Below are 55910 nucleotides of genomic sequence, written 5' to 3'. Positions count from 1 at the left end.
GGGTGCGGGCGGCGGGCGCGATCGCGTTGACGGCCACGCCGTAGCGGCCCATCTCGGCGGAGGCGACGAGGGTCAGCCCGACGATGCCGGCCTTGGCGGCGGAGTAGTTGCCCTGGCCGACGCTGCCGAGCAGCCCGGCGCCGGAGGAGGTGTTGATCACACGGGCGTCGACGTCGCGGCCCGCCTTGCTCTCGGCCCGCCAGTACCGGCCGGCGTGCTTGAGCGGCAGGAAGTGGCCCTTGAGGTGGACGCGCATGACGGCGTCCCACTCGTCCTCGCCCAGGTTGACGAGCATGCGGTCGCGCAGGAACCCGGCGTTGTTGACGAGGGTGTCCAGCCGCCCGAACGCGTCGACCGCGGTCGCGACCAGGGCGGCGGCGCCCGCGTCGGTGGCGATGTCGTCGGTGCTGGCGACGGCCTTGCCGCCGAGCGCCTCGATCTCCTGGACGACGTCGTGCGCGGGGCCCCCGGACGCGTCGCCGGTGCCGTCCCGCGCGACGCCGAGGTCGTTCACGACGACGAGGGCGCCCTGGCGGGCGAACTCCAGCGCGTGGGCGCGGCCGAGCCCGCGGCCGGCACCGGTGACGGCGACCACCCGGTCCTTGCAGATCATCGTGATTCCTCCTTGTTCACGGTGGCGGCGTCCAGGAAGGCGGGGCGCTCTCCCCCGCCGTGGACCTGCATCGACGCGCCGGTGACGTAGGACGCGAGGTCCGAGGCCAGGAACGCGCAGGCGGCGCCGATGTCGTAGGGGTCGGCGAGGCGGCCCATCGGGACGGTCCCGGCCACGGCCGCGACGCCGTCCTCGTCCCCGTAGTGCAGGTGGGAGAGTTCGGTGCGGACCATCCCGAGGATCAGCGTGTTGACCCGGATGTGCGGCGCCCACTCGACGGCGAGCGACGTGGTGAGGCTGTGCAGGCCGGCCTTGGCGGCGCCGTAGGCGGCGGTGCCGGGCGACGGCCGCACCCCGCTCACGCTGCCGATGTTGATGACCGAGCCGCCGCCCCGCTCCATGATCTTCGGCTGCAGCGCCCGCGCCATGATCAGCGCCGAGGTCAGGTTCAGCTCGATGATCTTGACGTGGGTGCGCAGGCTCCCGTCGGCGACCGGCAGGTAGGGCGCGCCGCCCGCGTTGTTGACCAGCACGTCGACGCCGTCGAGGCCGTCGGCGAACGCCTGCACGGCGTCGGGGTCGCGCACGTCCAGCGAGACGAACCGCGCCGTCCGGCCGCCCGCCGCGGGCAGCGCCTCGGGTTCGCGCCTGGCGACCGCGACGACGTCGGCGCCCGCCTCCAGCAGGGCGCGGCTGATCCCGGCGCCGACCCCGCGCACGCCCCCCGTGACCACGGCGGTCCGGCCGCCCAGGTCGAGCGTCAGTGACATTCCGCCTCCTCTGCTACCTTCTGTTCTAACAAATGTTTGGTGGAAAGGTAGCGCATGGGAGTCTCCACCACGACCCTGGACGGGGTCGCCGAGATCGTCGTGGACGCGCCGCCGGTCAACGCACTGACCGTCGCGGGCTGGTACGAGCTGGCCGACGCGGTGCTCGCCGCGGGCCGCGACCCCGAGGTCGGCGCGGTCGTGCTCCGGGCCGCGGGCCGGGGCTTCAACGCGGGCGTCGACATCAAGGAGATGCAGAGCACCGAGGGCCACGGCGCCCTCGTCGGCGCGAACCGCGGCTGCTACGCCGCCTTCGCCGCCGTGTACGACTGCGAGGTCCCGGTCGTCGCCGCGGTCCACGGCTTCTGCCTGGGCGGCGGGGTCGGCCTCGCGGGCAACGCCGACATCGTCGTCGCCTCGCAGGACGCCTACTTCGGGCTGCCGGAGGTGGACCGGGGCGCCCTCGGCGCCGCGACCCACCTGGCCCGGCTCGTCCCGCAGCACCTGATGCGCGCGATGGTCTACACGTGCCGCAACGTCACGGCGGCGGAGCTGCACCACCACGGCTCGGTGCTGGAGGTCGTCCCGGCGGACGAGCTGCGCGCCAAGGCCCTGGAGGTCGCCGCGAACATCGCCGCCAAGGACCGGTACGTCATCCGGCGCGCCAAGGAGTCGCTGAACGGCATCGACCCGGTCGACGTCAAGCGCAGCTACCGCTACGAGCAGGGCTTCACTTTCGAGTTGAACCTCGTCGGCGCGGGCGACGAGCACCGTGACGCCTTCGTCGCGAAGGGGGCCAAGTGAGTTCCAAGGTGATGTCGGCCGACGAGGTCGCCGCGTCGCTGGAGAGCGGCATGACCGTCGGGATCGGCGGCTGGGGGTCGCGGCGCAAGCCGATGGCGCTCGTCCGGGCGATCCTGCGCTCCCCCGTCACCGACCTGACGGTCGTGAGCTACGGCGGCCCGGACGTCGGCCTGCTGTGCGCGGCCGGGAAGGTCCGGCGGCTGGTCACGGCGTTCGTGACGATGGACTCGGTCCCGCTGGAGCCGCACTTCCGGCAGGCGCGCCAGACGGGCGCGATCGAGCTGACCGAGTACGACGAGGGCATGTTCCTGTTCGGGCTGTACGCGGCGGCGCACCGGCTGCCGTTCCTGCCGACCCCCGTCGGGCTCGGCTCGGACGTGATGAAGGTCAACCCGGAGCTGAAGACGGTCCGGTCGCCCTACGACGACGCGACCGAGCTGGTCGCCGTCCCGGCCCTGACGATGGACGTCGCGCTCGTCCACATGAACCGCGCCGACGCGCGCGGCAACGCCCAGTACCTCGGCCCCGACCCGTACATGGACGACCTGTTCGCCAAGGCGGCCGGCCGCACCTATGTGTCGTGCGAGCGCCTGGTCGACACGGCCGACTTCGCCAAGGAGGGGCCGGTCCAGTCGATGTTGATCAGCCGGTCGCACGTGGCGGGCGTGGTGGAGACCCCGAACGGGGCGCACTTCACCGACTGCGTGCCCGACTTCGGGCGGGACGAGAAGTTCCAGAAGCTCTACGCGCAGTCCGCGGCCGACCCGGAGAAGTGGGCCGAGTTCAGCGCGCGGTTCCTGTCCGGCGACGAGGCCGCCTACCAGGACGCCGTCCGGACCTGGCGGGAGGAGTCCCGATGAGTGATGTGACGCGCGCGGAGGTGTGCGCCGCGGCGTGCGCCGACCTGTTCCGCGGCGACGGGGAGATCGTCGCGGCGGCGGTGGCGGGATTCGTGCCGATGCTGGGGTCCCGGCTGGCGCGGGCCACCTTCGAGCCCGACCTGCTGACGACCGACGGCGGGCCGTCGCTCAGCGCCGAGCCCGTCCCGCTCGGCCGGTCGGCGGAGACCGTCGAGGGCTGGCTGCCGTTCCGCGACCACCTGTGGCTGGTCCTGAACGGCCGCCGGCACGTGGTGATGGGGCCGAGCCAGATCGACGCGCACGGCAACACCAACATCTCGTGCATCGGCGACTGGGAGCGGCCGTCCCGGCAGCTCCTCGGGGTGCGCGGCGGGCCCGGCAACACGCTGCTGAACACCACGAGCTACTGGGTGCCCAAGCACTCGACCCGCGTGTTCACCGAGAAGGTCGACATGGTGAGCGGCGTCGGCTGGGACCGGGGCGCGCACGAGATCCGCGCGGTCGTGACCAACCTCGCCGTCCTCGACTTCGACACCCCGGACCGGCGGATGCGGCTGCGCTCGGTCCACCCGGGCGTGAGCGTCGCCGACGTGACCGCCGCCACCGGCTTCGAGTTGGCCGTCCCCGGCGAGGTGCCCGAGACGCGGCTGCCGGACGAGGCCGAGCTGCGGATCATGCGTGAAGTGCTGGATCCGAAGGGGTTGCGCGAGCGAGAGGTTCCGGCATGAGCGAAGCGAACCGGGGGGTGCGGGGGGTCGCCCCCCGCAGGAGGTGGGCCTGATGGAGCAGGTGCTCGACACCCCGCTGACCCGGCTGGCCGGCGTGCGGCACCCGGTCGTCCAGACCGGCATGGGATGGGTGGCCGGGCCGCGACTCGTCACCGCCGTCGCGAACGCGGGCGGGCTCGGGATCCTGGCCTCGGCGACGATGACCCTCGACCAGCTCGCCGACGCGATCCACGAGGTCAAGGACCGCACGGACGCCCCGTTCGGGGTCAACCTGCGGGCCGACGCCGGCGACGCGGGCGACCGCATCGACCTGCTGATCAAGGAGGGTGTGAAGGTCGCCTCGTTCGCGCTCGCCCCCAAGCGGGAGCTGATCGCCAAGCTGAAGGACGCCGGGCTCGTGGTGATCCCGTCCGTCGGCGCGCGGCGGCACGCGGAGAAGGTCGCGGGCTGGGGCGCGGACGCCGTGCTCGTCCAGGGCGGCGAGGGCGGCGGCCACACCGGCGCCGTCGCCACCACGCTGCTGCTGCCGCAGGTCGTGGACGCGGTCGACATCCCGGTCATCGCGGCCGGCGGCTTCTTCGACGGGCGCGGCCTCGCCGCCGCGCTCGCCTACGGGGCGGCGGGCGTCGCGATGGGCACCCGGTTCCTGCTGACGTCCGACAGCTCGGTGCCCGACGAGGTCAAGCAGGTCTACCTGCGGACCGGCGAGACCGTCGTGACGCGGCAGGTGGACGGCATGCCGCACCGCGTGCTGCGCAGCGAGCTGGTCGACACGCTGGAGAGGTCCGGCCGGGTCGGCGGGCTCGTCCGGGCGGTGCGCAACGGCGCCCGGTTCAAGAAACTGTCCGGGATGTCGTGGCGGGAGATGCTCGCCGACGGCAAGGCGATGAAGCACGGCAAGGACCTGTCCTGGTCGCAGGTGCTGATGGCCGCGAACACGCCGATGCTGCTGAAGGCGGCCATGGTGGACGGCCGCCCCGACCTCGGCGTGATGGCCTCGGGCCAGGTCGTCGGCGTCATCGACGACCTGCCCACCTGCGGTCAGTTGATCGACGGCATCGTGCGGCAGGCCGCCGCGGCGATCACCGCCCAGCAGTCCCTTCTGGTGCGCTAGCCGCGCCAGGCCGCGCGGCACGGCCGCCGGTCCCCCGCGGAACTCGTCCTCGGGGCCGATCCGGCGGCCGTGCCCGGTGGGGTTCAACCGCGCACGGCGAGGACGAGCTTCCCGGTCGTGGCGCCCGACTCGATGCGCTCGTGCGCCTCGGCGGCCCGCTCCAGGGGCAGTTCCTCGACCTGGACGCGCAGGCCGCCGGAGGCCGCGGCGGCCACCGCGCGGCGCAGGGCGCGGCCCGCCTCGGCCGGGGCGATCCCCGCGAACGCGGCGAGGTTGAAGCCCGACACGGTCCTGTTGGTGAACCACAGCTCGTTCGCCGGGACGCCGACGTCGTCCGCGCCGGAGGCGTTGCCCATCACCACCATCCGGCCCATCGGGGCGAGTGCGTCGAGGCTCGCGCGGCGGGCCGGGCCGCCGACCATGTCCACCACGATGTCGAAGCCGCGGCCGCCGGTGAGGCCCTCGACCTCGCCCGCCAGGTCGGCGCGGAGCACGACGTCGTCGTAGCCGAACCCGCGCGCCGCCTCGATCTTGGCCGGGCCGCCGACGGTGCCGGCCACCCGGCCCGCGCCGAGCAGCCGGGCGGCCTGGCCGAGCTGGCTGCCGACGCCCCCGGCCGCCGCGTGCACCAGGACGCTCTCGCCCGGCTCGATGCGCGCGACGCGGTCCAGGACGAGGAACGCGGTGGTGCCGTTGGACGGGACGGCCGCCGCGACGTCCAGCCCGAGGTCCAGGCCGTCGAGCGGCGCGACGAGATCGGCCGAGGTCACCGCGACCTCGGCGTAGCCGCCGCCGTCCACGATCGTGAGGGCGGCGACGGGCTGGCCCCTGCGCAGTCCATCGACGTCCGGCCCGACCTCGCGGACGCGGCCGGACACCTCGATGCCGGGGACGAACGGCAGCGGCACGTCGACGACGCCCCGCCGGTACAGGACCTCGGCGAAGTTCACCCCGGCGTACGCGACGTCGATGGACACCTGGCCCGGCCCCGGCTCGGGGACCTTCACCTCGGCCGGGCGCAGGACGTCCGCGCCGCCGAACTCGGGGATCGTGACGGCGCGCATCAGTACCGCTCCCCCACGGCCGCGGGGATCCCGTCCAGCTCAGCCAGGTCGGTCCCGGTGAGGTCGAGACCGGCGGCGCCGGCGTTGTCGTGCAGGTACCGCTGCTTCTTGGTGCCGGGGATCGGGATGACGTGGTCGCCCTGCGCGAGCGTCCAGGCGATCGCCACCTGCGCCGGGGTGGCGCCGTGCCGGGCGGCGACGGCCTTGACCACGTCCACGATGCGCATGTTGGCCTGGAGTGCGTCCTCCTGGAAGCGCGGGTTGCCGGACCGGAAGTCGGTGCCCTCGAAGTCGGCCGAGGTGACCGTCCCGGTGAGGAACCCGCGGCCGAGCGGGGAGAACGGCACGAACGCGGCCCCGTTGGCGGCGCACCAGCCGACCACGTCGCCCGCTCCCCCGCCGGCGCCGGCCGTGTCGCCCGGCACGGTGGCCGCGCTGCCGCCGGGCACACCCAACGCGTCGCGCGTCCACAGCGACAGCTCCGACTGGACCGCCGCGACCGGGTGGATCGCGTGCGCCTCGGCGGCCTGCGCGACGCTGACCTCCGACAGCCCCAGCCTGCGGACCTTGCCCTCGGCGACCAGTTCGGCCATCGCCCCCCAGGTCTCGGCGAGCGGCACGTCCGGGTCGACCCGGTGCAGGTAGTACAGGTCGATCACGTCGGTGCCGAGGCGGCGCAGGCTGTCCTCGGCGGACCCCTTGACGAACGCGGGGCTGCCGTCCCGGACGATGCCGAGGGGGGCCGGCGGCGCCACGTCCAGGCCCGTCTTCGTGGCGACGACCGCCTCGTCCCGGCGGCCCTTCAGCGCGCGCCCGACGAGGGACTCGTTGTGGCCGGCGCCGTAGCGCTGCGCGGTGTCCAGGAACGTCACGCCGAGGTCGAGCGCCTCCCGGATCAGCGCGGCCGACGCCTCGTCGTCCCGCTCAGACGCGGTGTAGGCCCAGCTCATCCCCATGCACCCGAGCCCGACGGCGCCCACCGGCGTGCCCGCGAAATCACGCGTCCTCATGATTCGTCCTCCTTGGTTCTCGCTACGGGGACGATCCTGCTGGGCGCGGGCGGAGAGCGGCAGACTCCAATGAACCTGGGTGTGGCACCACCACCCTGGAGGGGTGGGTCAGCCGGCGGCGGGCAGCGCCCGGTGGGCCATCAGGCGTTCGAGGCGCTCCTGCGTGCCGGTGCCGGGCATCGGGTTGTGCAGCACCAGGTGGTGGCCCGGACGGTCGGCGAGCGGCAGCATCGTCCCCTCGAAGACCAGCTCGCCCGCGTCGGGATGGTCGATCCCCTTGACCGCCCGGGGCGGCGCGCTCACCTCGTGGCGGGGCCACAGCTCGGCGAACTCGGGGCTGGCGGCCAGCATGTCGGCGATGAGCCGGTCGAAGCCGGGATCGTCGGGGTAGCGGGCGGCGTCCGCGCGGAACCGGGCGACGACGTCGGGCGCGGCGGCGGTCCAGTGCGTGTACATCGACCGGTAGCGGGCGTTGGTGAAGAACGTCACCAGGCAGTTGCGGTCGGTGTCGCCGTAGCCGAACACCGCGCGGGCGGCGTCGTTGATGGCGAGGAAGTTCCAGTGCCGGTCGCGGATGTAGGCGGGGCGCGGCGACCAGGCGTCCAGCACCCGCTGCAGCTCCGGCGTGACCGGGACGGCCGGGCCGGCCTCCGCCCGCGGCGGGTTCAGGCCGGCGAGCAGGTACAGGTGCTCGCGCTCGGCCGCGTCCAGCCGCAGCGCGCGGCCGACCGCGTCGAGGACGTCGCCGGAGACCTTGATGTCGCGGCCCTGCTCGAGCCACGTGTACCAGGACACCCCGACCCCGGCGAGGACGGCGACCTCCTCGCGGCGCAGGCCCGGCGTGCGGCGCCGGCCGGCGTCGGGCATGCCGACGTCGGCGGGGGTGAGGCGGGCGCGGCGGGTCCGCAGGAAGTCGCGCAGCTCGTCGCGGCGGCGTCCGGGGGCGGCGGCGGGGGTCGGGCTGGCCATGCCGCCACGATATCCGCCGCCCCCGTCCGGCCGGGCGGTCAGCCCGCGCCGTCCAGCAGCCGGCGGCCGATGATCATCTTCTGGATGTCGGCGGTGCCCTCGCCGATCAGCAGCATCGGCGCCTCCCGGTAGAGCCGCTCGATCTCGAACTCCTTGGAGTAGGCGTAGCCGCCGTGGATGCGGAACGCGTCCTCGACGACCTCCTTGCAGTACTCGCTCGCCAGGTACTTCGCCATGCCCGCCTCCAGGTCGTTGCGCTCGCCGGAGTCCTTGCGCCGCGCCGCCATGACCATCATCTGGTGCGCGGCCTCGACCTTGGTGGCCATCTCGGCGAGGCGGAACAGCACGGCCTGGTGCTCGGCGATGGGCCGGCCGAACGTCTCGCGCCGCCGCGCGTAGTCCAGGGCCAGCTCGTAGGCCCGCTTGGCGACGCCGCAGCCGCGCGCCGCGACGTTGACGCGGCCGACCTCGACGCCGTCCATCATCTGGTAGAAGCCGCGGCCGGGCGCGCCGCCGAGGATCTGGGCGGCGGGGACGCGGTACCCGTCGAAGAGCAGCTCGGTGGTGTCGACGCCCTTGTAGCCCATCTTGTCGATCTTGCCCGGGACGGTCAGGCCGGGCGCGACCTCGCCGAAGCCGGGGGTCTTGTCGATGAGGAACGTCGTCATGCCGCGGTGGCCGGCGGAGGGGTCGGTCTTGACCAGCGTGGCGACGAGGTTGGCGGAGCCGCCGTTGGTCAGCCGCATCTTCTGGCCGTCGATCACGTAGTCGGCGCCGTCGGGGACGGCGCGGGTGGTGATGGCGGAGACGTCGGAGCCGCAGCCGGGCTCCGACATCGAGAACGCGCCCCGGACCTCGCCGGTCGCCATCCTCGGCAGGTAGTGCGCCCGCTGCTCGGCGGTGCCGTGGTGGGCGATCATCCAGGCGACGATGAAGTGGGTGTTGACGATGCCGGACACGCTCATCCAGCCGCGCGACAGCTCCTCCACGACCAGCGCGTACGTCAGCAGCGACGCGCCGAGCCCGCCGTGCTCCTCGCCGATCATCAGGCCGAACAGCCCGAGGTCCTTCATGCCGTCGACGATCGCCTGCGGGTACTCGTCGGCGTGCTCCAGGGCGGTGGCGACCGGGAGGATCTCCCGGTCGACGAACGCGCGGACGGTCGCGACGATCTCCCGCTGCTCGTCCGACAGCCCGTGCGTCTGCTGCAGCCTGCTCATCCGTGCTCCCTTTCTGGCGGCCCTCGAAGCGCTCTAGCGGCCCTCGAAGCGGGGCGGGCGGCGCGCGGCGAACGCGGCGCGGCCCTCGGCGAAGTCGGCGCTGCCGAACAGCGCGGTCTGCTCCGCCAGCTCGGCCTCCAGCAGCCCGTCCGGGCCGAGGTCGGTGCGGGCCAGCAGCCGCTTGGCGGCGGCGATGGAGAGCGGGGCGAGGGCGGCGGCCTCGGCGGCCAGGGCGAGCGCGGCGTCCAGGGCCCCGCCGGGCGGCGCGAGGGAGTCGGCGAGGCCGATCTCGTGGGCGCGCGGCGCGGGGACGGTCCGCCCGAAGACGAGCATCTCCTTGGCGCGGCCCACGCCGACCCGGCGCGGGAGCGTCCAGAGCAGGCCGCCGTCGGCGACGAGGCCGACCTTGCCGAACGCGGCGACGAACCGGGCGTCCTCGGCGGCGACCACGTGGTCGCAGACGGCGGCGAGGGACACCCCGAGCCCGGCGGCGGCGCCCTCGACGGCCGCGATCACCGGCGTGCCGCACGTCGCGATCAGCCGGACGGCCTCGTGCAGGGGGGCGAGCCGGGCCCGGACGTCCTGCGGCGCGGCGCCCTCCATCGACCGGACGTCGCCGCCCGCCGAGAACGTCCCGCCGGCGCCGGTCAGCACGATCGCCCGGACGGCCGGGTCGCCGGCGGCGCGCCGCAGCTCCGCCAGGAGCCGCTCGCGCGTCGGGAGGTCGACCGCGTTGCGCGCCTCCGGCCGGTTCAGCGTGAGCACGCGCGCCGCGTCGCGCTCGGTGACCGTGACCACCTGGTCGTCCATCCGCCCTCCCGGAAATTTTTTACACGATACGCGCCCTGGCGGGGCCGGATCCGGGCGCCCTCACTCCGGCTCGGCCGGCCAGAAGCCCCGCGCCTCCAGGTGCACGACCAGCAGCGTGCCCGCGTGCCGGATGTGGGCGCGCATCGCCTGCCGCGCCGCCTCGGCGTCCCCGGCGCGCAGCGCGGCCAGGACGAGCCGGTGGTCGTCGACCGACGCCCGCGTCCAGCCCTCGATGCCGGCGTAGAAGCGGCGCGGCGCGTACCGGACCACGGTCCGCAGCAGCCACGCCGTCTTCGGCGACTCCGCGCGCAGGTTGATCAGCCGGTGGAACTGGTGGTTGGCGCGCTCGACGCCCGCCGGGTCGCCGGCCGCGAACGCCTCCTCCAGCAGCGCCTGCGTCCGGTCGAGGGCGTCCAGGTCGGACGCGGCCGCCCGGCCGGCGGCGCGGGCGGCCAGCTCGCCGGCGAAGTACGCCTGCGCCTCGAACAGGTCCTGCACGTCCTGGCGGGTGAGCGGCGCCGGCATGAACCCGCGGCGCGGCTCCAGCGTGACGAAGCCCTCGCCGCGCAGCGACAGCAGGGCCTCCCGGACCGGGGTGACGCTGATCCCGAGGTCCTCGGCGATCCGCTCCAGCCGGAGGAACTCGCCGTGCCGGACCTGGCCCGACATGATCAGGTCGCGGACGTGCGCGGCCACCTCGTCGCTCAGCTGGCGGCGCCGGCCGAGGGCCGGGCCGCCGGATCCGGCAGCGGTCATCGTCCCCCCTGACGCCTACGGTATTTTCACATCAAATATATGAGAGATCGCCCCCGTGCGGGAGTCCGCGCGGGAGGAGGGTGGAGCCGCCGTGTTCACGCTCAGTGACGAGGAGCGCGCCATCGTCGAGGTCGTCGCGGACTTCGTCGACCGGGAGGTCCGCCCGGTCGCCCGGGACCTGGAGCACGCGGGCGCGTACCCCGAGCGCCTCATCGACCGGATGAAGGAGCTCGGCGTCTACGGCCTCGCCGTGCCCGCGCCCTACGGCGACGTCGCCGTCTCCAAGGCGTGCTACGCGCTCGTCACCGAGGAGCTGGCGCGCGGCTGGATGACCCTGGCCGGCGCGTTCGGCGGGCACACGGTCGTCTCGCACCTGCTCGCGGTGTTCGGCACCGAGGAGCAGAAGGCCCGCTACCTGCCGCGGATGGCGACGGGCGAGCTGCGCGCCACGATGGCGCTGACCGAGCCGTCCGGCGGCTCGGACCTGCAGGCGATGAGCACGGCCGCGCGGCGGGACGGCGACCGGTACGTCGTCGACGGCGCCAAGATGTGGATCACCAACGCCCGGATGTCGGGGCTCATCGCGCTGCTGTGCAAGACCGACCCGGACGCGTCCCCGCGCCACCGGGGCATCAGCATCCTGCTGGTGGAGAAGGGCCCCGGCCTGACCGTCTCCCGCGACCTGCCGAAGCTCGGCTACAAGGGCGTGGAGAGCTGCGAGCTGGCCTTCGACGGCTACGAGGCGCCCCTCGACGCGCTGCTCGGCGGCGAGGAGGGACGCGGTTTCGCCCAGATGATGCGGGGCCTCGAAGTGGGCCGCATCCAGGTCGCGGCGCGCGCGCTGGGCGTCGGCCGCGCCGCCCTGGAGGACTCCCTCCGCTACGCCCAGCAGCGCGAGGCGTTCGGCAAGCCGATCTGGCGGCACCAGTCGATCGGGAACTACCTCGCCGACATGGCCACCCAGCTGCGGGCCGCGCGGCTGCTCACCCTCGACGCCGCCCGGCGCCTGGACGCGGGCGAGCGCTGCGACATGGAGGCGGGCATGGCCAAGCTCTACGCGTCCGAGGCCGCGATGCAGATCGCGCTGAACGCCGTCCGCATCCACGGCGCGGCGGGCTACTCCACCGAGTTCGACGTCGAGCGCTACTTCCGCGACGCCCCGCTGATGATCGTCGGCGAGGGGACGAACGAGATCCAGCGCAACGTCATCGTCAAGCAGCTGATCGAGCGCAACCGGATCTGAGACGCGGGGCACCGGCGTCACGGCGCGGTCGCGGGGTCCTCGCCGGCGCGGATCCAGCCGAACGTGCGCTCCACGGCCCGCCTCCAGTTGTCGTACTCGGCGGCGCGCCGCGCCGGCTCCATCGCTGGGACCCAGCGGGCGGCCCGGTGCCAGTTGCGGCGCAGCCCTTCGAGGCCCGCCCAGTAGCCGACGGCGAGCCCGGCGGCGTAGGCGGCGCCGAGCGACACCGTCTCGACCACCATCGGCCGCTCCACGGGCACGTTCAGCACGTCCGCGACCATCTGCATGACGAGGTTGTCGGACGTCATGCCGCCGTCGGCCTTCAGCTCCTTCAGGCCGAGCCCCGAGTCGGCGTTCATCGCGTCCACGACCTCACGGGTCTGCCAGCCGGTCGCCTCCAGCACCGCCCGCGCCAGGTGCCCCTTGGTGATGTAGGACGTGAGGCCGACGATGATGCCGCGCGCCTCGCTGCGCCAGTGCGGCGCGAACAGCCCGGAGAAGGCGGGGACGATGTAGCAGCCGCCGTTGTCGTCGACCGTCCGGGCCAGGGTCTCGATCTCCGGCGCGGTGGTGATCAGCCCGAGGCCGTCCCGGAACCACTGGACGAGCGCGCCGGTGATCGCGATCGAGCCCTCCAGCGCGTACACGGCGGGCTCGTCGCCGATCTTGTAGCCGACGGTGGTGAGCAGCCCGTTCGCGGACTTCACCGGCGTGGTACCGGTGTTCATCAGCAGGAACGCGCCCGTCCCGTAGGTGCACTTGGTCTCGCCCGGGGAGAAGCACGTCTGCCCGAACAGCGCGGCCTGCTGGTCGCCGAGGGCGGCGCCGATCAGCACCCCGGGGAACACGCGGCGGGCCGTCCCGTAGGTCTCGGTGGAGGACCTGATCTCCGGCAGCATCGCGGCCGGCACGCCGAAGAAGTCGAGCAGGCCGGCGTCCCAGGTCAGGGTGCGCAGGTCCATCAGCAGGGTGCGGCCCGCGTTGGTCACGTCGGTGACGTGCACGCCGCCGTCGACGCCGCCGCTGAGGTTCCAGATCAGCCAGCTCTCCATCGTGCCGAACAGGACCTCACCGCGTTCGGCGCGCTCGCGCAGGCCGGGCGTGTGGTCGAGCAGCCAGCGGATGCGCGGCGCGGAGAAGTAGGCGGCCAGCGGCAGCCCGCTGCGCTCGGTGACCATCGCGGCGCCGGGGGCGCGGGCCAGTTCGTCCACCAGGGCGCCGGTGCGGGTGTCCTGCCAGACGATGGCGCGGCCGATCGGGACGCCGGTCAGCCGGTCCCACAGGACGGTCGTCTCGCGCTGGTTGGCGATCCCGACCGCCGCGACCTGGTTCGCGGTCACCCCCGCCTGGGCGAGCGCCTCGGGGGCGATCCGCTCCAGGTTGCGCCAGATCTCCATCGGGTCGTGCTCGACCCAGCCGGGCCTCGGGAAGTGCTGCCGGTGCTCGCGCTGCGCCACCGACACCAGCCGCCCGCCGTGGTCGAACAGGATGCACCGCGTCGAGGTGGTGCCCTGGTCGATCGACATCACGTAGCGCTCGGTCACGGCCTGCCCCCTCCCCCCGGGCGCGCCGCCGGGGCGTCACCAGCGCGAGCCGCCGAGATCGCGGGAGACGGCGCGGGCCGCGTCCCGCACGTACCCGACCAGCCGCGGCTCGGGGACGCGCCGGGCGTCGCAGATCCGCTCGACCGCGCCGGAGATGCCGATGGCCCCGACCACCAGCCCCCCGTACCCGCGGATCGGCGCGGCGATGCCCGCCTCGCCGATCGACAGCTCCTCGGTCTCGGCGGCCCAGCCGTTCTCCCGCACCCGGGTGGCGGCCCGTGCGAGTTCGCGCGGATCGGTGATGGTGCGCCGGCAGTAGGACTCCAGGACGGTGTCGCGGATGGACGCGGCCGCGTTGGCGTCGTGGGCGAGCAGCGCCTTGCCGAGGGCGGTGGCGTGCAGCGGCAGCAGCGAGCCGACGTCCATGGCCTGGAGGGTGTCGTCGGGGCGGAACACGTGGTGGACGACCAGGACCCTGCCCTCCAGCAGGGTCCCGATGCGGACGGCCTCGCCGCTGCGCGAGGCGAGCGCGTCGGCCCAGTTGATGGCGCGGGACCGCAGCTCGTTGACGTCCAGGTAGCTGGTGCCGAGATGCAGCAGGGCGGCGCCGAGCTGGTACTTGCCGCTGCCGCCGTCCTGCTCGACGAAGCCGACGCGCTCCAGGGTGCGCAGGATGCCGTGCGCGGTGCCGCGGGCGAGCCCGAGCGAGCTGGCGACCTCACCGACGCCGAGCCGTCCCGAACTGGCGGCGAGCAGCCGCAGGATCGCGGCGGCGCGCTCGATCGACTGCACGGGTCCGGGCACGAATCCCAGGATAGTTCTCTCGGCTTGGTGCCGACAATGTCGGCGCCTGTCGTGATTGTCGTCCCGTACGGTCCGAACTGCCCGGATTCTGTGATCTCGTGCACAGACTGGAGGGTAACCGGCGCCGGGCAGCGGGGAAAGTGTTCGACATTGTCGGCAGCCTCCCGTTGTCCGGGTCTCCTCCGCGACTTACCGTCTGGCCAGCCTCACGGGGCTCGCGTCCACCCCACTGCCGAGGAGTGCCCATGACGGAACGCACCGCGGAACGACCGAGAATCCCCTCGCTCGCCGGTGAGCTCGCGGCCGAGTTCGCCGGCACCATGATCCTCATCCTGTTCGGCGTCGGCGTCGTCGCGCAGGTCGCCGGCGCCGGCATCGGCGACCACGACAGCATCGCCTGGGCCTGGGGGCTCGGCGTCACGCTCGGCGTCTACGTCGCCGCGCGCATCAGCGGCGCCCACCTCAACCCCGCCGTCACCATCGGGCTCGCCGCGTTCAGGGAGTTCGCCTGGCGCAAGACGGCGCCCTACATCGCCGCGCAGACGGCGGGCGCGTTCATCGCGGCGCTGCTCGTCCGCTGGAACTACAGCGAGGTGCTCGCCAAGGTCGACCCCGGCCACACCATCAAGACGCAGGGCGTCTTCTCCACCCTGCCCGGCAACGGCACGCTCCCGGTCGGCACCTGGGGCGCGTTCCGCGACCAGGTCATCGGCACCGCGATCCTGCTGTTCGTGATCAAGGCGCTGACCGACATCCGGAACTCGCCGCCGCTGGCCAACCTGGCCCCGTTCCTGATCGGCCTGCTGGTGGTGGCGATCGGGATGGCGTTCGGCACCGACGCGGGCTACGCGATCAACCCGGCCCGCGACTTCGGCCCCCGGCTCGCCTCGTTCCTGACCGGCTACGGCGGCGCGTGGCGGGACCAGTACGGCGACCTGTACTTCTGGGTCCCGATCGTCGCCCCGCTGATCGGCGGCGTCCTCGGCGTCGGGCTCTACAAGGTGCTGATCGGGCGGTTCCTGCCCGCCGAGGAGCCCGCCCAGGACATCGCGAAGCCCGAACCGCAGTACGAGACGGCCTGACCGTCCCGCACCCTCATCCCAGGAGACCGCACGCATGGCCGACTTCGTCGGAGCCCTCGACCAGGGCACGACCAGCACCCGTTTCATGATCTTCGACCACGGCGGGAACGAGATCGCCCGCCACCAGCTGGAGCACGAGCAGATCCTGCCGCGGGCGGGCTGGGTGGAGCACAACCCGACCGAGATCTGGGAGCGGACCCGCGCCGTCGTCCAGACCACGCTGAACAAGGCGAACCTCGGCCACGCCGACCTGGCCGCGTTCGGCATCACCAACCAGCGCGAGACGACCGTGGTGTGGAACCGGCGGACCGGCCGCCCGTACTACAACGCGATCGTCTGGCAGGACACCCGGACCGACCGCATCGCCGCCGCCCTGGAGCGCGACGGCAAGGGCGACGTCATCCGGCGGAAGGCCGGGCTGCCGCCGGCCACGTACTTCTCCGGCGGGAAGATCCAGTGGATCCTGGAGAACGTCGACGGCGTCCGCGAGGCCGCCGAGGCGGGCGACGCGGTCTTCGGCACGACCGACACCTGGGTGCTGTGGAACCTGACCGGCGGGACGGACGGCGGCGTCCACGTCACCGACCCGACCAACGCCAGCCGCACCATGCTGATGGACCTGGAGACCCTCGACTGGGACGACGAGCTCCTGTCGTTCTTCGGCGTCCCCCGCTCGATGCTGCCGGAGATCAAACCGTCCTCGGCGCCCGCCGGCTACGGGGTCACCCGCCCGAACGGTCCTCTCGGCGGCGAGGTCCGGCTGACCGCCGCCCTGGGCGACCAGCAGGCCGCGACGGTCGGGCAGGTGTGCTTCGCGCCCGGCGAGGCCAAGAACACCTACGGCACCGGCAACTTCCTGCTGCTCAACACCGGTGAGGAACTCGTCCGCTCCAAGAGCGGCCTGCTGACGACCGTCTGCTACCAGTTCGGGGCCGAGAAGCCGGTCTACGCGCTGGAGGGGTCGATCGCGGTGACCGGGTCGGCCGTGCAGTGGCTGCGCGACCAGCTCGGCATCATCTCCGGCGCCGCGCAGAGCGAGTCCCTGGCCCGGCAGGTCGACGACAACGGCGGCGTCTACTTCGTCCCCGCCTTCTCCGGCCTGTTCGCCCCCTACTGGCGCTCGGACGCACGCGGCGCCATCGTCGGCCTGTCCCGCTTCAACACCAACGCCCACGTCGCCCGCGCCACGCTCGAAGCCATCTGCTACCAGTCCAGGGACGTGGTGGAGGCGATGCGGGAGGACTCCGGCGTCGCCCTGGACGTCCTGAAGGTGGACGGCGGCGTCACCGCCAACGAGCTGTGCATGCAACTGCAGGCCGACATCCTCGGCGTCCCGGTCTCCCGTCCCGTCGTCGCCGAGACCACCGCCCTCGGCGCCGCCTACGCCGCCGGCCTCGCCGTCGGCTTCTGGAACACCACCGACGAACTCCGCCAGAACTGGAACGAGGACAAGCGCTGGCACCCCACCTGGGACGACGACCAGCGCCAGACCGGCTACGCCGGCTGGAAGAAGGCCGTCACCCGCACCTTCGACTGGGTCGACATCGACTGACCCACCCCCGGGCCGCGGCCACCCGCCGCGGCCCGGGGCCCGCCCAACTGACGAGCTGGCGCTTACATCCGGGAGAGAGCAGTGACATCCGTAGCCCTCGGTCCGCGGTACCGCGAGGACGCGCTGCGCGCCCTCGCCGAGGCCGAGTTCGACGTGCTGGTGGTCGGCGGCGGCATCGTCGGCGCCGGCGCGGCCCTCGACGCGATCTCGCGGGGGCTGTCCGTCGCCCTGGTGGAGGCGCGGGACTGGGCGGCGGGGACGTCCAGCCGCTCCAGCAAGCTCATCCACGGCGGCCTGCGCTACCTCGAACAGCGCGACTTCGGGCTGGTGCGGGAGGCGCTGCGGGAACGCGGCCTGCTCCTGCACCGGCTCGCGCCGCACCTGGTGCGTCCCGTCCAGTTCCTGTACCCGCTGCGCAACCGGGTGTGGGAGCGCGCCTACGTCAGCGCGGGCGTCACCCTGTACGACACGATGGGCGGCAGCCGGGCGCTCCCCCGCCACCGGCAGCTGACCCGGCGCGGCGCCCTGCGCCAGGCGCCCGCGCTGCGCTCGGACGCGCTGATCGGCGCCGTCCAGTACTACGACGCGCAGGTGGACGACGCCCGCTACACGATGATGGTCGCGCGCACCGCCGCCCAGTACGGCGCCAAGGTCGTCACCCGCGCCGAGGCGACGGGCTTCCTGCGCGAGGGCGAGCGGGTCACCGGCGCCACGGTCGTCGACCTGGAGGGCGGCCGTGAGATCTCCGTACGGGCCCGGCGGGTGGTGTGCGCGACCGGCGTATGGACGGACGGCGCCCAGGCGATGACCGGCTCGCGGGCCGCGTTCGGGGTGCGCGCGTCCAAGGGCGTCCACCTGGTGGTGCCTCGCGACCGGATCCCGATGGAGACCGGCCTGATCACGCGGACGTCCAAGAGCGTGCTGTTCATCATCCCGTGGGGGCGGCACTGGCTCGTCGGCACCACCGACACCCCGCACGACGACGGGCCCGACGAGCCCGTCGCCGAGCACACCGACATCGGCTACCTCCTCGACCAGGCGAACGCCGTCCTGCGGACGCCGCTCACCCACGACGACATCGAGGGCGTCTACGCGGGGCTGCGGCCGCTGCTGTCCGGCGAGTTCGACGACACGACGCGGCTGTCGCGCGAGCACGCGGTCGCCGAACCGGTCCCGGGCCTCGTCGTCGTCACCGGCGGCAAGTTCACCACCTACCGGGTGATGGCGCAGGACGCGGTGGACGCGGTCGCCGACGGCCTGGACGAGTCCGTGCCCGCGTCCGTCACCGCCCGGCTGCCGGTCCTCGGCGCGACCGGCTTCGAGGTGCTGTGGAACGAGCGGCGCCGCCTCGCCGCCGAGTCGGGGCTGCACGTCGCGCGGATCGAGCACCTGCTGCGCCGCTACGGGGCGTGCGCCCTGGAGGTCCTGCGGCTGGTCGCCGACAGCTCGGCGCTCGGCGCGCCCGTCCCCGGCGCCGAGGACTACCTGTGCGCCGAGGCCGTCTACGCGGTGACGCACGAGGGCGCCCTGCACCTGGAGGACGTCCTGGCCCGCCGGCTGCGGGTCGCGATCGAGGAGTGGGACGGCGGCGTGGCCGCGGCGTCCCGCGTCGCCGAGCTGGTGGCGCCCGTCCTCGGCTGGGACGAGGAGGACGTCAGCGACGAGATCAAGCGGTTCGTCCGGCGGACGGCCGAGGAGCGCCGCGGCGGCGCCGCCCGCGCGGAGGCCGCCGCCTAGGCGAACGTCGCGGTCATCGCGGTGACCCCGCCGGGCGCCTCGATGGACAGCTCCCCGTCCGGGGACCCGGCCGCGACGAACGGCTGCCCCGCGTACACGGGCCGCCGGGCGCGGAACGACAGCTCCCGCACCGTCCGGCCCGCCCGGCGCGGCAGTTCGAGGCACAGGATCGCCAGCAGCGGCCCGTGCACGACCAGCCCTCCGTGCCCCTCCACCCCGGTCGCGTACGCCTCGTCGTAGTGGATTCGATGGGCGTTGTAAGTAAGCGCGCCAAACCGGAACAGCAGCACCGGATCAGCGGTCAACGCCAACGTCCAGGGCGCCTTCACATCAGGGCCGGAGAACGACACCTCCCCCGGCGAAGCAGCAGCGTCACCGCTCCGGTAGACGAGATCCTGCTCCTCAACCGCGATCTCAGCACCGTCCCGCAGAAAGCCATGCCGGACGGTGACGAACAGCATCTCCCCACTGCGCCCCTGCTTCACCACCGTCGAGGCAAGCTCGGTCCTACGGGTGACCGTGTCGCCGACCCGCAACGGCTCCCGCACGCGGAACCGCCCCCCGGCGAACATGCGGCGCCGCTCAGGGACGGGCGGCAGGAACCGCCCGTCGCGCGGATGCCCGTCCGGCCCCAGCTCCCGCTGCGCGGGCCGCTCCAGGAAGTGGACCCACTGCCACAGCGGCGGCAGCTCGTCCCCGGGCGGCTCGACGCCGAGCACCCCCGCGAGCGCCGCCGACGGCGCCGCGTCGATGACCTCGGTCGTCTCCTGCGGCTCCGGCGCCCATCCCGCGATGTCGATCACCGCCCCATCGTGTCAGGCCGGGATGAGGGGGCAGTGCGTGCCCTTGAAGATGGTGGGGACGCACCGGTCGCAGTGGATGCACAGCGACGGGGTCGACGGGTCGGGCGGCCGGAGGGCGCCCAACGCCCGGAGGCCGCCCGACCCGCCGGCAGAGAGGCCGTTGACGGGGGTTTCCAGGGGGTCGCTCCCCTTGGGAAACAGGGTTCCGGGGGGGCGCTCCCCTGGGAGTCACAGCTTCTCGAGGATGGTCACATTCGCCTGGCCGCCGCCTTCGCACATCGTCTGGAGGCCGTAGCGGCCGCCCGTGCGGTCCAGTTCGTGGAGGAGGGTCGTCATGAGGCGGGCACCGGTGGCGCCGAGGGGGTGGCCGAGGGCGATGGCGCCGCCGTTGGGGTTGACCTTGGCGGGGTCGGCGCCGGTCTCCTTCAGCCAGGCGAGGACGACGGACGCGAACGCCTCGTTGATCTCGACGGCGTCGATGTCGTCCATCGTCATGCCGGTCTTCTTGAACGCGTGCGCGGTGGCGGGGATCGGCGCGGACAGCATCCGGATCGGGTCCTCGCCGCGGGCGGAGATGTGGTGGATGCGGGCGCGTGGGGTGAGGCCGTGGTCCTTGACGGCCTGCTCGGAGGCGATGAGCAGGGCGGCGGAGCCGTCGGAGATCTGGGACGACACGGCGGCGGTGAGGCGCCCGCCGTCCACGAGGGTCTTCAGGCCGGCCATCTTCTCCAGGGTGGTGTCGCGGCGGGGGCCCTCGTCGGTGGCGACGCCCTCGTAGGGGGCGATCTCGCGTTCGAAGCGGCCCTCGTCGATGGCGCGGATGGCGCGCTGGTGCGACTCGTAGGCGAAGCGCTCCATCTCCTCGCGGGACAGGTCCCAGTCGCGGGCGATCATCTCGGCGCCGTGGAACTGGGAGACCTCCCGGTCGCCGTAGCGGCGGGTCCAGCCCTTGGAGCCGGCGAAGGGGCCCTCGGTGAAGCCGAGCGGCGCGGCGGCGGTCATCGCGGAGGCGATCGGGATCTGCGACATGTTCTGCACGCCGCCCGCCACGACGAGGTCGGACGTCCCGGACAGGACGGCCTGCGCGGCGAAGTGCACGGCCTGCTGGGACGAGCCGCACTGCCGGTCGACGGTGACGCCGGGGACCTCCTCGGGCAGCCCGGCGGCGAGCCAGCAGGTGCGGGCGATGTCGCCGGCCTGCGGGCCGATGGTGTCGACGCAGCCGAACACGACGTCCTCGACGGCGGCCGGGTCGATCTTCGTCCGGTCCATGAGCGCGGTGAGGACGTGCGCGCCGAGGTCGGCGGGGTGCGCGCCGGCGAGCCCGCCGTTGCGCCGCCCCACCGGGGCCCGGACTGCGTCGACGATGTACGCCTCGGCCATGGTCTTCTCCTTCGTACGGGGGGCCTAGCTCGCCTGGATGCCTTCGAGGACCATGGCGAGGTACTGCTTGGCGATGTCGTCGGCGGACAGCCGCCCGCCGTGCTGGTACCAGTTCGCCGCGACCCACACGGTGTCGCGGATGAACCGGTAGACGAGGGTGCGGTCGAGGTCGGCGCGGAACGCGCCCTCCTTGACGCCCCGGTCCAGCAGCGACAGCCACATCTCCTCGAACCGGCGCTGCGAGTCGAGCAGGTAGTGGAACCGCTCGCCGGTGGTGGCGAGGTGCTTGGACTCGTTCTGGTAGAGGACGACGGCGGGCCGGTGCCGGTCGATCGAGCGGAACGACTGCGCGACGACGGCCTCGAGGGTGTCGCGGGCGTTCAGGCCCGCCGCGAGGACCTGCTCGTACCCGGCCCACATCTCGTCCAGGAAGGTGCGGAGGATCTCGTCGGCCATCGACTCCTTGGAGTCGAAGTGGTAGTAGAGGCTGCCGCCGAGGATGCCGGCGGCGTCGGCGACCTTCCGGACGGTGGTGGCGGAGTAGCCCTGGGAGGCGAACACCTCGGCGGCCGTGGCGAGCAGTTCCGCCCGCCGTTCCGCGCGGGCGGCGGCGGTGCCCTCGGCGTCGCGCCGTCGTGGACTCATCGGTTTCCTATGCGTGCTGGGAGGAGACGGAGACGACCTCGCCCGTCATGTAGGACGAGTAGTCGCTGGCCAGGAAGACGATAACGTTGGCCACCTCCCACGGCTCCGCGTAGCGCCCGAAGGCCTCCCGCCGCGTCAGCTCGTCCAGCAGCTCCTCCGAGGTCACCTTCACCAGGTGCGGGTGCATGGCGAGGGACGGCGACACGGCGTTGATCCGGACGCCGTGGTCGGCGGCCTCCAGCGCGGCGCAGCGGGTGAGCGCCATGACGCCGGCCTTGGCGGCCGCGTAGTGGGACTGGCCCTTCTGCGCCCGCCAGCCGATCACGGAGGCGTTGTTGACGATGACGCCGGAGCCCTGGTCCCGCATGGCGCGCAGGGCGGCGCGGGTGCAGCGCATGGTGCCGTTGAGGGTGATGTCGATGACGCGGTCCCACTGCTCGTCGGCCATGTCGACGAGGTCGGCGGTCCCGCCGAGGCCGGCGTTGTTGACGGCGACGTCGACGCGGCCGTAGCGCTCGACGGCGAGCGCGTACAGCGCCTGGACCTGCTCCTCGGAGGTGACGTCGCAGGGCAGCGCGGCGACCCGGTCGGCGCCGAACCCCTTCTCCAGCTCCTGCGCGGACGCGGTGAGCCGCCGCTCGTGCGTGTCGGAGATCAGGACGCGGGCGCCCTCCTCCAGGCAGCGCCGGGCGGTGGCGCCGCCGATCCCGGCGCCGGCGGCGGCGGTGATCACGACGGCGCGGTCCTTCAGCAGGCCGTGGCCGGGGACGTAGGGCGGGGGCGTCATCCGCGTGCCTCTCTCGGGAGCCCGAGCACGCGCTCGGCGATGATGTTGCGCTGGATCTCGTTCGACCCGGCGTAGATCGTGTCGGAGCGGGAGAACAGGAACAGCCGCTGCCAGTCGTTGAGGTCGTAGGGTTCATCGTCGGCGACGAGCCCGGCGGCGCCGAGGACGTCCATGGCCAGCTCGCCCAGCTCGCGGTGCCAGGTGCCCCAGACGAGCTTGGAGATGGACGACTCGGGGCCGGGGGCGCCGGCGGCGACGCCCGCCATGGTCCGCACCGCGTTCAGCCGCATGATCTCCAGGCCCATGTAGGACCGGGTCAGCCGGTCGCGCAGCAGCGGGTCGTCGACGGCGCCGGTGCGGCGGGCGAGGTCGGCGACGCCCTCGAACTCGCGGGCGAACCCGACCTGCTGGCCGAGGGTCGCGACGCCGCGCTCGAACCCGAGCGTGGCCATCGCGATCTTCCAGCCCTCGCCGGGCGCGCCGACGATGTCGCCGGCGCCCGTGCGGGCGTCGTCGAAGAACACCTCGTTGAACTCGGAGGTGCCGGTGAGCTGGATGATCGGCCGGATGTCCACGCCGTCCTGCTTCATCGGGACGAGCAGGTACGACAGGCCCTTGTGGCGGGACGAGCCGGGCTCGGTGCGGCAGACGACGAAGCACCAGTCCGCTTCGAGGGCCAGCGACGTCCACACCTTCTGGCCGTTGACCGTCCAGTGGTCGCCGGACAGCTCGGCGCGGGTCTGCACGTTGGCCAGGTCGGAGCCGGCGTCGGGCTCGGAGTAGCCCTGGCACCACAGCTCCTCGACCGCCACGATCGGCGGGAGGAACCGGGCGCGCTGCTCGTCGGTGCCGAACGCGATGATCGTCGGGCCGAGCAGGTTCTCGCCGATGTGGTTGACCCGGGCGGGGCCGTCGGCGAGCGCGTACTCCTCGTGGAAGATCACCTGCTGCTCGACGGTGGCGCCGCGGCCGCCGTACTCGCGCGGCCAGCCGACGCACGTCCAGCCGGCCGCGGCCATGTGCCGTTCCCAGGCCAGCCGCTCCTCGAACGCCTCGTGCTCGCGGCCGGGCCCGCCGAGCCCGCGGGCGTGCGCGAAGTCACCCGAGAGGTTCGTCTGGAGCCAGTCGCGGACCTCGGCGCGGAACGCGCGGTCCGCCGGCGACTCGTTCTGCTTCACGCCAGGAACTCTACCAAACAGTTGTTAGAAAGAATCTCTCCCCAGGGCGGGTTCCACCGCCCGCTCCGCCGCCGGCGCCGGCGCCGGTTCGCGGACGGGCGCGGGCGGGCGCTCGGGCACGGCCGCCGGATGCTCGCGGTACAGCAGGTCGAACAGCCGGTCCCAGCGGGCGAGGACGGCGTCCGGGTGGAAGCGCAGCACCGACGCCCGCGCGGCGGCCCCGAGGGCGCGGCGCTCCTCCGGGTCCCCCATGAGGCGGTCCAGCGCGGCGGCGAACGCGGCCGTGTCGCCCGGCTCGACCAGGACGCCGCTCTCCTCGCCGTCGCCGAGCAGGGCCCGGACGCCCGGCGCGCAGTCGAACGCGACCGTCGGCAGCCCGTAGGCCATGGCCTCCAGCACCGACATCGGGAAGCCCTCGGCCCGCGACGGCAGCGCGAGCACCGACGCCTCGACCAGCGCCTGCTCGACGTCGGTGACCACCCCCCGGAACTCCACGGAGTCCGACAGCCCGGCGGCCTCCGCCCGCGCCCGCAGCTCCGCCTCCTTCGGGCCGCCGCCGTAGATGTGGAGCCGCCAGTCCGGATGGCCCGCGCGGACCGCCTCCCACGCCTCCAGCATCAGGTCGACGCCCTTCTCGTGGGACAGGCGCCCGACGCAGGCGACGACCGGGAGGTCCAGCGTGGGGTGGACGGCCGGCGTCACATGCAGCGGGTTCGGGATGTGGTCGGCGTTGGTCATGCCGTCCCGGGCCCAGGCGTCGGCGTCCTCGGCCGTCAGCACCAGCATCCGGTCGGCGCCGGTGTAGTGCTCCCTGACCCTGCGGTAGCGGGTCGACTTGCGGGTGGCCTCGTACGACTCGTGGCTCATCGCCACGACCCGCAGCCCGGACGTGTCGGCCAGCCGCACCCACTCCATCGCCCACACCTGCGCCACGATGACCACTGCCCCGGGCCCGGCGGCGGCGAACAGCTCCGTCAGCCGCGCGGCGCCGCGCCGCTGGGCCGCCGTCCGGCGCAGGTCCCGCGCGCGCGCCGCCGCGTTCAGCTTCTGCAGCGTCCCCTTCGGCCGCCACGCCAGCACGGGTGCCCGCCAGTCCCGGTGCAGCACCTCGACGGCGTAGGAGCCGTCGCGGTCGTGGTGGTACGGCTCCGCGCCGCGGGCGATCCCGACCAGGGTGACCCGGTCGCCGCGCCCGGCCAGCAGCCGTGCCATGTGGTGCGCCCAGCGCTGCAGCCCGCCCATGTCGTCGGCGTTGTTGCACACGATGAAGACGTCACGCGGTGCGGCCATGGCTGCTCCCCCTGCGGTTCGTGCGTTCACTCCTGCGGTCCGGCCGTGCGGCCGGGAAGTAGCGGTCCGCCACCGTCCGGGCGGCGGTGCCCCGGTCGTGCTCGCCGAAGCGCGCGGCGAACGCGCGGCGCCGGGGGCCCTGGACGGCCTCTGCGGCGTCCAGGCCGGCCAGCGCGGCGACGAGCTCCCGCTCGGTGCGGGTGATCGGCCCGGGACCGTCCCGGCCCAGGTCGAGGTATCCGGGGGCGCGGTCGAGGCCGTCCGGGAGGTGCAGGACGATCGGCCGGTCCAGCAGCGCGAAGTCGAACATGATCGAGGAGTGGTCGGTGACCAGCGCGTCCGCGAGGAGCAGCAGGAGGGTGGCGTCGGGCACCGCGCCGGCGTCCCGCATGACCGCGCGGGCGCCGGGCGGGACGTTGGCGCGGCACAGGTAGTGGGGCCGGACGAGCAGGACGTACTCCTCCCCCAGCTCCCGCGCGAATATCTCGGGGTCGATGGGGGGCTCCAGCAGCCCGCCCGGGCGCCCGTCCGGCCCGGTGGCGAAGGTCGGCGCGTACAGGACGGCGCGGCGGCCGTCGTCCAGGCCGAGGGATTCGCGGAGCGCGGCGACCTCGGCGGCCAGCTCCGGATCGCCGTCCACCCCGTTGACCAGGGGGTCGTTGCGGGGGTACCCGGCGGGGAGCAGCTCCGAGCGCACCCCGAGCCCGGCGCACAGGGTCTCGACGTCGTGCCCGGAGCGCACCAGGAAGCAGTCGTAGCGCTCCACCATGCGCCGCAGCCGGGCCCTCTCGGCGGCGGAGGCCCGCTTCAGGCGCGGCTGGTCGAGACCCATCGGCTTGACGGCCGAGCCGTGCCAGGTCTGGATATAGGTGGTCTCACGGCGTTTGCGCAGGCCCTCGGGGAAGCCCTGGTTGTCCACCCAGAACTGGGCGCGTGCCAGCGCCAGAAAGTACCTCCACGAGCCCCGGCGGACGAGCACGGCGTCCTTGGGGAACCCCTTCGGGGAGGACGCGTACGCCCACACCGCCGTGATCGGCCGCCCCGTCCTGCGCAGCTCCCGGTAGAGGTATTTGGGGTTGTCGGAGTAGTGGCGTCCTAGATGGCTCTCGAAGACCACCTGGCCGGTCCGGACGGGCAGCCGGCTGAGCACCCGGTTGAACACGGCGACCTTGGTCCGGCGCGCGGTGAGCCGCCGGGCCGCCGCCCGCCGCGCCGCCCGGACGCGGCGCCAGGCGAGCCGCCCCGCCGCCGAGCGGGCGCCGCGCAGCGCGGCGGCCCTCGCGAGCCGCGCCCACGGGTTCGCCGTCTCCAGCGTGAACGCCAGGTCCCCGCGGCCGGTGAGGCGCGACCGGAGGCTGTCTCCGGCAAGCCGCGTCAGCCGGGGCCGGACGGGCAGCGCGACGCCCTCCAGCGGCGGCGATCCGGGGCCCTCGCCGAGGCGGCAGACCATGTCCTCGCCGTCCGCCCGGACGCGGAGCCACGCGTCCCAGACGGGGTCGGCGAACCCGATCGGCCTGATCCCGGCGGCCGGGTCGAACTCCGCCCGCCAGGCCAGGCGGTCGCCCTCGTGCCGGACGGCGGCGCGGATCCGCGCCCGGCGGGACCCGCGGCGCCGGTCGCGCAACTCCAGCGTCCCGGCGAGCTCGGCGGCCGGCGGGATCCGGCGCAGCGGGTTCGGCACGTGCCCGGCGATCAGGGCGCGGCCGCCGCGCACCTCCAGCCGCGTCACGGTCCCGGCCGGGCACAGCTCCCGCAGCGGCCGGACGTGGAAGCCGAGGCCGGTGACGTCCAGGATCCGGCGGCCGAGCCGCCCGCGCGGCCCGCCCTCGCCCCAGAAGACCCGCCCGTCCCGCTCCACCAGCCGGGCGCGGAGCACGGGCCGCCGCGGTGGCCGGTACTCGGCGGCGGCCAGCGCCCCCGCGTGGTCGCCCTCGCGGACCAGGTACGCGGCGATCGCGGACAGCGGGTTGGCCAGCTCGAACACGCGCGGGTCGAGCTCGGCCAGGTAGCCGGCCGCCAGCTCCAGGAACCGGTCCCGGTGGGCGGGGTCGCGCCCGCGCAGTTCCCGCAGGTAGAGCAGCAGGTCGTGGTTGACGAACTTCACGTCCTTGGCGCGCCCGAGATCGTGCGCGCCGCGCAGCGCGAACAGCATGTCGATGCGCCGGTGGATCTCCAGCCGGTCGGCGAAGTTGGCCGGGTCCGCCCGCCGGTTGGAGATCGACGGCGCGCCCGTCCGCCGCCGGACGAGCCAGCGGTAGACGCGGTGCGGGATCACCGCGGTCCGCTCCGCCGCCAGGTAGGCCTCGGCGGTGAACAGCAGGTCCTCGTAGTGCAGCCGCTCGACGAACCGCAGGCCGTGCTCCTCCAGGAAGCCGCGCCGGTACGCCTTGTTGGTGGAGAGGGTGTCGTAGAGGAGGTCGGGGTTCTCGCGCAGCGAGCCGTACACGGCGCTGCGTTCGTACAGCCACGGGTACCAGGGGCGGACGCGCCCCTTCGCGCCTTCAGGCAGGTCCAGGAAGACCCGCTCGCACAGCCCGGAGACCAGGTCGGCGCCGGTGTCCTCGGCGATGGCGAGCAGGTTGAGGCAGGCGTGCCGGTCCAGCAGGTCGTCGCTGTCGAGGAACATCACGTACCGGCCGGACGAGGCGTCCACGCCGGCGTTGCGGGGCCGGCCGCAGCCGCCGGAGTTGACCGGCAGGTGCACCGCCCGGACCCGGCCCGGCCGCGCCGCGGCGAGCCGCTCGGCGACCTCCCCGGTGCCGTCGGTGCTGGCGTCGTCGACGATCACGGTCTCGACGCCGCCCAGGGACTGCTCCAGCGTCGAGGCGACCGCATGGGGGAGCCGCCGGGCGTCGTTGTAGGCGATCACCACCACGCTGACATCCGGGCGCACCCGCTCGGCCTCCCCTCACCGGTTCCCGCTCGCACCGGCCCGGCCGCCGGGAGCCGGAGGCCGGTCGGACGTTGCCAGGGATTCCTATCCAGGAACGCCCCAGTGAGGCCCAGGGGGCGTCAAAGGCTGTCATTGCTTCCCATTACCCGCCTACAACGGAGACTTAGGACACACCCTCAAGGAACGCCCGAAGGCGCCCGGCCGGAGCCGGGCGCCTTCGATCCGTACGCTCTGGGAGGCGCGTCAGGACGCGTAGTCGGGGTAGCCGTAGCCGACGACCTCGGACTTGTCGCGGACCTTCTTCTGCACCTCGTTGTCGCTGTTGCCCTCGACCGTGCTGATCTTGCCGTTGCCGTTGTCCTTCACGACGAGGCCGACATGGTCGATGTCGCCGATGCTGCCGTTCGAGCCGTCCTTCCAGTCGAAGAACACCACGGCGCCCGGCTTGGGCTTGTCGCCCCAGCGGTCGGTCTTCTTGAACCAGGTGGCGTGCTGGACGGTGTAGGCGTCCCAGCCCATGTTCTTCACGCCGGTGTGGGCCCCGACCCAGGACACGAACATGTCGCACCACTGGGCGCCGTTGTAGGCCTTGACCGAGAAGCCGCCGTCGCGCTGGGCGGTGGCCTTGGCGTGCGGGGTCGAGGTGTACCACTCGTGGAACTTGGTCTGGCCGCCCTTGCCCTCGCTGATGCCGACCTGCTTCTTGGCGAGGTCGATCACCTCGGAGGCCTTGACCGGGCGCGGCGCGACGCCCCAGCCGGCCTCGCGGGCCTCGGCCTGGGTCATGCCCGCGGACTGCTTCGACGCGGTGCCCTGCTCGGCCACCGCGGCCGCCTTCGCCTGGGCCGGGGTCTCGGCCGCGGCGCTGCCGCCGGCGAGGGGGTTGAGGACGGCGAGCCCGACGGCTCCGGTGAGCACGGCGCCCACGGCGACACCGACGGCCTTGTCCTCGGGGGAGAAGCGGTTGAGCGAAAGTCGATCGAAACGACCGGTCATGCAGGGAATCTCCTATCTTCCATGACGCCTACCGGGTTAGCTGACGGATTCGGGCATGGAAGCAGCCCTACGGCGCGGCTCTGGGTCGCGCCGATTCACCCCTGGAACATTGGGTCCCCGGCTCCGTCCGGTCGCTGTCGACCGGGACGGACTCGGCCTCGCACCGCACTCTGCGGCGCAGACTTATCGGATGTATCTCAGTGACTGATCTCTGAGGGGCGCGCATCGTCTGGCGCGCATCGCGTGCGGATTCCGCTCCGCGATCCTCGGCCGTCCAGAGAACGGACGACCGGCGGCAACGCATGGGGTGCGCTGCGGGATTCCGGATAGAAGGTACCAACCTTCTGCGGAAAAGCAAACCAGGCACAAAACTCTGTCTTGCCTGCTCAAAGCCCTTCCAAGGATCCTTCAACACCGTCAGGGCGCGGCATCTTCCCGATCTTTCCCGAACTGGCCCTCAGCCCTTTGCCCATGGGCCTTACCGGCGATGACCAAAAGGTAAAGAAACCCGGGGAGCCCCGGCGGCCGCCTGCCCCGGGGCCGCCCTTCACAGGGCCCCTGGGGCGTCCTCCTGCGGTCTAGCTCACAGGCCCCGCCCACCCCGGGATCCGGGTGCGCTTCGTCACTCGACCCGCAGCGCGAACAGCGTGGTGTCGTCCGCCGCCCGGTCGTGCTCCATCCGCGCCAGGACCTCGTCCAGCACCCGGTCGGGGCGGGTCGAGCCGTCCCGCAGGATGCCGGTGAGGCGCTCGATGCGCTCGTCCAGGTCGGCGTCCCTGCGCTCCACCAGGCCGTCGGTGTAGAGGAACAGCATGTCCCCGGGGTCGAGCTCGGTGGTGATCGTCGTGTACTGCCAGCCGGGCATCGCGCCGAGCATCGGGTCGCGGACGACCTCCAGCGGCGCCGCCCACCCGTCCCGGACCAGGATCGGCGGCGGATGGCCCGCGCACGTCCACTCCAGCACCCGGCGGGCCGGGTCGAAATGCCCGACGATCGCGGTGCCCGTCGCCGGCGGGTCCATGTTGCCGACCAGCTCGTTCAGCCAGCCCACCAGCCGCCCCGCCGGCTCGCCCGTGCACGCGAGGCCCAGCAGCCCGTTCCGCGTGCGCGCCATCGCGGCCGCCGCCGGCAGCCCGTGCCCGGCCGCGTCGCCGATCGCGAACACGGCCCGCCCGTCCGGCAGCACCCGCGTCGCGAACCAGTCCCCGCCGATGCGGGCGGTGCTCTCCGCCGCCAGGCTGCGCAGCGCCACCGACAGGCCCGGCAGCTCCTCGATCTCGTCCTCGTCCGGCAGGATCGCGCGGCGCAGCGTCACCGCGACCCGCCGCTCCTGCGCCGTCCGCGCCTGCTGCTTGAGCATCTGCCGCCGCGTCTCGGCCAGCGCCCGCTCCACCCCGCGCCGCCGGGTGATGTCCTGCGAGACGATGTTGATCGAGACCGGCAGCCCGGAGTCGCCCAGCACCGGCTCGGCGAACAGCCACAGGTGCCGCGGCGTCCCGTCCGGCGCGATCACCCGGTGCTCGGCCTCCACCGGCTCCTTGCGGGAGAACATCGTCTGGACGGCCTCCTCCATCAGCGGGAGGTCGTCGTCCGCCACGACCTTCGGCAGGTCGTGCGGCATCGGCGGCACCTCCTCGGGGTCGAGGCCGTAGTTGGCCAGCATCTGCGGCGTCCAGTCCGCCTCGCCGGTCGCGAGGTCCCACTCCCCGAAGCCGATCAGCGCCAGCCGCTCCACCCGCTCCATCCGCCGCGCGACGCGGTCCTCGGCGAAGTGGTACCGCCACGTGACGCACACCCCGGTCGACACCCGCACGCACCGCACGCTCATCCGGGACGAGCGGGACAGCCCCCGCTGCGCCGTGGTGTAGGAGAACGAGTCGCGCTCCAGCCGCGTCCCCGTCTCCCACACCTCCACGTACTCCTCGAACAGCCCGCTGAGGACCGCCCCCGGATCCGTGCGCAGCAGCCGGAGCCCGGTCAGCTCCTCCCTGCCGCGCCCGAACATGTCCTTGGCCACACCGTTGAGATCGGCGTACAGGAAGTCCGCCACAGCCCCATCGGGGCCCATGACCGGCACCAGGTGGGCGCAGGAGTCGAGCGTCCCGTCCAGCAGCGCCCGCGCCAGGGCGTCGTCCCCCACCTCGGCGAGGATCTCCGCATCGCCCGCCGTGTCCTCCGCCATCACCCGGCGCAGGACCTCCTCCGCCTCCGACAGCACCGCCTGGCGCTCCGCCGCGCCGCCCTCGTCCCGCGGCGCGCGGCGCCCCGCGAGCACGGCCCCGACCGGCCCGTCCCCGCTGTCCTTGACCAGCAGGGACGCCGCTTCGGCCAGGTCCATCTCCAGGTCGCGGGCAAGCCAGATCAGATGCTGCAGCGCCTCCCCCGGCGGGACGCCGAGCCGCCGGGCCAGCACGACCCGCGCCTCGGCCAGCACCGCGCGGTCGTGCGCGGCCCCCCGGAGGTCCTCCAGGTCCGCAACGTGCACCCCGGGCTGGGTGCCTTCCGCCTCCGCCAACCCTGTCCCCCGTTCGGCGTCACTGCCCCTGGGAGAAAAAAGCTACATACGCCAGCGAAGGACTATTCGCCCACAACCTGGTAAACAGCCCAGATCTTTGCCCGGGTTTTCCGTTCCCGCCCGAACCCCACCACTTCCGATGACCCGCTCCGCACGGAACGCTTCCCGACCGTGTGACGCCCGTCACGCCGCCCGCAGGACGTCCCTGGTCAAGGCCGTGATCCCGTTCGACGCCCGCCGGTACGACGTCCCCGCCGGCCACAGCGTCAGCACGACCACGATCTTGTCCCCCACCATCCCGGTCGTGTGCAGGACAGGCCTCCCGAGCCCGAGATCGGGCCGCACCGCCGACGGCCGCGACGGCGCCTCGAACCCCGACCACCCCTGCTTGACGGCCGCCCCGTCCGCCGCCCGCGGAATCCCGAACGTCTGGTCGAACCCATCGGAGCCCCGCGGCGTCGCCCGCCGCAACTGCTCCAGCACGAACCCGTCCACATGCCGCCACATCGTCACGACGTCCCGGGCACTCAGCGCCGTATACCCCCAGAACCCGGGCTTCTCCGCAGGCGGCGCCACCGTCTCCCGCAACCCCAGCCGCCGCACCATCCGTTCGACGATCTCGCCCTGCCCGCCCCGCCCCCAGAACTCCGTGGCCGCCCCGTCGTCACTGGACCGCAGCATCGCCTTCAGCAACGCCCGATCCGCCGCCGAGGCCCGATGCCGCTCCAGATAGTCCAGCGCGATCAGAATCTTCACCACGGAAGCCGACCGGAACACCTGCCCCGCCTGCCGCTCGACCAGCACCCGCCCCGCCCGAGCGTCGAAGACCACATAGGACGCCCGAACCCCCTCGGGCACCCGAGGCACGACCTTCCTCGGCACTCGCGTCGCCATCGTCACCTCAGGCTCAGGACTCCCGCTCACCGGCCGCGCCCCTCCCCCGCACCCGCACAGCACCCCCGCGCACAGGACCCCGCCGACCACGCCCCGCACAGACACCATCCGCCCCGCCCAACGACCGGCGGGACCCGCAATCCCGGTACGCACGACCCCGCGGACTGCGCTACAGTAATCAAGCCCGCTCAGAACGGGCACCGGGACGTAGCGCAGTTTGGCAGCGCACTTGACTGGGGGTCAAGGGGTCGTGGGTTCAAATCCCGCCGTCCCGACAGAGAAACACCAGCTCAGAGGGGCTTCGGAGATCACTCCGGAGCCCTTTTTCGATCTTGAAAGTCGATGGGGGAGCCACAAGGGGAGCCACCACCGGCCGACCCACGCCGACTCGCCCGTACCGAACACCGAGTCGGCGACCCGTGCGCCCCTGCTGATCACCGGCCGGAGCTGATGCCGGTACACCTGACCGGTGACCGCCGGGGAGGAGTGCCCGCACAGATCGGCGATCGCCTCGATGGGCACCCCGCCGTCACTCATGATCGAGACGAACGAGTGACGCAGCTCGCGCGGAGACCAGCGTCCGGCGCGACTTCTCGGTCTTGGTGTCGCCGTGAGCCCGCACCGACCGCCACACATAGATGGCGAAGGTGTCGCGGTCGAAGCCGGCCTTGGTCACCGGCCGCCATTCGGCCGCGTCGTCGATCCACGCCACGACGTGGGCCCACTGCAGCGCCCGGGCATCTGCCATGCGGCACCCGAGACGAGCGCCTCTCATCGATCGCCGACCGCGGTGGCGCGCCAAGATCGACAGAGGAGTGCCGGTTTGTCAGGCGTCGGCGCGCGGGCCTCTTGGCCGGTTGATCTGCAGGTCGATTAGGTCAGGGTTGTATCTGGCGAGAAGATGGTACGGCCGGGCGGCGGCGATCAGGACGTCTCGGGGGCCGATTCCCCGGTCGAGTGCGTGCAGGTCCAGGGTTTCAGGTGCGGCGCCCCATTGTTCGCCGATACGGGTCAGGATGCGGTCCGCTGACAACCTGTGGATATCGAAGGTGGATTGGGTCCGCCGCGCGTGCTCGTTCACCGATTTCGCGGCGTTGACGATCTTCGCCGCTGCCTGGACGACCGGCCGCCGGCGCAGCGCGTCCAGTGCCAGGCCGTCCGCGGGGGCTCCGGGCGTCAGCTGGAAGCTGCGGACCAGGAAGGTGCCGAGCTGGTCTTTCAGGGGACGCGAGTCCCGCTCGGCCGGGGACAGCCACAGGTCGAGAAAGCCCAGGTCTTCGGGCTTGCTCGACCTGTGGTCCGGGATGACGCGGCGGTGCCGCGCGTGCTCCAGCGCTCTGTCGAGCGTCGCCTTCGTGTGCCGGGTCCGGCATCTGGAGGTGCATTCTCGGCCGAGATGGTCGAATACCAGGTCCCGATAGAAGTCCGGATAGTCGCGGGCGAAGAGCTGGCATATCCGCAGGACGCTCATCTCGGCGGTCCTGCCGTCCTCGGTGTCGATGCCACGCGCCCCCAGTCGCCACCGGTGCAGGTAGACGGTGGGCGCAACGGTGACCTCGGGCACCACGGTGGGGGTGGGCGCGTGGCGGGTGCTGCTGTTGGCGCGGCCGTCCTCCAGGGTGCGCAGTTCGCCGACCAGTTCGAGTGCGTCCCGGCGTTTGAGATTGACCGGGCGGGTCGCGCACAGGTGCCGTAGCGCTTCAACGCTTGATGCCGGGATGTCTGTTTCGCGGGCGAGCCGGACGAGTTCCGGGTAGGAGCGCAGGCGGTACGGGCGCCGGGCCAGCGCGGCGATGAGGTCGCCTGCGGTGGCCCCGTCGAGGATCCCCTCATCTACGCACAGGCGCAGGGTCGCGCGGATGTTGACGAGGGCTTCGGATACCGGCTGGTACCCATCGTCCGCCGGACTGTGCAGGAGGGCCACCTCGTCGTCGGCCGTTAGCCGCCCTTGCTGGTAGTCACGGTAGATGCGGCCCACGCCGCGCATGCCGAAAATATCGAGTTCGGCTGCCCGCAGCGCGCCCATGCTGGCGGCGCCGAGGACCGTCACGCCGGCCTCGAGGAGGGCGAGGATCTCCTTGTGCCGGACGGCGCGGGTCTGGCGGAAGTAGCCGTCGATGATCCCGACGGCGTCTCCCTGCCGGGGTGCGAGTTCAAGCAGGTCACCTGCCGCAACGGGCGGGAGGACGGTGATGTCGTCCGCGGCGGGCAGGTCGGCGGCGTCCGGCAGGCTGGGGCCGACGAACAGGAACCGGGCCATCAGATCAACGCCGGTTCGCAGTCCAGGCCGGGGCAGACCACCCGTACGACGGGGATCCCCAGCCGGGAGTCGGTGTGGTCCGCGACCAGCGGAGACCGGCCGGTCAGGGACACGACGCGGGTGACGGTGGTGCGCAGGTCCTCCGCGAGGGTCTCGTGACGGACGGAAGCGATCTCGTCGTAAGAGAGCCGTCCGGCTTTCGCGGGCGGTGCGGGACGTGCGATCCGGCCCGAGACGGCACGCCGGTAGGCGCCCGTGGTGAGGTCGTCCCGAGCCCCGGCGATCTGGGCGGCGCGCGACTGCGCCGCTTCGGTCAGGGCACGGCAGAGAGCGACGTCGCGGTCGAGGTGAGCGCCGGCGCCGGCGAACAAGACCGGGAACTCCTCACTCCAGATGGTGGCCAGGAAGCAGGCGAGCCCGGTGGGCGACGGGAGCGCGTCGACGCGAACGTCGACAGCGGCCGCGTCCAGACGGTCCAGCGGGTCACGGGCCGGGCCCTCCACGGTGGTCAGGTCGAGGGGCAGCGGGGCTTCGGTCCTGGCACGGGTCAGGCAGTCGCGTTCGATGACCTCGTAGAGGCCGTGGAGTGCCGCTTCGGCGAAGGTGTTCCCGCTGGCGAGCCCGTTGCTGTTCTGGGCGAAGAGGGGCGGCATCCAGGTGTCGCGCACACGGCCGTCCAGGCGCAGCAGGTCGGTCGGCAGGAAGGTGTCCGTATCGTCGTCCAAGCGGGTTGCCCTGGTCCATTCGAGCTCTAGGCCGGGCCACAGGTGGTGACGAGGTTCCAAGGGCAGTTCGCGGACGCGGTACCCGCACGCGGGTTCCATGTCGGCGACGGCGGCGACCGTCTCGCCTGGGCCGATGCGCTCGGCGTGCCAGGACTCGATCGACTCCATGGCGGCGGAGATCTTGGCGAGGTCGCGGGTGAGGCCCTTGCCCTGGCTGACGGAGACCGTCCGGGAGTTCGGGCGGACGGCCTGGTAGACCGGTATGCCGATCTCGTCCAGCCAGGTGACGTCGGCGAGCCGGGTGATGCCGACAAGCGGGAAGAGCGGCCGGATCCGGCGCAGCGTCTCCGCGGGGCGCAGGACGCGGTGGGTACCGGACAGGCAGGCCTTGCGGGTGCTGTCGAGGGCGGAGACGGGGCGTGCGAACGCCCCGTCCCCGCCGGACGGGCCGTCCGCCGTCCCGCCGCCGGTTCGGTCAGCGATGGCGGGACGGCTCACTCGGGACCGTCACGCGCCGTGGACGTCGGCGGGCTCGAGGTCGGCGTCGTCCTTCAGCTTGACGCTCCAGCAGGTGTCCCTGGTCATCATCTGGATCTTGCTGGGCTCCGCGGGGTCCTGCTCGTCACGGAGTTCGGCTGCGGTCGGGAGGTGGAGAGCCATGTGCCAACCCTTCTGTCGTCGGCCGGTATCGCTGCAGCGATCCCGCGCTGAGCGTAACCACATCTGATCTTCTTGAAAAGATCTTGATCCGTCCGACCGCCCGGATCCCTGGTCAGCGGGCGGGCGTTGCGGCGACGAGGACCACTTGCTTGTCCTGGCCGTGTTCGAACAGGCGGACCCGCAGCCCGCAGCGGCCGAGCTGGTCGGCCACCGCCGCGGCGTCGTGGTAGAGGTAGCGCCAGACGAGCACGGTGTCGCCCGGCTCGAACGCGACCGCCCTCTGGTCGTCTCCGACCGCGAAGGTCACGGTGACCGGCTCGAGGAACCGCACCCGGACAAAGACATCGCTGCGGTCACGGTCGAACCCGGTTTCGGTGACGTACCAGGAGCGGTCGACGGCGAGCAGGTCCAGTCCCGCCAGTTGCTGGGGCTTGTACGGGCCGCCGACGCTGATCTGGTCCATGAAGGGAGGCCGGTCGACACCGGTGTCGATGCGCAGCGTCAACAGCAGCGCGTCGTCATCGCGCAAGGAATGGCATACGTGTCGCAGAACCCGGGCCGGGTCGGCAAAGTTGTAAAGCGTCCCACCGGCCAGGACGACGAAACGAACGGTATCGGCGCCGTCGCCTTCGGCGGCGAGAACGCGGGCGAGATCGGGACCGGTGAAATCGCCGCGGCACAGCTCGAAGCGTCCCGCGTGACCGGGGAAGTCATTTCCGAGGTTCTGCCTGGCCAGTTCGAGGATCTGCGCGCTGATGTCGATCGCGCGGTAGCCGGCCAGGCGGGACTCGTCCAGCAGGTGGCGGATCAGCCCGCGCACCGGACGCGTCGTCCCCGGTCCGAGGTCGACGATCCGGACCGGTGAAGCTGACGGCGCGACGGCGAGGAGCCGGGCGGCGTGGCTCGTCAGGAGCGTGTCGAAATCGCTCAGCATCGGCGAGTGCTCGGCATCGGACGGTGTTTCGGCCTCCCGCCACATCTCGCTGCCATCGCCGAGGTAGGTCAGTTCGTACGGGAACTCGCCACGCTGAACGAGCGAGTCGACGATGGCATCGACCTGTGCCGCCGAGTAGGTGCGATAGAAGTCGTCGCGCGGCGACACGGAATGCTGTTGTACATCCATCACGGCGGACAGTACATCGTCGGACAATACGTCTGTCCACCCCCGGATGTGCCGCTCGAATCGTGAGTTACATGGTCTGAGCTGGGCTTATGCGGCGCGGTGATACTCGCTGACCACGCCCGTGACAGCGTGTTCTCGGCGGCTGGATCGCAGGTCCGACACGTCGCGGACAGGCTGCGTTTCGATGTCCGGAGGTCGTTGGTGCCGGGCATCTGGTGCGGTCCATGGCCGTTGGAGTGAATCAGGTACTCGCGGAGGAGCATCGCACGACGCCGCAGGCTTCGCTTCATGCTGCGGACCGCACCGTCGCTCCCCCTAAGGGCCTTTGACGCTGGGCTTCGACCCGCCCGTTTCCAGACGAACCCGCCAGCCTGCTACCGAGCCTCCTGGCAGCTACCCGGACCGGACATCCTGCCCGCGGGCGCGGGCGGCGGCCAGGCAATCGTTGGTGCCCCGCACGGCGGATGAACTCGGCCAGGGCGGCGAAGACGTGGAAGACCAGGCGGCCGCCGGGGATGGTGGTGTCGATCGCCTCGTGCAGCGATCGGGTGTGCAGCTCTGCGCACTCGGCGTCCTTGCCGGACGCCTAGAAGAACCGGCTGCGCTACGACCGCAACTACCGCGAAGCCGCCAAAGCATGCGACAAGTGGTTCCCCGGCTGGAAGGAGCAGTGCGATGAGTTCCCGTTCCGCACCACCTACGAAGGCGTCGCCCGGTCGATGGCCGAATACAACGACGACCTCGGAGGACCCAAGTACCAGGACATGTACTCAGTGCTGCCACTATGCGGTCCGCAGAACGAAGCGGCGGGGCGTGTGCTGTGCTCGTTCTACAACAACGACCGGATCCTCAACATGGACCCCTACCACATCAAGGTCCGTACTCCCCAAGCGCCGGTTACCCAAGGAACGGCGTCAACGCCCCGAGCCGCGGCCGGCGACCCCGGCGATGAGCCTGACGTTCCCAACCAGGACGACGACGCCTGCGGAAATCCGTAACCGTACTGGATGATTGGCGGGGGCAGGGCCTAGGTCCTGCCCCCGCCAACCCGGGGAGGCCATGCCATGCCCGCAAACAACTCTGCCGAATACCGCGCCAGTGCCGACCCCGAGATCTTCGGCATCGGCGTCGACGCCGAGTACGACTACGGACCGGTCCCACAGCCGTCACCACACGGCTGGTTCGGCGCTTGCGAGCACGAAATCACCATCCGCGTCGCCGACCCCGACCAGGTCGCCTACCCTCTGCTCCTCGAAGCCTGGGACAGCGAACCCCCCACCCCCGAGCCGCTGCCCGACGTCGAAGGCACATTCCTGCTGAACGTCTCCAGCGGCTCGCTCGGCGTCAACGAAGGCGGCGGCGGGTTCGAACCCGAGGTGATCAGCGTCGAGCCGGGCAAGTACTACGTGCGGATCAGCGGATACGGCCGTGACAGCGGCACCAGCGCCGAGGACGGCGGAGAACGGTACCTCGCACAGATGTGGCCAACTGGGTGAGACTTACCGGCACGCCCGTGTTTCGAGTCGCGCGGATAAGAACTTTGATTACCTCTTGCACGACCCACACCGGGACGAGCCGCGCCGCCCGCCGCAACCCGCCCGGCTCTTCTGCGATTCCAACCCCGCGCCAGTCAGACGCACCTGCCGTACCCGGCGTTCACCGACGGCCCCGCCTTAACGCTGCCCGGATCCGGCCGGTAACAATCAGTGCTGGCCCGCTGGTGTGTTGGAAAAGGATCGTTTCTGAGCACAATCCGGTGGAGCAGTGCTCAGGAGCCGTTCGCGGGCGCAGGACTTCGACCGAAGCGACCCGCGCCCCCTTCGGGCGGCTTGATCCGCCGACCCGGCGGCGGCACATGCCCGCTGAAAGCATCCGCCACGGTGGCCGACGTCATCTCGACCCCAGCTTCGTCGCCCCGTCGAACAAAGCCTCTGGAGAAGGTCGCCCCGTTGAATCCGGCGTCCCCGGAGAAAGTCGTCGCGCGGAACCAGGCGTTCCCCGAGAAGGCCGTGTGGGAGAAGTCGGCGTGGTGGACGGTGCAGTTGGTCAGGGTGAAGTCGGTGAGGGTGGCGCCTGTCAGGTCCAGGGAGATGTCCGCCCAGTGGTGATGTTGGGCGGTGGGCTGGAGATGGATGGTGAGGAGGCGTTGGGCGGTGAGGCGGACCTGGTGTTCTTCGCGGGGATCCGGGGCAACAGCTGGTCACCCGGGCGGTCACCGAGGTGTTCGCGCGGCCCTTCGCCCTGGCCGCGCGCCTGCTCCACCGGCCCCTGCATCCCAAGGGCCTGCTGTTCGACGCCACGCGCACCCCTGCATGGGGCCTCCCGATAATGGGCGACGACCACCCGCGCCGGCGGCTCCGTCGGCGCGGGTGTGAGCGCAAGCCCGAGCACGTCCCCGGGTTCGTCGGCATGGCGCAGCCCTCGCTACCGGAGCATCTCGGGCCCAGGCCCTATGTCCGCGCTCGTCAAGGGGCGCTCGGCGCCGCGGCGGCCTTCCCCGACGTCCAGGTGGGTTCGAACCGGAAGATGTCGGCGGTGGCCGCGCCCTGGGTGATGAACGGGTCGGAGGCGACGGCCGCCTCGATCGCCGACGGTTCGCCCTCCGCGATGATCAGCCCGCCGGTGCGGGGCACCAGCGGGCCCGCGAAGCGCACCATTCCCTTGGCGAACACGCCGGCGGGGTTGGCATAGTGGGCATCCTTGAGCGCGTCGATGACATCAAGGGGGGCGAGGTACCTGAGCACGATCACATACATGCCCCAAGTTAACGGCAGGCTGCCCCGCCGAAACCAAGACCGGCATGCTCCCCCGGTATAGGCTGGCTCCTATGGGCGCTGGCCAGAGCGGGTGAGTTGGGCGTGGACCAGCTTTCCGGCGTGGAGTTGCGGCACCTGCGGTACTTCGCCGTTGTCGCCGAAGCCGGCACCGTCACCGAGGCGGCCCGGCGTCTGCGCATCGCTCAGCCCAGCCTCAGCCAGCAGATCCGGACGCTGGAGCGACGCGTCGGCACGCAACTCTTCCGGCGTCTGCCCCAGGGGATGGAGCTGACCGAGGCAGGACGGCTTCTGCTGGACGGCGTCAACCGGGCGCTGGGCGAGTTGAGCTCGTCCGTCTCGGCAGCACGCGCCGAGGCCCCGGCGGTGACCGTCGGCGTATGCCGGGGCGTGCCGCAGTCCGTGCTGGCCGCGGCGGAGCACGCCATCACGCCCGACCGGCGGCGTCGACCCGCCTACCAGCGGGTCGACTCCTGCCTGCAACGCGATCTACTCCTCGGGGCTTCCCTGGCCTTCGGAATCCTGCGCATGCCGGCGGACACCTCGGGCCTCCGGCTGCGAACGGTCGGCAACGAGCCGCTGGGCATCGTCCTGCACGGCCGCCACCCCCTCGCCGACCGGTCGAGACTGACCTGGTCCGACCTGTGCGGTCAGCGACTGCTGTGGTTCCCGTCGGAACGCGCCCCCGGGTACGCGGCCGCCGTTCTCAAGCGTCTGCGCGAACACGGCTGGACCCCTGACACGGTCCCCGACGATCACGGCAGCCATACGCTGTTCCGCCACAGGCTCATCGGCGATGATGCTCTGGTCGCTCTCCGGACCTGGAGCAGCTCGGCCGATGATCCAGACCTCGTCTGGCGCCCAGTCGGACCGGAACCGCCCCATGAACGGCTGGTGCTGGCCGCGGCCGCCGGTACCCCCTGGGCCCGGCACCTGACGGCAGGGCCCGGCCGCACCGCAACCTGATCGTTCTGCGCTACCGGCCGCTCCCGCAGCACCGATATCTCGGCCCCCTTCATCTGATTCGCTCCTCGGAAGCCAACGAAGGGACACGAACACGGTCGTCACCCTCCCGGTCCAGTGCGACCGAGCCGGTACCCCAATACACCGCCCCCTGCCTGGCTCGCATCGGCAGCAACTGGACTCCGCGGCGCCGCCACATCGGAAGGCGGTCGGCCCTTCTCGTCCGCCCCTTCCACGGCCCAAAGCCCGACGACGGGGCGGAGATCGTTGATTCCCAGCCGGTCCGGGACGCTGTGCCGCGTGACCGGTAGAACGCCTCTTCGTACTCGCGCGGGGTAATGTTCCCGCAGTGAGAATGCGGCGTTTCGGTTCTTATAAGGGCTGTTCAGCGGATCTGCGGCGGCGCTGCCTTCCAGGCATTAAGGCCTCCCCCACCCCGGGGTGCTCCATCACGAAACCACACCGACCGAGATCAACTTCTCAAGCACGCGCTGAGAGCGAGTCTCACGTGGTGCCGGGTGAGTTGTGGGCGATCGTCGAGCCGGTGGTGCCGGAGTTCACGCCGCGTCGGCAGGGTGGCGGGACGGCGTCGGTGGACGATCGGGCGGTGTTCACCGCGATCGTGTACGTGCTGGCGAGCGGGTGCGCGTGGCGGCACCTGTCGGGTGAGTCCGGGGTGGAGGTGCCGACGGCGCATGGGCGGTTCACCGCTTGGACGGCCGCGAGGTTGTGGCCGCGGCCGCGACCAAAGTCCACGACAGCCAGGCGCGCTCAAACCCTTGCTGATGGCGTTACCGCCGATCCGGTCGCGGCGCGGACCGCGCCGTCGGCGGCCGGTGAAAGTCCGCGCCGACAAGGCGTACAACTCCGCCGAGCATCTGACCTGGCCGTTCGGCTATCGGCGCCTGACCGTCCCTACGAACGCCGCGGCCACCTGTTCAACGCCTTCCTCGTCCTCGCAGCCACCATCACCTGCTACGAGAAGCTCGCCAAACTCCCCACGTGAGACACGCTCTTGGCCTGGAACGAACTCAGAGCCGACCCGTAGCTCCCTTCTAAGCGCGGGGGTTGAACGGATCCTTGATCTGGTTGCCCATGTCGATCCAGGCGGTCTTCACCTCGGTGTAGTCGTTGATCGCCTCGAGACCGTTCTCGCGTCCGAGGCCGCTGTCCTTGAATCCGCCGAAGGGCGCGATGTAGTTGGTCTTTCGGTAGTTGTTCACCCAGACCGTGCCGGCGCGGAGCCGGCGGATCATGCGGTGGGCACGGGCGACATCGATGGTCCAGACGCCCGCGGCGAGGCCGAAGGGCGTGTCGTTGGCGATCGTGACGGCATGGTCTTCGTCCCGGAACGGTATGAGGACCACGATTGGACCGAAAACCTCCTCCCGGGCGATGCGCATGTCGTTCGTGACGCCGGAGAAGACAGTCGGTTCGACGAACAGGCCCTCCGACAGGGCGGGATCCGCGGGACGCCCGCCGCCGGTCAGGAGAGTGGCGCCCTCCTTCTTGGCGATCTCGATGTAGTCGAGGACCTTGCGGTGCTGGGAGAGGCAGGCGACGGTGCCCATCTCGGTCTCGGGGTCGAGCGGGTCACCGATCTTGATGTTCTTGGCGCGTTCCACGAGGGCGGTGGCGAACTCATCATGGATGTCCTGATGCACCAGGACACGAGATCCGGCCATACACGTCTGCCCAGTGGCGGCGAAGACTCCGGCAAGGACGCCGTTGACGGCATTGGGCAGGTCGGCGTCGGGGAAGATGATGTTGGGCGACTTGCCGCCGAGTTCGAGCGAGACGCGGGCGAGGCGTTCGGCGGCGGTGGCGGCGATGGTCCTGCCCACTGCGGTGGAACCGGTGAAAGCGATCTTGTCGACGTCGGGGTGCCGGGTCAGGGCGGCGCCGGTGGCGCCTTCGCCTGTGACGATGTTGACCACCCCCGCCGGGAAGCCCGCCTCCTCGATGAGGCGGCCGAGGAGGAGGGTGGAGACGGGGGTGACCTCGGATGGCTTGATGACCACCGTGTTGCCGGCGGCGAGCGCCGGGCACAGCTTCCACAGCAACAGTGCCAGGGGGCTGTTCCACGGGGTGATGGCGGCCACGACGCCGAGCGGCTCACGGACAGTGAAGACGTGCATGTTCGGGACGCTGCTGGCGAGAGTGTGGCCGTGCGTGGTCTCGGCGATGCCGGCGAAGAAGTAGCAGTGCCCGGCCAGTGCCCGCGTCTGCCCGGCGACCTCACGGATGAGCTTGCCGTTCTCCAGCACCTGGACACGAGCCAGATCGTCGGCGCGCTCAGTGATCAGGTCGCCGAGGCGGCGTAGCAGCGCGGCGCGCTGGGACGGGGACGCCGCCGCCCAGGGGCCTTCCTCGAACGCGGCGCGGGCGGCGTGGACCGCGGCGTCCACGTCCTCGTCCCCGGCCAGCGGGACGTCGGCCCAGTGGTGTCCGTCGAAGGGGTTGATCGAGTCGAAGCGGCGGCCGTCGGCGGCATCGCTCCAGACTCCGCCGATCAGCATCTGGTAGTGCTCGCGCTTCGCGTTGCCGGTCGTCATGATCTCTGTGCCTTTCGCGTTGAGGTGTGACGCCATCCGTGCCCTGCCGATGGTGAGGCATCGTTCGCGGTGTCGGCGGCCCACGGGTCACTGCCCGCGTCGGCCGGCCGCGGCCGGCTCCGGAGGCCGAGCAGGGACAGCAGCGATATCAAGGTGGCGACCCCTGTCATCAGGACCAGCGGCCACCAGCGGGTGCCGTCCTCGCCGACGACGGCTTCGGCGATCAGCGGAGTGGGAGCGCTGAAGACCAGGCCGCCGAGCGCGTTGCTCAGCGCGGTACCGCTGTAGCGGACCTGCGTGTCGAACAGTCCGGCGATCATGCTGGAGATCACCGCATAGGTGGTGGCGTGCGCACCGATCATCATGACGGTGATCGTCGCCGTGACCACCACCAGGTTGCCGGTGTCGAGCAGTTGGAAGAACGGGTAGCCGGCGACCAGTGTGAACGCCGCCCCCGAGAAGAAGATGCGGTGGGCGCCGATGCGATCGGACAGATGGGCGAACAGCGGCAAGGCGAACAGGTCGACCGCGGCCGCGAAGCTGACGATGAGCAACGCGGTGTCGCGGTGATAGCCCAGGGCGTTCGTCGCGTACGAGAGGAAGAAGACCGCGATGAGGTAGAAGACGACGTTCACGGAAGCCTGCAGGCCGATACCGGTGAGCAGGCCTTTCCATGCGCGGGCAAAGACCTCCAGCAGCGGCGTTCGTGCGGTCTCCCCCGCGTCCTTGGCCTTGCTGAACTCCACCGACTCTTCGACGCCGAGCCGGATCAGCAGCCCGATGAGCAGCAGGAGGAACCCCGTGAGGAACGGGATCCGCCATCCCCACGACATCAGACTGGACTCATCGAGTGTGGCGACCGCGGACATCGCGCCGGTGGACAGGAGCAGGCCGATGGGGCTGCCCACCTGCGGCGCCGAGCCGTACAGGCTTCTGCGTCCCGCGGGCGCGTTCTCGACCGACATGAGGACCGCGCCGCCCCATTCACCGCCTACGGCGATGCCTTGGAGGAGCCGCAGGATGACGAGCAGGACCGGTGCCCACATGCCGATGCTGTCGTAGGTTGGCAGGCATCCGATCAGGCCGGTCGCCCCGCCCATGATGCCCAGGGTGGTGATGAGTGTCGCGCGGCGGCCCAGGCGGTCGCCCAGGTGCCCGAATATGGCGGCGCCGATCGGACGCGCCGCGAACGCCACCGCGAGGGTCGCGAAGGAGGCGAGCCTGCCGACATGCGGGTTCGCGTGGGGGAAGAACAGATGGCCGAACACCAACGCGGACGCGGTGCTGTAGATGAAGAAGTCGAACCATTCGATGGTCGTGCCGACCAGGCTTGCCAGCGCCGCTCGGCGGGCGGTCGCCACGGGCCGGGACGGGTGGGTTTCGGCGATCACTGGACGTCCAGCTCCCCTGTTCGGGCCGCGGCGTGTTCTCCGGCGATACGGCCGAAGGCCAGGGCCCGCAGGACGGAAGTGGCGCCGGGATAGTTGTGGTGATAGATCCCCGCGACCTCGCCCACGGCGTACAGCCCCGGAATGGGCAGACCGCCGGCGGTCAGGACGCGAGCTTCGGCGTCGGTCCGCAGCCCGCCGAAAGTGAAGGTGATGGCGCAGGTCACCGGCCAGGCGACGTACGGCGGCTCGTCGATGGGCCGGGCCCAGTTGGACTTGGGCGGTTCCAGTCCCGACGTGGCGGCTCCGTCGAGCCGTGTGACGTCGAGCTCGCCCGGGACGGCGGCGGAGTTGTAGGCGGCCACGGTCTTGTGCAGCGTCGAGGGATCGATGTCGAGGCGGGCCGCGAGCACGTCGAGTGTGGGCGCGGTCACCGGCTCGACGTCGGTCAGGACGGCCCTGCCGATGTCCTGCCGCATGAGTTTCTGGTCGGCGATGAGGAAGGCGAACTGGTCGGCGTCGCGCCAGATCCGGTACGCCACGTCCTCGAAAGTGTTGTCCGGAGTGTCGGCACCCTCGTCGAGGAAGCGGGTCCCACGGTGGTCGACGAGGATCCCGTACGGGTAGACCATCAGGAGCGCCTCCGCCTTGCGCGAGCGGGGATCGACCGGCTCACCGTGGAAGCGGTCGAACTGGCCGTCGGTCGCCGCGCCGGCCCGGACGCCCATCGTGATGCCGTCGCCCCGGTTGGCGCGGCCACCGGGAGTGATGGTGGGAAGGTCGGGTCCGGTTTCGCCGAGGTGCTCGCGTAGCAGCGTCTCGCTGCCTTCGAAGCCACCGCAGGCCAGCACGACGGTTGCCGCCCGCCAGGTGCGTTCACCGGCCGCCGGACCCGTTCCGGAGGTCCCGGTCACGCCGGTGACGGTGCCGTCGGAGTCCTGGACGAGGTCCGTGGCGGTCGCGCCGTACTCGATGACGCCTCCGAGTTCGGTGACGCGGGCGCAGAGCCGATCGACGATGGCGCCGCCGCCTCCGGCGGGCATGAGACGCGGCCCCTTGGACGTCAGGAAGTACGTCGGCCCGGCGATGGTGGGCACGCCTTGGGCTCTCAGCCATTCGACGGTGGGCCTGGCATGCTCGGCGAGCGTTCGGATGATCTGCTTGTCGGTCCGTCCGCCGCTCAGCTCATGCATGCGCTGCTCGAAGTCCGGTGCGGGCTCCCCGTCCGGCCGCAGCCGGAAGAAGGAACCCGTCCACGCGGTGTTCCCGCCGCGGCGTTCGCGGTCGGCGCGTTCCAGCACCACGACCTTGGCGCCGGATGTGGTTTCCAGAAACCGGACAGCGGCCGCCAAGCCTCCCGCCCCGCATCCGACGACGACCAGGTCAGCCTGTTCTTCGTTCACTGTCTTCCCGCCTTGAGACGAAGTTGCACCCTGCCCTGATCAGGATTGGATCGAGCGGTCCAACTTGCGGACTGTGATGCCGTTCACGCATGAAAGCACAGACTATTTGGCGATGCAACCCACTCTGTAGTACGTTCGAACCACTACACGGACTGGATGGAGCGATGGGCGACAACGACAAGGGGCCGAACACGGCCAGAGGCGAAGGTGTACGCAGCGTCGCGCGCGCCGTGGAGCTGCTGCAGCTCTTCGATGTCCACCACCGGACAAGGACCCTGCGCGACCTGGTCGAGTTGACCGGTCTGCCCAAGACCACCGTCATCCGGTTGCTGGCGACACTCGAATCGCTGGGTCTGGTCAGCGTCACCGGCGAGATGACCTACGGGCTCGGCGCCGGGTTCCTGCGCTGGGTGAGGCTGTCCCAGCTCATCTGGGAAGTGAGCACCGAGACTCGCGCCATCATGCGTGAGCTGGTGGACCGCTGCGGCGAGACCGTCAACATCTACGCGCGGCAGGACGCCGGCCGCGTCTGCATCGCGCAGGAAGAGGGCACCGCCACCGTGCGGAGCGTCGTCGAGGTCGGCGTTCCGATGACCTTGGCCGCGGGGGCGTCGGCCACGATCCTGCTCGCCGACGCCCCCGCGCACCTCTTCGACGAGCTCGAGGCGAGGGGCGAACTGCTCGACCCGGTGGCCCTCAAACGACAGGTGGCCGCCGTTCGCGAGACGGGTTACGCCGTGACGCACGGCGAACGCGAGCTCGGAGCCTCCTCCGTCGCCGCTCCGATCCGAGCCAAGGACGGCCGGATCGTGGCGGCCCTGGCGGCGAGCGGCCCGACCTCCCGCTTCACCGCCGAGCAGATCAGCGAATACGTACCCGCGGTCACGCGCGCCGCAGCGCGCATCACCGAAGTGGGACTGGGCAATGTGGAGGCATTCCTGTGAGTGAGGCAACCGGCACCAAGGCTTCCGGGCACGACGGGTTGCTGGAGGGCGTGCGCGTTCTCGACATGACCAACGTGCTGTCCGGTCCGTATGCGTCATACCAGCTGGTGCTCATGGGCGCCGACGTCATCAAGCTGGAGGTGCCGGGCTCGGGTGACCTCGCCCGCCAACTCGGGGCCGACTCCGCGCTCAACGGCGAGAACCTCGGTGTGTCGTTCCTCGCGCAGAACGCCGGCAAGCGGTCAGTGACCGTCAACCTCAAGCGAGAGCGCGGCCGCGAGGTGTTCGCGCGCCTGGTCGCTCAGGCCGACGTGCTGCTGGAGAACTTCCGTCCGGGTGTCCTGGAACGGCTGGGGTTCGGATGGGATCGGCTGCGCGAGATCAACCCGCAGTTGGTGTACTGCGCGTTGTCGGGCTTCGGGGCGAGTGGACCGATGCGCCGGCGGCCGGCCTACGACCAGGTGATCCAGGGCCTGTCGGGGATCATGAGCGTGACCGGCACCCCTGAGACGGCTCCGCTGCGTGTCGGCTACCCCGTCTGCGACAGCATCGGCGGCATCGCGGCGGCCTTCTCGGTCGCGGCGGCCCTGGTCCGCCGGCACCGCACGAACCGGGGAGCGTTTCTGGACGTCTCCATGCTGGACGCCTCCCTCACGGCGATGGGCTGGGTCGTCTCGGACTACCTGGTCACCGGCCGCGAGCCCGTGCCCATGGCGAACGAGAACAGGACCTCGGCCCCGTCCGGCGCCTTCGACACCGCCGACGGCAAGCTCAACATCGCCGCCAACCAGCAGCAGCAGTTCGAGACGCTCTGCGCGGTCCTCGACCGGCGGGACCTGCTGACCGATCCGCGGTTCGTGACCCGCGACGACCGCAAGTCCAACCGGGACACGCTGCGCAAGGAACTGGAGAAGACGCTGCGCACGCGGACCGCGCAGGAGTGGGACGAGATCCTGATGTCGACCGGAGTGCCGGCGGCCCCGGTGCTGACCGTTCCCCAGGCGTTGGCGTCGCCGCAGGTCGAGCACCGGCGCCTCGCCCATCGCCTCCCGGTCTCCGCACAGGACGGCAGGGAACTGACCCTGCTCGGCAGCCCTACGCACGTGGACGGCGAGGCACTCGCCCCGCCGGGTCCCCCGCCGCGGCTCGGTGAGCACACGGACGAGGTGCTGGACGCCATCGGCTTCTCCTCCGCCGAGATCGCCGCGCTGCGCGACGAGGGAGCGATATGACCCCGCAGCCTCCGGACGTCCCCACGGAAGCGGTCACCGGCTGGTGGGAGACCGATGTCTGCGACATCGCCCCCGACGTCATCAGGCTCCGCGGGTACCCGATCGAACAGCTCATAGGGCGGATTTCCGTTCCCGGCATGATCTGGTTGTTGCTGCGCGGTGACCTGCCTGCGCGGGGCCAGGCTGCTTTGCTGGAGAGGGCGATGGTCGCCGCTGTCGACCACGGCGCCCAGGCTCCCTCGATCGCGGCGGCGCGCATGGCGGTGACCTGCGGCGTCGGCCTCAACAGCGCGATCGCGACAGGGGTCGGCCTGCTCGGCGACGTCCATGGTGGAGCGGGCCAGCAGTGCATGGAGGTCCTCGCGGCGATTCGCGAGCGCGTCGACAGGGAGGCGATCTCCGTCGAGGAGGCGGTCGAGGAGACGCTCGCCGATCAACGTGCCGCCGGGCGGTACATGCCGGGCTTCGGTCACCGCTTCCATCGGCGCGATCCGCGCCGAGACCCGCTCATGGCGGCCGTCGAGGAGAGTACGCGGCACGGTGTCGTCGACGGGGCGTTCCTCGCCATCGGCTTGGAGATCGAGCGCCGGCTGTCCTCCGGACGCTCCCGGCCGGTTCCGATGAACATCGATGGCGCCACGGCGATCATCTACAGCGAGTTGGGCTTCCCACCGGAACTGGGCCGGGGCCTGTTCGTCCTCTCGCGGAGCATCGGCATCCTGGCGCACGCGTGGGAGGAGAAGAAGCAGGGACGGCGGATCAAAGGTCCCATTCCGCCGCCGCTCCTGCCCGCATACCGCGGGGTCCCGGCGCGCGATGTCCCTGCCGGTCAATGAGTTCTCTCGGTTCGTCCGGAGGTGGTCCGCCCATGCAGGAAGTCCCGTTCACCGGTCTGACCCCGCTCGCGGGGCAGGACGGCGTCCACCATTTCAGCCTCCCCGCCGCCGAGGCCGCCGGCGCCGGGCCCATCTCGCGGCTCCCCTATTCGCTGCGGGTTCTGGTCGAGCACCTGCTGAGGCAGGGCTTCGACGATGTCGGCACCGCAGCACACGTCCAGGCCGTGACGCGCCGGACCTCCGCAGCGGACACCGTGCCGTTCCTTCCCCGGCGCATCATGATGCAGGACGCGTCCGGGCTTCCGGTACTGGCCGACCTTGCGGCACTGGCGGACGCCGTGCGGGAGAGGGGCGGGGACCCCGACCGCGCCCTGCCCCGGCTCCCGATGGACCTGGTCGTCGACCACGCCATCGAGGTCGACTACTGGGGACGCCCCGACGCGGCCGAACGCAACCTGGCACGGGAGATGGAACGCCACCGCGACCGCTACCGGTTCCTGCGCTGGGCGCAGACACGGCTGCCGACGCTGCGTGTCGCGCCACCGGGCTCGGGCATCTGCCATCAACTCAACCTCGAGGTGCTGGCGGACGTCGTCACCGTGACCGAAGCCGCCGACGGCCGGCGGATCGCCGGCTTCGACTCGGTGCTGGGCACCGACAGTCACACCACCATGATCAACGCCTTGGCCGTGTTCGGGTGGGGCGTCGGCGGGATCGAGGCGACCGCCGCCGCCCTTGGCCGGCCGATCGTCATGAAGGTACCGGAGGTCGTGGCCGTCCGGCTGACCGGGACGAAGAGTCCAGGGGTCCTGGCCACCGACGTGGCGCTCACCCTGACGTCGATACTGCGCGCCCACGGGGTCGTACACAAGATCGTAGAGTTCACCGGTCCGGCCCTGGCCCACCTGACCGTCCCCGACCGTGCCACTGTCGCGAACATGGCGCCCGAGTACGGCGCGACGATGGCGTTCTTCCCACCGGACGCGCAGACGCTGGCCTACTTGCGTGCCACCGGCCGCCCGAACGACCACGTGGACGTGGTCGAGGCCTTCCTCCGCGCACAGCAGATGCTGTGGAGTACGAACGCACCCGAACCGGAGTTCTCTTCGGTCATCGAGGTCGATCTCGGCGAGGTACGGCCGACCATCGCGGGGCCCAAGCGACCGGACCAAAGGCGCACACTACCCGAACTGCCTCTCTCAGCGGAGCTGCCGGCTGCACCGGCATCCCGCCACGGCCGTACCGAGCCAACGCACGGCGACGTCGTGGTCGCCGCGATCACCAGTTGCACGAACACCTCGAATCCGCGAGCGCTGGTCGCCGCGGGGCTGCTGGCGCGCAACGCGCTCTCCCTCGGCCTGTCCGTACCGCCCTGGACGAAGACATCGTTCGCCCCCGGATCGCCGGCCGCCTCCCGGCTGCTGGAGTCCGCCGGCCTGCAGGACGCCCTGGACCAGTTGGGCTTTCACCTGGTCGGACACGGCTGCACCACCTGCATGGGCAACTCCGGCCCCCTTCCTCCCACCGTCGAGGAAGCGATCCGCGCCGAGAACCTCCAGGTCGCCGCCGTCCTGTCCGGCAACCGCAATTTCGAAGGGCGGATCCACCCGCACGTTCCACTCGCCTATCTCGCCTCGCCACCGCTGGTCGTCGCGCTCGCCCTGAGCGGAACCGTCGCGATAGATCTGGTGACCGAGCCGATCGGCGAGGACCGCCACGGACGGCCGGTAAGTCTTGGGGACATCTGGCCGACGGAGGCCGACATCGACCATGCCCTCGACGCCGCGACCGGCACGGCGCAGAAACTGGCAAGGTCATCGTTCCCCGCGTCCTCCGACCAGTGGGATCGGCTTGAGCACCCGAAGACCCGAGACTACGACTGGGACCCCGAACCCGGCTTCATCCGCAGGCCGCCCTTCCTCGGAGCGGAACTCGCGCGCCCCGGCCTCGACGGCGACATCCGCGAGGCCAGACCGCTGATGATCCTCGGCGACATGGTCACGACGGACCACATCTCGCCCGTCTCACGTATAGGCCCGGCCGGCGAGGCAGGACGCTGGCTGCTGGAACGCGGGGTCCCGCGCGAGTCGCTCGCCGGTTTCAGCGCCTGGCGGCTCAACCACGATGTGATGATCCGCGGCGGATTCGCCAATCCGCGGCTCAGGAACCTGATGGTGCCCGGAGTCGAGGGCGGCGTCACCCGCCTCATGCCCGACGACGTCATCATGCCCGTGCACGAAGCCGCCACCCACTACCTGGCCCGCGGAGTTCCCCTTGTCATCGTCGCGGGTGACGGTTACGGAGCGGGGTCCGCCCGGGACTGGGCCGCCAAGGTGACCCGGCTGCTCGGCGCACGGGCGGTCATCGCCCGCGGCTTCGAGCGAATCCATCGCACCAACCTGGTGGCCATGGGAGTCCTCCCGCTCCGGGTCGCCGACGACCTCGCCCTCAAAGGTGACGAGACCCTCGATATCCTCGGGGTCGAGGACGCGCTGGTCCCCGGCGGGACAGTGACCATCCGGGTGTTCCGCGACGGCCGGTTCGTCCGCGAGGCCGTGGCCGACGGCCAGATCGAGACCGCCACCGAAACGCGCTGGCTGCGTCACGGCGGCCTGCTGCCCGAGATCATGGCCGAGGCCTCTCCTCCCCGACTGGGAGCGGCGACGAGCACGGCAAGGCTCACCCCTCCCGCAACGTGAACGGGCGGTCGGACCATGCCGTCGCCTCCAGCGGGCTGTCGCGGCGGGGGCGCGCGCTGACTGAGGGCGGCGATGCGGCCGGGCTCGGTGTGTCCGCCGGTCGCGAAGACGATCGCCGGCGCCTCACCGCCGGTGCAGGGTCGTCCCGGAGAACACCGGATTCGGTTCGCCAAATCGCCCGGCACCAGCCCGGCCGCCTCGACCGCCTGGGACCTGCCCGTCCCGGACGGCGCCGCGCAGCAGCCGCCGGGGTTCCCGCGGATCGGTGCTCGGCTCGGCCACACCGACGGCCGGCTCCCGCGCACGCGCTTCCGGTGAGCGCTGGAGGCGGGAGAAGTCCTCCGCCGCTCAGGCAGCGTTCCGAGCTGGACGGTGCGCGGTCTCCCGCTTCTCCGTCCCCTTCCATGGGCTTCTCCCGCCCATCTCCATTCCACCCGGCAGGCACCGTTGCCGCCAGGGACCAAGGTCCTCGCCGCCGGAGCACGCGGCTCGTCGGGCTGTGGCCGGGAGCGTGACGCGGAAGATCGTGTGCGCGCGGGCGATGAGTTCGGCGCGTCCGCCGTGCGCGGCTGCCACCGCCCGGACGGTCGCCAGACCGATCAGGACCGGGGCGCCGACGCGGCACGGGAACGGTTGGCGCGGATCTCGTCGTGGTGGTCGGCCGCCCAGCCGATCAACTGCTTGACGACCTCGTTCAGGCCGCCGCCGAGCGGGGCGAGCGCGTACTCGACGCGCGGTGGCACCTCGGCATAGGCGGTCCGGCTGATCAACCCGTCCTGGACGAGTCGGCGGAGGGTGTGGGTCAGCATGCGCTGGGAGATGCCCGGGATCTGGCGCTGCACGTCGGTGTAGCGCATCGGGCCGCTCTCCAGGACGGCGATGATCAACATGCTCCACTTGTCGCCCACCCGGTCGAGCACCTGGCGGACGAAGTCCATCTGATCGGCGGGGATGCTCGCGCACGGCCCGACCGAGGCCGCCATCCCGGTACCCGCACTGTCCTGCATAGCGCCCGTTCTCCTCCGTCACGCACACCGCTGTGCCTTTTGTATCGCCCTCCATACTGGCCGATACTGGCGTTACGCACCAACAGTAAGAATTGGAGGTCGGGCCATGAACGTGGAGATCCGGTTTGAAGTCGGCTGCGCGGTTCCGGCCGACCGCACCTGATCCACGCGCCTGCCGGGCATCCGATCTCCGCGTGTCCCGGCGGTCCCAACACGGAGGAGATCCGACTATGCCCACTCTCGCCATCGTCGGCGCCGGCCCCGGCCTGGGCCTGGCCATCGCCCGCACCTTCGGCAGCCGCGGTTTCGACGTCGCCCTGGTCGCCCGTACCAAGGAGAAGCTGGAAACGCTCGCCGACCAGCTCGGCCGGGAAGGCGTCACGGCCGCCGGGTTCCCCGCCGACATCCTCGATCGCGCCTCACTGATAGATGCCCTGGACGCGGCGAGGGCCCGCTTCGGCGGCATCGACGTACTGGAGTATTCGCCGGCCCCGCACTCCCCCGTGCCCGGCCTCACCGTGGCCGCTCCCTCGCAGGTCACGGTGGACAATCTGCAGCCGATGATCGAGTACGGCTTCTACGGCGCCGTGACGGCGGCCCAGACGGTGCTGCCCGCGATGCGCGAGGCGGGCTCCGGGACCTTGCTGTTCACCACCGGCGGCGGTTCCGTGGACCCGGTGCCGATGTTCGGCAACGCCAACGCGGCCCAGGCGGCTCTGCGCAACTGGGTGATCAACCTGAGCAAGGAGCTGGCGGGCAGCGGCGTGCACGCCGCCCACGTAGCGGTCAACGTCTGGATCGGCGGGGGCGGCCCGGAAGGCGGCCCGACGGCCACGCCCGAGCAGATCGCGCCCCTGTACTGGGACCTGTACGAGAACCGCGACCGCTCCGAGGCCGTCTTCAACGCCTGACCTGCCGGCTCACCCGTCCTCCGCTCCCCGGTCCGGTCGGCCCCGCTGCCGAGGAACACTGAGATGGCAGCGGAACGCCCGGCCCGGTCACGGGAGTGCACTCGCCGGGTGTTTCCGCAGGCAGCGCAGGCTTACAGACCGGTCCAGAGACGTCACCGCGGCTCGATCGCCCCTTGCGGGCACAGCGTTGAGGACGGCGCGGGACGCGTCCCGGTTCACTGGCCGGGACGGTGTTCGCCGGTGCCCGATGCTCGCAGGTCCAGGCTTGCGGGGATGGCGCCGAAGGCGCCATGGAGACGCTGGGCGAGGTGGTCGCGGCCGCCGTGGGCGTTGTTGCGGACCCAGTCGCGGGCGGCGACGCTCCAGGCCGTGGTGGTGAGCTCGGCGAGGACCTGGAGGCGCATGTCGTCGCCGTCGAGGCCGAGCTTGCCGGCCAGGCAGGCGACGACCCGGCGTTCGACGCCGGTGCGGTAGTAGTCCACGTAGGCCAGCAGGGCCGGTGAGGCGAGGATCAGTTTGCGGGTGGCCACGTAGCGCCGGTCCCAGCCGGGGTCCAGGGCGACGGCGACTTCGGTGAGGGCGTCGCGGAGCTCGTCGAGGATCACTCCGTCCAGCCGGCGCTCCTCGAGCGTGGCGGTGTAGGCCGTCCAAACCTCGGCCTCGGCTTCGACGGCGACGGCCTCCTTGGCGGGGAAGGCGCGGAAGAAGGTGCTCTTGGACACCTCCGCCTCCTCCACCAGCTGCTCCAGCGTCGTGGCCTCGAAGCCGTGGGCGGTGAACAGGCGCAGCGCGGTCTCGGCCAGGGTGCGGCGCGTGCGCAGCCGCTTGCGCTCGCGCAGCGGCAGAGAACGTTCGTCTTTCGCGGTCGTGGCCGTGCCGTCGTGGGCGGGGGCCTTCCCGGTGTTCTCCATGGAGGGAGCCTATCTCGGGACGAGTCCGAGGACCCAAAGAGGATGAGGCTCTTTCGATACTTGTCTTCAAACGAGACTGAGTGTCATAATTTCCTCGTCGGCGGATCGCCGCACCCACCGAGCGCAAGGAGCCGTCTCATGTCCCCCACCGCGTCCCTGAACCCCAAGATCGTCGGCCAGGCCGAGAACGCGCACGAGGCCGTCCTGGCCCGGGCCCTGGCAACGACCGACCTCACCAAGCAGCACTGGATCGCGCTCACCCTGGCCGCCACCGCCGGGGAGCCGCTGGGCGCCGGCGCGCTGGCCGGGCGCCTCACCAGCGCCCTGCGCAGCGCCGAGCCCGCGGCCGCGCACCGGATCCTGGGCGACCTGGCCGCCGGCGGGATGCTCACCGCCGAGCACTCCGTCACCCCGGCCGGGCAGGAGCTGTTCGCGCGGGTCCGTGCCGAGACCGGGCAGGTCATCGCCCGCGCCTACGCCGGCATCCCCGCCGGCGACCTCCAGACGGCCGCCCGCGTCCTCGAACTGGTCACGGACCGCCTCGACCGAGAGGCCGCCCGCACCGGGGCCTGATCCCGCTCCGCCGATTCCCCCGCCCACCAGAGACAAGGACTGATCATGCCTGCGATCGATGTGCTCGACTCGACGATGTACTACGAGGAGACCGGCGGCGGCGCCCCCTGGGTCTTCCTGCACGGCAACCCCGGCTCGTCCCGGCTGTGGCGCAACGTGCTGCCCGCGATCGGCGCGGACGCCCGGTTGCTGGCCCCCGACCTCATCGGCATGGGGCGCTCGGGCAAGCCCGGCGTGCCGTACCGCTTCGGCGACCACAGCCGCTATCTGGACGCCTGGTTCGACCGGATGGGCCTTGAAGACGTGGTGCTGGTCGGCCACGACTGGGGCGGGTCGCTGGCCTTCGACTGGGCGGCCCGGCACCCCGGGCGCGTCCGCGGCGTGGCCTTCTTCGAGACGATCGTCCGTCCGATGTCCTGGAGCGAACTGGGCGAGGGCCCGCGTTCGCGAGCCGAGGCCATGCGGGGCGCGCAGGGCGAGGCACTCGTGCTCGACCAGGACTTCTTCGTGCGGACGGCCTTCACCGGCGGGGTGCTCGACCCGCTGGGCGAGGAGGAACTGCGGGCCTACCTGGAGCCCTACCCGACCCGCGAGAGCCGCCGCCCCATCCTGGAGTGGGCCCGCTCCCTCCCCCTCGACGGCGAACCCGCCGACGTGGCCGAACGCGTCGAGGAGTACGACCGGTGGCTCGCCGCCAGCACCGACGTGCCGAAGCTCCTGCTCACCTTCGACTCCTCCCCCACCCTCCTCATCAACGACCAGATGATCGAGTGGTGCGCCGCGAACATCGCCGCCCTGGAGACCGAGCCCTGCGGCCCGTCCGGACACCATGCCCCCGAGGACCGGCCCGGGGCCATCGCCAAGGCGATCACCGCCTGGGCCGCC

At 71.8% G+C, this 55910-nt stretch carries 53 protein-coding genes, 1 tRNA gene, 1 pseudogene and 1 riboswitch (2 of these 56 cut by a window edge); of the genes and pseudogenes, 22 read left to right on the top strand and 33 right to left on the bottom strand.

The window, feature by feature from the left end; genetic code table 11:
* Together HUT06_RS17930 and HUT06_RS17925 are read right to left on the bottom strand one after the other, a co-directional pair.
* Window positions 1-613, bottom strand: the 5' portion of a protein-coding gene (locus tag HUT06_RS17930; protein ID WP_176196791.1) for an SDR family oxidoreductase. The gene continues 296 nt to the left of window position 1, outside the view; the window shows 613 of its 909 coding nt (coding positions 1-613); the start codon lies at window positions 611-613; its stop codon lies beyond the left edge, outside the window.
* Window positions 610-1383: an SDR family oxidoreductase gene (locus tag HUT06_RS17925; RefSeq protein ID WP_176196790.1), complete on the bottom strand. Its 774-nt coding sequence runs from the start codon at window positions 1381-1383 to the stop codon at window positions 610-612. The genes HUT06_RS17930 and HUT06_RS17925 overlap by 4 nt, the downstream gene beginning before the upstream one ends.
* A 54-nt stretch (window positions 1384-1437) precedes the next feature.
* On the opposite strand from HUT06_RS17925, the gene HUT06_RS17920 reads away from it, so the two are divergent.
* Genes HUT06_RS17920 through HUT06_RS17905 form a run of 4 tightly spaced genes read left to right on the top strand, consistent with a single transcriptional unit; the run spans window position 1438 to window position 4886 of the window.
* Entirely contained in the window at window positions 1438-2184 is a 747-nt protein-coding gene (locus HUT06_RS17920) for an enoyl-CoA hydratase family protein (protein WP_176196789.1), read from the top strand.
* Between the two features lie 11 nt (window positions 2185-2195).
* Window positions 2196-3044, top strand: a complete 849-nt coding sequence (locus HUT06_RS17915; protein ID WP_138638550.1) for a CoA transferase subunit A — start codon at window positions 2196-2198, stop codon at window positions 3042-3044.
* Window positions 3041-3772, top strand: a complete 732-nt coding sequence (locus HUT06_RS17910; RefSeq protein ID WP_176196788.1) for a CoA-transferase subunit beta — start codon at window positions 3041-3043, stop codon at window positions 3770-3772. The genes HUT06_RS17915 and HUT06_RS17910 overlap by 4 nt, the downstream gene beginning before the upstream one ends.
* A gap of 52 nt (window positions 3773-3824) precedes the next feature.
* Window positions 3825-4886 (top strand): nitronate monooxygenase family protein, encoded by a 1062-nt coding sequence (locus tag HUT06_RS17905; RefSeq protein ID WP_176196787.1) that lies wholly within the window; start codon window positions 3825-3827, stop codon window positions 4884-4886.
* Between the two features lie 83 nt (window positions 4887-4969).
* Here HUT06_RS17905 and HUT06_RS17900 read toward each other — a convergent pair whose 3' ends face one another.
* The 6 genes from HUT06_RS17900 to HUT06_RS17875 form a co-directional block, all read right to left on the bottom strand.
* The gene (locus HUT06_RS17900) at window positions 4970-5950 is read right to left on the bottom strand and encodes a zinc-binding dehydrogenase (RefSeq protein WP_176196786.1); all 981 of its coding nucleotides are present in this window, start codon (window positions 5948-5950) and stop codon (window positions 4970-4972) included.
* Complete coding sequence (locus HUT06_RS17895) at window positions 5950-6960, bottom strand: aldo/keto reductase (protein ID WP_176196785.1); 1011 nt, start codon at window positions 6958-6960, stop codon at window positions 5950-5952. The genes HUT06_RS17900 and HUT06_RS17895 overlap by 1 nt, the downstream gene beginning before the upstream one ends.
* 108 nt (window positions 6961-7068) lie before the next feature.
* Window positions 7069-7929: a helix-turn-helix transcriptional regulator gene (locus HUT06_RS17890; RefSeq protein WP_176196784.1), complete on the bottom strand. Its 861-nt coding sequence runs from the start codon at window positions 7927-7929 to the stop codon at window positions 7069-7071.
* A 38-nt stretch (window positions 7930-7967) separates the two neighbouring features.
* Window positions 7968-9149, bottom strand: coding sequence for an acyl-CoA dehydrogenase family protein (locus tag HUT06_RS17885; protein ID WP_176196783.1), 1182 nt, complete (start codon window positions 9147-9149; stop codon window positions 7968-7970).
* Window positions 9150-9182: 33 nt separating this feature from the next.
* Window positions 9183-9959, bottom strand: a complete 777-nt coding sequence (locus tag HUT06_RS17880; RefSeq protein WP_176196782.1) for an enoyl-CoA hydratase/isomerase family protein — start codon at window positions 9957-9959, stop codon at window positions 9183-9185.
* Between the two features lie 60 nt (window positions 9960-10019).
* Window positions 10020-10715 carry a GntR family transcriptional regulator gene (locus HUT06_RS17875; protein WP_176196781.1) on the bottom strand — a complete coding sequence of 232 codons (696 nt, stop codon included), beginning with the start codon at window positions 10713-10715 and terminating at the stop codon, window positions 10020-10022.
* Between the two features lie 91 nt (window positions 10716-10806).
* Between HUT06_RS17875 and HUT06_RS17870 the strand changes: the two genes are divergently transcribed.
* Window positions 10807-11958 (top strand): acyl-CoA dehydrogenase family protein, encoded by a 1152-nt coding sequence (locus HUT06_RS17870; protein WP_176196780.1) that lies wholly within the window; start codon window positions 10807-10809, stop codon window positions 11956-11958.
* Window positions 11959-11975: 17 nt separating this feature from the next.
* On the opposite strand, the gene glpK (HUT06_RS17865) is transcribed toward HUT06_RS17870, so the two are convergent.
* On the bottom strand, window positions 11976-13502 hold the full coding sequence (glpK, locus tag HUT06_RS17865) for a glycerol kinase GlpK (protein WP_176196779.1): 1527 nt from the start codon (window positions 13500-13502) through the stop codon (window positions 11976-11978).
* A 36-nt stretch (window positions 13503-13538) separates the two neighbouring features.
* Window positions 13539-14306, bottom strand: a complete 768-nt coding sequence (locus HUT06_RS17860; RefSeq protein WP_176196778.1) for an IclR family transcriptional regulator — start codon at window positions 14304-14306, stop codon at window positions 13539-13541.
* Window positions 14307-14551: 245 nt separating this feature from the next.
* Here HUT06_RS17860 and HUT06_RS17855 point away from each other — a divergent pair, with 245 nt between their 5' ends.
* From HUT06_RS17855 to HUT06_RS17845, 3 genes are all read left to right on the top strand, one after another.
* Window positions 14552-15388: an MIP/aquaporin family protein gene (locus tag HUT06_RS17855; protein ID WP_176196777.1), complete on the top strand. Its 837-nt coding sequence runs from the start codon at window positions 14552-14554 to the stop codon at window positions 15386-15388.
* A 34-nt stretch (window positions 15389-15422) separates the two neighbouring features.
* A complete protein-coding gene (glpK, locus tag HUT06_RS17850) occupies window positions 15423-16940 on the top strand; it encodes a glycerol kinase GlpK (protein ID WP_176196776.1) in 1518 nt (505 codons plus the stop codon).
* Window positions 16941-17021: 81 nt separating this feature from the next.
* The gene (locus HUT06_RS17845; protein ID WP_176196775.1) at window positions 17022-18677 is read left to right on the top strand and encodes a glycerol-3-phosphate dehydrogenase/oxidase; all 1656 of its coding nucleotides are present in this window, start codon (window positions 17022-17024) and stop codon (window positions 18675-18677) included.
* Here the strand turns inward: HUT06_RS17845 and HUT06_RS17840 are convergent.
* The 10 genes from HUT06_RS17840 to HUT06_RS17795 all read right to left on the bottom strand — a co-directional run bounded on the left by HUT06_RS17840 (window position 18674) and on the right by HUT06_RS17795 (window position 32025).
* Window positions 18674-19480, bottom strand: a complete 807-nt coding sequence (locus HUT06_RS17840; protein ID WP_176196774.1) for a MaoC family dehydratase N-terminal domain-containing protein — start codon at window positions 19478-19480, stop codon at window positions 18674-18676. The genes HUT06_RS17845 and HUT06_RS17840 overlap by 4 nt on opposite strands.
* 228 nt (window positions 19481-19708) lie before the next feature.
* Window positions 19709-20863, bottom strand: a complete 1155-nt coding sequence (locus tag HUT06_RS17835) for an acetyl-CoA C-acetyltransferase (RefSeq protein WP_176196773.1) — start codon at window positions 20861-20863, stop codon at window positions 19709-19711.
* A 24-nt stretch (window positions 20864-20887) separates the two neighbouring features.
* Complete coding sequence (locus HUT06_RS17830; RefSeq protein WP_176196772.1) at window positions 20888-21508, bottom strand: TetR/AcrR family transcriptional regulator; 621 nt, start codon at window positions 21506-21508, stop codon at window positions 20888-20890.
* A 7-nt stretch (window positions 21509-21515) separates the two neighbouring features.
* A complete protein-coding gene (locus tag HUT06_RS17825; RefSeq protein ID WP_176196771.1) occupies window positions 21516-22295 on the bottom strand; it encodes an SDR family oxidoreductase in 780 nt (259 codons plus the stop codon).
* Window positions 22292-23473 carry an acyl-CoA dehydrogenase family protein gene (locus tag HUT06_RS17820; RefSeq protein WP_176196770.1) on the bottom strand — a complete coding sequence of 394 codons (1182 nt, stop codon included), beginning with the start codon at window positions 23471-23473 and terminating at the stop codon, window positions 22292-22294. Before HUT06_RS17820 ends, HUT06_RS17825 begins: the two co-directional genes overlap by 4 nt.
* 24 nt (window positions 23474-23497) lie before the next feature.
* Window positions 23498-24763 (bottom strand): glycosyltransferase, encoded by a 1266-nt coding sequence (locus tag HUT06_RS17815; protein ID WP_176196769.1) that lies wholly within the window; start codon window positions 24761-24763, stop codon window positions 23498-23500.
* The gene (locus HUT06_RS17810; RefSeq protein WP_176196768.1) at window positions 24747-27656 is read right to left on the bottom strand and encodes a CDP-glycerol glycerophosphotransferase family protein; all 2910 of its coding nucleotides are present in this window, start codon (window positions 27654-27656) and stop codon (window positions 24747-24749) included. Before HUT06_RS17810 ends, HUT06_RS17815 begins: the two co-directional genes overlap by 17 nt.
* A 243-nt stretch (window positions 27657-27899) precedes the next feature.
* Complete coding sequence (locus HUT06_RS17805) at window positions 27900-28652, bottom strand: CHAP domain-containing protein (RefSeq protein WP_176196767.1); 753 nt, start codon at window positions 28650-28652, stop codon at window positions 27900-27902.
* A gap of 10 nt (window positions 28653-28662) precedes the next feature.
* A riboswitch (cyclic di-AMP (ydaO/yuaA leader) is annotated at window positions 28663-28820 on the bottom strand.
* Between the two features lie 454 nt (window positions 28821-29274).
* Complete coding sequence (locus tag HUT06_RS17800) at window positions 29275-31137, bottom strand: PP2C family protein-serine/threonine phosphatase (RefSeq protein WP_254715239.1); 1863 nt, start codon at window positions 31135-31137, stop codon at window positions 29275-29277.
* A 213-nt stretch (window positions 31138-31350) separates the two neighbouring features.
* Entirely contained in the window at window positions 31351-32025 is a 675-nt protein-coding gene (locus HUT06_RS17795; RefSeq protein ID WP_217711334.1) for a hypothetical protein, read from the bottom strand.
* 237 nt (window positions 32026-32262) lie between these two features.
* Between HUT06_RS17795 and HUT06_RS17790 the strand changes: the two genes are divergently transcribed.
* A tRNA-Pro gene (locus HUT06_RS17790) sits at window positions 32263-32336 on the top strand.
* Here the strand turns inward: HUT06_RS17790 and HUT06_RS17785 are convergent.
* From HUT06_RS17785 to HUT06_RS45600, 7 genes and pseudogenes are all read right to left on the bottom strand, one after another.
* Window positions 32302-32598 carry a hypothetical protein gene (locus HUT06_RS17785; RefSeq protein ID WP_254715238.1) on the bottom strand — a complete coding sequence of 99 codons (297 nt, stop codon included), beginning with the start codon at window positions 32596-32598 and terminating at the stop codon, window positions 32302-32304. The genes HUT06_RS17790 and HUT06_RS17785 overlap by 35 nt on opposite strands.
* Window positions 32591-32809, bottom strand: coding sequence for a hypothetical protein (locus HUT06_RS17780; protein WP_176193782.1), 219 nt, complete (start codon window positions 32807-32809; stop codon window positions 32591-32593). Before HUT06_RS17780 ends, HUT06_RS17785 begins: the two co-directional genes overlap by 8 nt.
* Window positions 32810-32887: 78 nt before the next feature.
* Complete coding sequence (locus HUT06_RS17775; protein ID WP_176196763.1) at window positions 32888-34321, bottom strand: TfuA-like protein; 1434 nt, start codon at window positions 34319-34321, stop codon at window positions 32888-32890.
* Window positions 34321-35544: a YcaO-like family protein gene (locus tag HUT06_RS17770; protein ID WP_176196762.1), complete on the bottom strand. Its 1224-nt coding sequence runs from the start codon at window positions 35542-35544 to the stop codon at window positions 34321-34323. The genes HUT06_RS17775 and HUT06_RS17770 overlap by 1 nt, the downstream gene beginning before the upstream one ends.
* Window positions 35545-35553: 9 nt before the next feature.
* Complete coding sequence (locus tag HUT06_RS17765) at window positions 35554-35706, bottom strand: hypothetical protein (RefSeq protein ID WP_176196761.1); 153 nt, start codon at window positions 35704-35706, stop codon at window positions 35554-35556.
* Window positions 35707-35818: 112 nt separating this feature from the next.
* On the bottom strand, window positions 35819-36829 hold the full coding sequence (locus HUT06_RS17760; RefSeq protein ID WP_176196760.1) for an L-histidine N(alpha)-methyltransferase: 1011 nt from the start codon (window positions 36827-36829) through the stop codon (window positions 35819-35821).
* A gap of 460 nt (window positions 36830-37289) precedes the next feature.
* Window positions 37290-37376 (bottom strand): annotated as a pseudogene (locus tag HUT06_RS45600) (recombinase family protein); the annotation flags it as partial.
* Window positions 37377-37548: 172 nt separating this feature from the next.
* On the opposite strand from HUT06_RS45600, the gene HUT06_RS17750 reads away from it, so the two are divergent.
* The 3 genes from HUT06_RS17750 (at window position 37549) to HUT06_RS17740 (ending at window position 38937) form a co-directional block, all read left to right on the top strand.
* Entirely contained in the window at window positions 37549-37827 is a 279-nt protein-coding gene (locus tag HUT06_RS17750; protein WP_176196759.1) for a hypothetical protein, read from the top strand.
* Between the two features lie 66 nt (window positions 37828-37893).
* Window positions 37894-38325 carry a hypothetical protein gene (locus tag HUT06_RS17745; RefSeq protein WP_176196758.1) on the top strand — a complete coding sequence of 144 codons (432 nt, stop codon included), beginning with the start codon at window positions 37894-37896 and terminating at the stop codon, window positions 38323-38325.
* Window positions 38326-38709: 384 nt separating this feature from the next.
* Window positions 38710-38937 (top strand): hypothetical protein, encoded by a 228-nt coding sequence (locus HUT06_RS17740; protein WP_176196757.1) that lies wholly within the window; start codon window positions 38710-38712, stop codon window positions 38935-38937.
* 357 nt (window positions 38938-39294) lie between these two features.
* Here HUT06_RS17740 and HUT06_RS17735 read toward each other — a convergent pair whose 3' ends face one another.
* Window positions 39295-39585, bottom strand: a complete 291-nt coding sequence (locus HUT06_RS17735; RefSeq protein ID WP_176196756.1) for a YciI family protein — start codon at window positions 39583-39585, stop codon at window positions 39295-39297.
* A 102-nt stretch (window positions 39586-39687) separates the two neighbouring features.
* Here HUT06_RS17735 and HUT06_RS45240 point away from each other — a divergent pair, with 102 nt between their 5' ends.
* Entirely contained in the window at window positions 39688-40569 is an 882-nt protein-coding gene (locus HUT06_RS45240) for a LysR family transcriptional regulator (RefSeq protein ID WP_217711333.1), read from the top strand.
* 508 nt (window positions 40570-41077) lie between these two features.
* Window positions 41078-41572 carry a transposase gene (locus HUT06_RS17725; protein WP_217711332.1) on the top strand — a complete coding sequence of 165 codons (495 nt, stop codon included), beginning with the start codon at window positions 41078-41080 and terminating at the stop codon, window positions 41570-41572.
* A 49-nt stretch (window positions 41573-41621) separates the two neighbouring features.
* On the opposite strand, the gene HUT06_RS17720 is transcribed toward HUT06_RS17725, so the two are convergent.
* The 3 genes from HUT06_RS17720 to HUT06_RS17710 are packed head-to-tail and all read right to left on the bottom strand — an operon-like array spanning window position 41622 to window position 45912.
* A complete protein-coding gene (locus HUT06_RS17720) occupies window positions 41622-43121 on the bottom strand; it encodes an aldehyde dehydrogenase (protein ID WP_176196754.1) in 1500 nt (499 codons plus the stop codon).
* Complete coding sequence (locus tag HUT06_RS17715) at window positions 43118-44512, bottom strand: MFS transporter (RefSeq protein ID WP_217711331.1); 1395 nt, start codon at window positions 44510-44512, stop codon at window positions 43118-43120. Before HUT06_RS17715 ends, HUT06_RS17720 begins: the two co-directional genes overlap by 4 nt.
* Window positions 44509-45912: an FAD-binding protein gene (locus HUT06_RS17710; RefSeq protein ID WP_302931809.1), complete on the bottom strand. Its 1404-nt coding sequence runs from the start codon at window positions 45910-45912 to the stop codon at window positions 44509-44511. The genes HUT06_RS17715 and HUT06_RS17710 overlap by 4 nt, the downstream gene beginning before the upstream one ends.
* A gap of 164 nt (window positions 45913-46076) precedes the next feature.
* Here HUT06_RS17710 and HUT06_RS17705 point away from each other — a divergent pair, with 164 nt between their 5' ends.
* From HUT06_RS17705 to HUT06_RS17685, 5 genes are all read left to right on the top strand, one after another.
* Window positions 46077-46856: an IclR family transcriptional regulator gene (locus tag HUT06_RS17705; RefSeq protein ID WP_176196752.1), complete on the top strand. Its 780-nt coding sequence runs from the start codon at window positions 46077-46079 to the stop codon at window positions 46854-46856.
* Complete coding sequence (locus HUT06_RS17700; protein ID WP_254715237.1) at window positions 46853-48088, top strand: CaiB/BaiF CoA-transferase family protein; 1236 nt, start codon at window positions 46853-46855, stop codon at window positions 48086-48088. The genes HUT06_RS17705 and HUT06_RS17700 overlap by 4 nt, the downstream gene beginning before the upstream one ends.
* On the top strand, window positions 48085-48924 hold the full coding sequence (locus tag HUT06_RS17695) for a citryl-CoA lyase (protein WP_176196751.1): 840 nt from the start codon (window positions 48085-48087) through the stop codon (window positions 48922-48924). Before HUT06_RS17700 ends, HUT06_RS17695 begins: the two co-directional genes overlap by 4 nt.
* Window positions 48921-51623, top strand: coding sequence for an aconitate hydratase AcnA (gene acnA, locus HUT06_RS17690; protein WP_368406974.1), 2703 nt, complete (start codon window positions 48921-48923; stop codon window positions 51621-51623). Before HUT06_RS17695 ends, acnA begins: the two co-directional genes overlap by 4 nt.
* Window positions 51624-51695: 72 nt before the next feature.
* Window positions 51696-51941 carry a hypothetical protein gene (locus tag HUT06_RS17685; RefSeq protein ID WP_176196749.1) on the top strand — a complete coding sequence of 82 codons (246 nt, stop codon included), beginning with the start codon at window positions 51696-51698 and terminating at the stop codon, window positions 51939-51941.
* A 281-nt stretch (window positions 51942-52222) separates the two neighbouring features.
* On the opposite strand, the gene HUT06_RS17680 is transcribed toward HUT06_RS17685, so the two are convergent.
* Window positions 52223-52630: a helix-turn-helix domain-containing protein gene (locus HUT06_RS17680; RefSeq protein WP_176196748.1), complete on the bottom strand. Its 408-nt coding sequence runs from the start codon at window positions 52628-52630 to the stop codon at window positions 52223-52225.
* 230 nt (window positions 52631-52860) lie between these two features.
* Here HUT06_RS17680 and HUT06_RS17675 point away from each other — a divergent pair, with 230 nt between their 5' ends.
* Window positions 52861-53541 (top strand): SDR family oxidoreductase, encoded by a 681-nt coding sequence (locus tag HUT06_RS17675; RefSeq protein WP_176196747.1) that lies wholly within the window; start codon window positions 52861-52863, stop codon window positions 53539-53541.
* 215 nt (window positions 53542-53756) lie between these two features.
* On the opposite strand, the gene HUT06_RS17670 is transcribed toward HUT06_RS17675, so the two are convergent.
* Entirely contained in the window at window positions 53757-54452 is a 696-nt protein-coding gene (locus HUT06_RS17670) for a TetR/AcrR family transcriptional regulator (RefSeq protein WP_176196746.1), read from the bottom strand.
* A gap of 138 nt (window positions 54453-54590) precedes the next feature.
* On the opposite strand from HUT06_RS17670, the gene HUT06_RS17665 reads away from it, so the two are divergent.
* Together HUT06_RS17665 and HUT06_RS17660 are read left to right on the top strand one after the other, a co-directional pair.
* Window positions 54591-55025, top strand: a complete 435-nt coding sequence (locus tag HUT06_RS17665; protein ID WP_176196745.1) for a MarR family transcriptional regulator — start codon at window positions 54591-54593, stop codon at window positions 55023-55025.
* A 45-nt stretch (window positions 55026-55070) separates the two neighbouring features.
* On the top strand, window positions 55071-55910 hold the 5' portion of the coding sequence (locus tag HUT06_RS17660; protein WP_176196744.1) for a haloalkane dehalogenase. The gene runs 15 nt beyond the window's last position; 840 of the gene's 855 nt are visible here — the first part of the coding sequence; its start codon is at window positions 55071-55073; its stop codon lies beyond the right edge, outside the window.

This window comes from Actinomadura sp. NAK00032, from assembly GCF_013364275.1.
In the GTDB taxonomy this organism is placed as follows: domain Bacteria; phylum Actinomycetota; class Actinomycetes; order Streptosporangiales; family Streptosporangiaceae; genus Spirillospora.
This window is presented reverse-complemented; position numbering and strand designations above follow the sequence as displayed.

Coding starts and splice junctions, on each gene's coding strand:
- HUT06_RS17670 (WP_176196746.1), bottom strand. CDS start 54,452: ATGGAGAACACCGGGAAGGCCCCCGCCCACGACGGCACGGCCACGACC.
- HUT06_RS17875 (WP_176196781.1), bottom strand. CDS start 10,715: ATGACCGCTGCCGGATCCGGCGGCCCGGCCCTCGGCCGGCGCCGCCAG.
- HUT06_RS17885 (WP_176196783.1), bottom strand. CDS start 9,149: ATGAGCAGGCTGCAGCAGACGCACGGGCTGTCGGACGAGCAGCGGGAG.
- HUT06_RS17900 (WP_176196786.1), bottom strand. CDS start 5,950: ATGCGCGCCGTCACGATCCCCGAGTTCGGCGGCGCGGACGTCCTGCGC.
- HUT06_RS17780 (WP_176193782.1), bottom strand. CDS start 32,809: ATGGCAGATGCCCGGGCGCTGCAGTGGGCCCACGTCGTGGCGTGGATC.
- HUT06_RS17815 (WP_176196769.1), bottom strand. CDS start 24,763: ATGGCCGCACCGCGTGACGTCTTCATCGTGTGCAACAACGCCGACGAC.
- HUT06_RS17760 (WP_176196760.1), bottom strand. CDS start 36,829: ATGGATGTACAACAGCATTCCGTGTCGCCGCGCGACGACTTCTATCGC.
- HUT06_RS17785 (WP_254715238.1), bottom strand. CDS start 32,598: ATGAGTGACGGCGGGGTGCCCATCGAGGCGATCGCCGATCTGTGCGGG.
- glpK (WP_176196776.1), top strand. CDS start 15,423: ATGGCCGACTTCGTCGGAGCCCTCGACCAGGGCACGACCAGCACCCGT.
- HUT06_RS17855 (WP_176196777.1), top strand. CDS start 14,552: ATGACGGAACGCACCGCGGAACGACCGAGAATCCCCTCGCTCGCCGGT.
- acnA (WP_368406974.1), top strand. CDS start 48,921: ATGAGTTCTCTCGGTTCGTCCGGAGGTGGTCCGCCCATGCAGGAAGTC.
- HUT06_RS17685 (WP_176196749.1), top strand. CDS start 51,696: ATGCGGCCGGGCTCGGTGTGTCCGCCGGTCGCGAAGACGATCGCCGGC.
- HUT06_RS17680 (WP_176196748.1), bottom strand. CDS start 52,630: ATGCAGGACAGTGCGGGTACCGGGATGGCGGCCTCGGTCGGGCCGTGC.
- HUT06_RS17750 (WP_176196759.1), top strand. CDS start 37,549: ATGGCCGAATACAACGACGACCTCGGAGGACCCAAGTACCAGGACATG.
- HUT06_RS17775 (WP_176196763.1), bottom strand. CDS start 34,321: ATGGCCCGGTTCCTGTTCGTCGGCCCCAGCCTGCCGGACGCCGCCGAC.
- HUT06_RS17880 (WP_176196782.1), bottom strand. CDS start 9,959: ATGGACGACCAGGTGGTCACGGTCACCGAGCGCGACGCGGCGCGCGTG.
- HUT06_RS17915 (WP_138638550.1), top strand. CDS start 2,196: ATGTCGGCCGACGAGGTCGCCGCGTCGCTGGAGAGCGGCATGACCGTC.
- HUT06_RS17765 (WP_176196761.1), bottom strand. CDS start 35,706: ATGGCTCTCCACCTCCCGACCGCAGCCGAACTCCGTGACGAGCAGGAC.
- HUT06_RS17830 (WP_176196772.1), bottom strand. CDS start 21,508: ATGAGTCCACGACGGCGCGACGCCGAGGGCACCGCCGCCGCCCGCGCG.
- HUT06_RS17905 (WP_176196787.1), top strand. CDS start 3,825: ATGGAGCAGGTGCTCGACACCCCGCTGACCCGGCTGGCCGGCGTGCGG.
- HUT06_RS17735 (WP_176196756.1), bottom strand. CDS start 39,585: ATGTATGTGATCGTGCTCAGGTACCTCGCCCCCCTTGATGTCATCGAC.
- HUT06_RS17675 (WP_176196747.1), top strand. CDS start 52,861: ATGCCCACTCTCGCCATCGTCGGCGCCGGCCCCGGCCTGGGCCTGGCC.
- HUT06_RS17825 (WP_176196771.1), bottom strand. CDS start 22,295: ATGACGCCCCCGCCCTACGTCCCCGGCCACGGCCTGCTGAAGGACCGC.
- HUT06_RS17665 (WP_176196745.1), top strand. CDS start 54,591: ATGTCCCCCACCGCGTCCCTGAACCCCAAGATCGTCGGCCAGGCCGAG.
- HUT06_RS17890 (WP_176196784.1), bottom strand. CDS start 7,929: ATGGCCAGCCCGACCCCCGCCGCCGCCCCCGGACGCCGCCGCGACGAG.
- HUT06_RS17835 (WP_176196773.1), bottom strand. CDS start 20,863: ATGGCCGAGGCGTACATCGTCGACGCAGTCCGGGCCCCGGTGGGGCGG.
- HUT06_RS17895 (WP_176196785.1), bottom strand. CDS start 6,960: ATGAGGACGCGTGATTTCGCGGGCACGCCGGTGGGCGCCGTCGGGCTC.
- HUT06_RS17925 (WP_176196790.1), bottom strand. CDS start 1,383: ATGTCACTGACGCTCGACCTGGGCGGCCGGACCGCCGTGGTCACGGGG.
- HUT06_RS17720 (WP_176196754.1), bottom strand. CDS start 43,121: ATGACGACCGGCAACGCGAAGCGCGAGCACTACCAGATGCTGATCGGC.
- HUT06_RS17805 (WP_176196767.1), bottom strand. CDS start 28,652: ATGACCGGTCGTTTCGATCGACTTTCGCTCAACCGCTTCTCCCCCGAG.
- HUT06_RS17745 (WP_176196758.1), top strand. CDS start 37,894: ATGCCCGCAAACAACTCTGCCGAATACCGCGCCAGTGCCGACCCCGAG.
- HUT06_RS17695 (WP_176196751.1), top strand. CDS start 48,085: ATGACCCCGCAGCCTCCGGACGTCCCCACGGAAGCGGTCACCGGCTGG.
- HUT06_RS17705 (WP_176196752.1), top strand. CDS start 46,077: ATGGGCGACAACGACAAGGGGCCGAACACGGCCAGAGGCGAAGGTGTA.
- HUT06_RS17920 (WP_176196789.1), top strand. CDS start 1,438: ATGGGAGTCTCCACCACGACCCTGGACGGGGTCGCCGAGATCGTCGTG.
- HUT06_RS17910 (WP_176196788.1), top strand. CDS start 3,041: ATGAGTGATGTGACGCGCGCGGAGGTGTGCGCCGCGGCGTGCGCCGAC.